This window comes from Providencia sp. PROV129, assembly GCF_028482245.1.
GTDB classification, from domain to species: domain Bacteria; phylum Pseudomonadota; class Gammaproteobacteria; order Enterobacterales; family Enterobacteriaceae; genus Providencia; species Providencia vermicola.
The window spans coordinates 1-57,671 of the sequence record NZ_JAMPQD010000022.1 but is presented as its reverse complement, the minus strand read 5'-3'; the positions used below and the strand labels follow the sequence as shown (position 1 = coordinate 57,671).

The following is a 57,671-nucleotide window of genomic DNA, read 5'->3' as shown; positions in this document are numbered from 1 at the left end:
TGGCCAACAAGCACCACGACTAGATAATGACCGTAACCTGACTGTGACTGAAGTTCTTCGCAGCGCAACGATTGACTCGGCTTATGCACAGCACCGAGAAGACGTCCTTGGTTCATTAGAAGCAGGTAAATTCGCAGATATGATTGTATTGGATCGTAATGTATTTGAAATCCCTGCGGATGATATTGAAAATGTAAAAGTACTGCGTACGATTATCGGCGGAAAAACGGTTCATATTGCTTAGTAGTTGTCTTTATTTAATTATTTAAAATAAAGCGATGACAAAATAAACACCCCATGGATTAAATAAAACCTTGGGGTGTTTTTAATTGAGTGCTTAATTCCAAAACCTAACACAATTAAAAAGAGAAATTACGAGGGAATTAACGCCCTCGTAATACAACATTATTCTTCGTAAGAAAATATTGTCTGAACAACCGTATTTCCATGACTAATCACGACATAACATACTCTGTCGCGTATTAATAACGAAATACCTAACACGGTAATACACGCCGATATAAACGCAATCACTGCGAACTTGCTCATTTCCCTTGACCTCTTAATTGTTAAGAGGCACTATCCTAACTGTCTAGGTTTGGATCGGGCCTCGTTGGTGAATAATAACAACGGGGCTTTTTCATTTCTGTTCCAAAATAAGTTACTTGAACCAGAAAGGCTCAATCACCCAACCAAATAGTAGCAAAATTTTATATTTTACGCACATTTAATCTCAGAAAAGCATTTATTCAAAACACTTGATTTAGATATTAAAAAAAATAATTAAATATCGATTTAAATAAAAATCTATTTTTAACTTGTTATTTAAGTTATTAACTTTAGGAAAAAGACTAAATTTTTCATTAAAAAAAATAACGCTTGCAAAAAAAAATATATCTCGATAATATCCGCAGCGTTTTCTATTCAATAACAAACTGCAAGGAGGTTTATCATGACAACAACTAATCATACTCTTTGCGGGCATACTCAGTACTAGATTTTTTCTATTCAGTTTTGCCTGCTAATTCACCTTATTTTTTAATTAGAAATGAGTTAATGACTTATGGGCAATACCTTTCATTCTGTGAGCGAACACGTGAGTTATATCGCCACAGAAGCAACATGGATTGAAAGTAAAGCAATCCAACAATTACAAATTACTGCTAACTTACCTGATATGGTATCCGTTGTTGGCATGCCAGATCTCCATCCTGGCCGTGGATACCCAGTTGGTGCAGCATTTTTTTCCGCCAAACGATTCTACCCTGCCCTTGTCGGCAATGACATTGGCTGTGGAATGAGTTTGTTTCAAACAGATATCAAAAAATCTAAAGTTAACCTCGATAAACTGGAAAAACAGCTTTCTGAAATGCCAGACCACGCCCCGTTAGCATGGCTTGATGAGCATGTCCCTAATGACATGCAATCACATGATTTTATGGCATCACTAAGTTCTATTGGTGGCGGTAATCATTTTGCTGAATTTCAATCAATCGATGAAATATTACAGCCTAAATTATTTGCCGAAAGCGGTTTAAATAAACAACAGTTGCTGTTACTCGTTCACAGTGGCTCCCGTGGTTTAGGGCAAACTATCTTACGTCAACATGTGGAACGTCACAGCCACAACGGACTTTATGAAGACTCTGATGATGCAAAAGAATACCTACATGCGCATCAGTGTGCACTCAATTTTGCACAGGTAAACCGACGTTTAATTGGCTTACGCCTGTTGCAACAAGTTAAAGCAACAGGGGAGCTGAGCTTAGATATCAACCATAATTTAGTTGAGCCCTATAATATCAACGGGATTGATGGCTGGCTTCATCGTAAAGGCGCAACGCCTTCTGATCGTGGTTTTGTTGTAATCCCAGGCTCACGAGGGGATTACAGTTATTTAGTCGCCCCTCAGCCGAATGAAGCTTGTCTTAATTCTCTTGCTCATGGCGCGGGTCGCAAGTGGATGCGAACTGAATGTAAAGGACGATTATCACACCGTTATACACCGCTTCAGCTCTCTCGAACTGCATTAGGTAGTCGTGTTATTTGTGCAAATAAACAGTTGATTTACGAAGAAGCTCCACAATCTTATAAGTCTATTGATACCGTGATTGAAAGTATGGTGAATATGGGTGTTATTCAGGTCGTGGCTCGGCTAAAGCCCGTTATCACGTATAAAACCAGTGGAGAATGTTAATTATGTTATTACAATTTTCCTCTGCACAAGGCCCTGCAGAATGCTGCATTGCGGTTGAAAAAGCCCTAGCCTGTTTTTTACAAGAAGCAACAAATCTTCGGGTAACCATTGATATTCTAGACTCAGTCCCCTCCAGACATGGGTTAAAATCCGCTTTGCTTTCTCTTGAAGGAGAGCATGCAGAGCAGCTACTCCAAACTTGGTGTGGAACAGTGCAATGGCAATGCCAGAGCCCTTTACGCCCTCGCCACAAACGAAAAAATTGGTTTATGAGTGTGACCGCTTTTTCACCAATTCAACCGATTGAAGACAATGAAATCGAATTTGAATTCACTAAAGCTCAAGGCGCTGGAGGGCAGCATGTGAATAAAACCTCATCAGCTGTTAGAGCAAGGCATGTTGCAACGGGGATCACCGTAAAAGTTCAATCTGAACGTAGCCAACATGCGAACAAAAAATTGGCTAAACAGTTGATACAATGGAAGCTTAATGAGCATCAATCACAACAATTAAATGCATTGGATAAGCAGCGCCATCTTTCTCATTACCAAATTGAGAGAGGAAATGCGACCATTATCTTTGAAGGTAAAGAATTTAAGCGATTGATATAAAATAAAAATTAGTCACCCTTGATTTATAGGGTGGCTAATTGGACAAACTTAACTATGCTCTACACAACATCGAGTATGTCTCTACAGATTGCCTTGCAATAGAACTCTCTGTTCCACCCAATGTGACCCCGTCTTGTAATGGAAAACTGGCTATTTGCTCTCTTAGCATTACATCACTGCTTGATTGCTGAACAAAGCCATTATTCATTAACTCATTTTTAAAGTCATAAGATGTGTGATAAATTAATTCAAAAGCTGATTCAATTTCTTCTATTTTTTTATTCACCGCATCGAGTGTCACTTGATAATCTTTGTTTTCTGCTTCAAGATAGTTAATTAAATTTTCATCTTTATTATCTGATTTAATTTCATCTTTTATTTGTTTTTTATTAAAACCGATTAAGTCTTCAAGTTCTTTTCGATATTCTTTTTCTTCATTTAAAATATTTAGATACTTATCTCTATTAAAAAATAAATTCATAACTTAATCCATCCTTATAATTTCTATTTAAATTAATGATAAATTAGTCGTTATTTATAGCCGTATATAAATGGCAAAATTAAAATAACCAAATTATTCAGGAATTCAACATCTATTTCATTATCGAATGAACAGTTAACTGCCTGCCTCCTTTCAGAGGCGGCATAGAGGGGTATATGCTAGAGAATTTTTTCAGTTAAAAACCAACCAGCTATACTTTCACGTTTTTGTTCTGTAGGTAGTACTTCATGAGGGAATTCTTCTGACATAAAAAAGATCATTCTTCCCGCTAAAGGCTCTAACTTAAACAAATGATTATCTTCTTTATCAAAAACAACTAATTCACCACCATCCCCTAATTTCCATAACTCATTCATATATAAAACTGTTGTTACCTTACGACGACCAGCACCTCTAGGGTTATCAACGTGTTTTTTATAAAAACCACCATTGGGATAACGGCAAAAATGAGTTTCAAAGTCCCGCAATCCTAAATACAGTTGGCAATTTAGTGCTTGCCGTATTTCCTCCATTTTTTCCATATAAAAAGCAATGGGGGTTCCCATCTCTGGTTCTAACCAAACGGTTTGATCACCGCGAACCGCTTTGTTGCTTTGTAATGAATCTCGATGCCCAATACGCGCATCTTGCAATGTATTTGGTATACATTGTTTTATTTTTTGGGTATCTGACAGGGTCAGAAAATCATCCCACACATACCAACCTTGTGAGGAAAGTGAATCAATAAGTTTATGAATTGACATGATGAATGTTAGGAAGGTTATTCGGTAAAACTTTATACGGCAAAAAGAGAAAAAAATAAAATTAAAAACTTGAATCTTATGGATTAAACTATTGCATCAAAGTATTCTACCAAAAAAATCTTTATTTTTCAGAAGGTAAGTATATTAACTAACTGCTATCATCAAAATTTTGAATCAAGATACTCACCTGAGTGAGGACCTTGTTTTTAATGTATTATCTCAATAAATTTATAAAATGGCCGTTAGTGTGTTACTCCACACGAGGCTGTTCTTCCCATGCAGCGATGGGATGCAACGGGTACTGGTGTTCTGTGTTGAGCACCGACTAATGTCTCTACCACGGAGCTAGCTTCTTGAGCTGGATTGAAGCTAGTGATTTGCTCACTGACCAATTGAGCAGCTTTATTGATTCCCTCTGTAGGTATCACCTTTGCAATCACATCTCTTTTTTCTTGTCGATAATCACTAATTAGCTCTTGCTGTAACCGCTTGATTTCAGCTACTGCCTTATTAATATGTATTGACTCACTGTTTAGTTGAACAATCTTTCTTACCGTCTGCTGTCCTAATGGCACTATAAATTTGTGTGATACCTTAAACTCTAGTAGATTATTAGTCACAGTATCATTAACAACACGATGGTCACCTTTATTTACCCACTTATTGAATTCACTATTATTATCGCCCAAGTCGTTATCATTTGAATAATGGTTAGAAAAAGAATTTTGATCATCTGAGATCATTTCTTTTGTTTTTGAAACTAATTGCGCCAGTTGTTTAACTGTTTTTTTATGTGAAATAACCTTACCATTTATTACAAAAGATTTATTCATTAGGCCATTTATAATTTTATTTGATAATTCAGAGGTACTAGACTGATTTTTTCTGATAATTTGATTAAAATCATTACCTATCGATTTTTCCAAATTATTCATTCTATTTATTCTATTTTCTACTGACTGCATCAATTCACTGATTCTTTCATACTTAGCATTATTATTCTTAAAATTAATTTCCATATTAATTACCTTAATAAATATTTTGACAATCAAATTTGACAACCAAACTTGATATTAAAATATTATCTCATATAGAAATAACATACTAATATAGTATTAATATAGTAAAGAAAAATGTAAGTTTAATATAAATACTATAAAACCTTTTTATTATCTCAATTAACGCATTTATAATGTGTATTTATTAAAAAATACCAATACTACCAAATATATATGACAGTATTGATACCAATAAAATAGCCCTATAAGTTCTCTAACCTTGCATAAGAAGCTACCAGCCACTTAATCCCTTGACCTTGAAACGCAATTTGTAAGCGACAATGCTCACCACTTCCCTCAAGGTTAATAATCGTGCCTTCACCAAATTTTGGATGCATCACACGCTGCCCTAAAGCATAACCTGAATCATTTTGGCTGATAGGTGTACCAAGGCGTTGATGACTCACAGGACGTGAAACTGTAGCCCGAAGACGAACCTCTTCCACACATTCCGTTGGTAGCTCACCAATAAAACGCGATGGGCGATGATAGACCTCTTTGCCATATAAACGGCGGCTTTCTGCATACGTGATGGTGAGCTTTTCCATGGCTCGGGTGATACCGACGTAAGCTAATCGGCGCTCTTCTTCTAAACGACCGCTTTCATCCATCGACATTTGACTTGGGAACATCCCTTCTTCCATTCCCACAATAAAGACAACGGGGAATTCCAAACCTTTGGCAGAGTGCAGAGTCATTAATTGAACGGCATCTTGGCTTACATCTGCTTGCCCTTCACCTGACTCAAGTGCAGCATGAGATAAAAAAGCCTGTAATGGCATGAGATCTTGGTCTTCTTCTTGATAACTGAAATCACGAGTCGCATTGACGAGCTCTTCCAAGTTTTCAATTCGAGCCTGTGCTTTTTCACCTTTTTCTTGTTCATACATTGCACGTAGGCCTGAGTCATTAATCACTCTATCCGCTTGGACATGTAATGGCATATCTTGGGTTTCTTTCGCTAGCGCATCAATAAGCTCTAAAAAACGTTCGATAGAAGCCGCTGCGCGACCACCAAGGACTTGCTCACGAAGTAAGTACTCGCAACTTTCCCATAATGTTAATTGCTGGTCACGTGCAGTTTGGCGAACTGTATCTAATGTACGTTCACCAATCCCACGCGTAGGCGTATTCACGACTCGCTCGAACGAAGCATCATCATTACGATTAGCAATCAACCTTAAATAGGACAGCGCATCTTTAATTTCTTGGCGCTCGAAAAAGCGCTGCCCACCATAAATACGATACGGCATCGCACTTTGAATTAAGGCTTCTTCAAGTACACGAGATTGGGCATTACTACGGTATAACATGGCGCAATCTTGTAAAGCACCGCCATTTTCTTGCCATTGTTTAATGCGCCCAACGACATAACGAGCTTCATCTAATTCATTAAATGCACAATAAAGAGAAATCGGTTCGCCGTCTCCGCCTTCAGTCCATAAATTTTTCCCTAAACGGTCGCTATTATTGGCAATTAACGTATTTGCGGCTTTTAGAATATTGTTAGTTGAACGGTAGTTTTGTTCAAGACGGATAGTTTCTGCACCTGGAAAATCATTGAGGAAACGCTGAATATTTTCAACTTGCGCACCACGCCAGCCATAAATTGATTGGTCATCATCCCCAACGATCATGACTTTGCCCGTTTCACCCGCTAGCACACGGATCCATGCATATTGAATGCTATTTGTATCTTGGAATTCGTCCACTAAAATATTGGTGAAACGTTCACGATAATGTTGTAGCACATGGGGTTTATTCAGCCATAACTCGTGGGCGCGCAACAGCAACTCTGCAAAATCCACCAGACCTGCGCGGTCACACGCTTCTTGATAAGCCTGGTAGACTTTTAACCATGTTGCCTCAACAGGGTTACCATAACTTTCAATATGTTGCGGACGAAGGCCTTCATCTTTTTTGCCATTGATGTACCACATTCCTTGGCGAGGAGGCCATTGCTTTTCGTCAAGGTTCATCGCTTTAAGCAAGCGACGAATTAACCGGTATTGGTCATCGCTATCTAAAATTTGAAAATCTTGCGGTAAATTCGCATCCATATAATGTTGGCGTAACAAACGGTGTGCTAAACCGTGGAATGTACCAATCCACATGCCGCCTTCACTACTTCCAATCAATTGATTGATCCGATGACGCATTTCAGCCGCGGCTTTGTTAGTAAATGTCACCGCCATAATTGAAAATGGTGAAGCATTTTCAACGGACATCAACCATGCAATTCGGTGTACCAATACGCGCGTTTTCCCACTCCCTGCTCCCGCAAGAACAAGTAAATTGGTACGCGGGGCTGCAACCGCTTCGCGCTGTTTGTCGTTTAGACCTTCAAGCAGATAAGAGACGTCCATAGTTACCATCAAAGCAAAACAGTGGCAAACACCACTGTGTTTTTATACATGAAAAATGATTATACCAATGATAAGAGAGATTCCAACTGGGAAATTTCAACGTGTGGTAATAAACGCACGTCTTTTTCTTCCATCAGTGTTTTTTGACTTGGGTTTATCCAGCAAGCTTGCATACCACTATTAATCGCCCCCTCAACATCAGTGAGTAAATTATCCCCCACATGTAAAATAAATTGTGGTTCGATATCTAAGCGCTGTGCCGCTAACCGGTACATATCACAAAAAGGCTTGGAACGTCCATCGGGACCAGCTTTTAAAACAAACTGAAAATACTCACCCAGACCACACGCTTCAGGCTGTGCATTGCCGTTAGTGATAGCAACAAGTGGGACTTTCTCAGCGAGCTGAATTAATGTTCTGTGTGTTGATTCAGGGATATCTATTTGATTACGCCAATAGGTAAAATGCGCCATAATATCATCCGCACCTTTTTCGGCGTTTTCCCGCGAATAACCATAATGGCAAAACATCATTTTCGATGAAAGCCAGCGCCAACGTGAAATGTCGTGGAAAATTTCAGGTTCTTGTTCTTCCACTAAACGACGAAAAGCATATAAATCATCGTTACTAAAATGATTGAATTGTGGGTCGTATTCACGCACAAAACGTAAAACTTCTTCTTCCGTTTTATCAATAACAGGGTGGTTATCGTAAAGCGTGTCATCCAAATCAAACGTAATCGCTTTAATTGGCGATAGCGGACGGTAAAAATGCATTAAGGTTTCTCCCTCTTTGCTCTCGGATGAGCCACATCATAAACGTTTGCTAAGTGCTGGAAGTCTAGGTGCGTATAAATTTGTGTTGTCGATAAGTTCGCATGCCCTAAAAGTTCCTGTACTCCACGTAAATTACCACTTGATTCAAGGATATGTGTCGCAAAAGAGTGGCGTAATTTGTGCGGGTTAATATGGCTATTAACCCCTTGTTTGATACCCCATTGTTCAAACCGCTTTTGAACATTTCGATTAGAAATTCGCTTGCCACTTTGAGTAGAAATAAATACGGCGTCGTCTTCTGGTTCATACAATTCGCGCATTTCTAACCAGCGCTGTAACCAACTTACGGCAGTTTTCCCCAGTGGAATTTTGCGTTCTTTACTGCCTTTACCCATCACCCAGACTTCACCCGTTGTTAAATCAAGATGACGGAGATTTAACCCGACCAGTTCCGACAAACGCAGCCCTGCACCATACATCACTTCGAGCATGGTTCTGTCTCGAACAACCAGTGGATCACCACTGTCCATATTGAGAAGCTGGGAAACCTCATCCACATCCATGTTCTTCGGTAGGCGTTTTTTGGCCTTCGGCGCTTGAATCGCCTTTGCTGGGTTTGCTGGCAGTTCACCTTGATGAACCATCCAATCACAAAAACTTCTTAAGGCAGAAAGCCGTAGCGCCATACTCGCTGCTTGAAGGCCAGCTTTTCGACTTTTTGCTGCAATGTTGCGAACTAACGTAGTATCGAGTTTCTGCCACTCATCAATTTTCAACGAAACCAGCATTTCAACAATGACACTAAGCTGACGCCGATAGTTTGTTATCGTTACAGGACTTAATCTACGCTCAACACGCAGGTAACGTAGAAAGGCTTCAATTTGGATCATCAGCCCTTCTGGCTGACCCCCTACAGGCGCTCTATCCATTGGCATAATAACCTCGGAAGAATTTGCGCGACTTTTTCTAACATGACGGTGCCCATACCATGCTGATAATGTTCACGATTACGACTAGTAAAAATGACCATTCCCGATTCACCATGCTGGCCAAATAGTGAAATTGCAACAGAGCCGACATTCAACGCATCAGGTAATAACAACTGAATTTCAGGACCATTTAAGCGACCAAGGTAATTGCGTCGTTCGCCAAACCGTTGAATCCTCACAGGTTCAAAAACGCGACGGGAAATGACTAATTGATGCGCATCGAGGGGGGCTGACAAGCGCCAGCTATCACTAAATAAGCGAACCGAAGCACCTGATAAACCGAGTTTTTTTGCCCAACGATTCAGCGCTTGTAGCATTTCTTGTAAACTTTTTGATGATGACATTTCAATCACCAGCAGTAATAACTCATCAAAAAGCTCCACATTTTCATGTGCTTGTTCAACCATAAAACGGATATCTTGCTCGAGCTGTTTAATTTTGATCCGTTGACGGCTCATCACTAACTCAGGCAAGGAAACCGCTCCGTTCACTACGTGAGGAACATTTATTTGCTCAACAAGCGTTGGATGGCGCAGAAAAAAATAAGGATTGTCCTTTAAATACTGCATCACACCATGTTCATCCATTTGATGAATTTGTTCGGATGCTTTTTCAGTTTTATCCATACTATCCTCTTAGCCCTTTCAAGATTAGACGTGGATCACTCCATCATAAACATGTGCCGCAGGGCCCGTCATATACAAAGGCGTTCCAGGTCCATCCCAAGAAATAGCAAGGGAACCCCCTGGTAAATCAACTCTGACTCGCTTAGCCAATAAACCTTGAGAAATCCCAACAGCAACGGCGGCACACGCACCACTACCACACGCTTGAGTTTCCCCTGCACCACGTTCATAAACACGCAAACGGATATGCTCTGCGCTAACTATTTCCATAAAACCAATATTAGCACGCTCAGGAAAACGCTCATGACTTTCAAGTGCAGGTCCTAAAATTTCGACTTCTGCAGTATGGATGCTTTCCACTTGAATAACGCAATGTGGGTTACCCATTGAAACTACACCGCATAATACTGTACGTTCTTGAGCGCGGATAATATAGGTTTTTTCTTCTTTAACAGCGCGAAATGGAACTCTTTGCGGCTCGAAATCAGGCTCACCCATATTAACGCTAACATCATCATTTTCATTAATGGTTAATGTCATACGTCCAGATTGGGTGCTAACTTTAATTTTTTGCTTATTAGTTAAGCCCTTAAGACGAACAAAACGTGCAAAACAACGCGCCCCATTACCGCATTGTGAGACTTCACTACCATCGGCATTAAAAATACGATAATGGAAGTCGAGATCAGGATCATAAGGCGCTTCGACCAACAAAAGCTGATCAAAGCCAACCCCTGTATGCCTGTCGGCTAAGCGACAAATCATTTCTGGGGAGAAGTACACATTTTGGGTTACTCCATCAACCACCATAAAGTCATTGCCTAAGCCATGCATTTTAGAGAATTGCATTTCACGCTCCATAGCGACAACTTACTGGTGACTAGTTGCTTGGGCAGGCTCTTTTGCCGAGCTGCTTGGGGCACTAGGTTGCACATCAGACGCTTGCGTAGGTGCAGCATTTTCTTCTGGTGGGAAATAAAGTGGGCCTTTTAAGCCACAGCCAGAAAGGGTAAATAAAACAACAAGTGCGCTCAGCCCAATTAAACTTTTTTTCATTCTTTTTCGCCTGTAATACTCACTTTTGACATCTGATATTTTTACACAATAGCAGGAGTGAACCCGCAAATCACGTCCGTTTATCAAGCATGTTGACATTATATACTTTAGGCTAAATTTAATCTGAAAATTTTAAGGGCTTCCCTCACCGCTCGTTCCCCCCTATAATTTCAATTAACAATAATAACTTCAATTAAATAATTGTGAGCAAACAGGAACTTAACCGTGAATGATAGTGAATTTCACCAGCTAGCGGAAACGCTGCTTAGCACAATTGAAGAGCATTTAGATAATTATGACGGCGATGCCGATATTGATTGTGAGATTAATGGCGGCGTGATGACCTTGAGCTTCGAAGATGGCAGCAAGATCATTATTAATAAGCAAGAAGCCTTTCACCAGATGTGGTTAGCGACCAAACAAGGTGGGTATCACTATGATTACCAAGATGGAAATTGGGTTTGTGACCGCTCTGGTCATGAGTTTAAGGCAAAATTAGCAGAGGCTATCGCGTTTCAAAGCCAAGAGCCATTTTCTTTCTAAGAAACGGTAACCTGTTAGTTATTGAGAACCAACCCACCTTTAATAATAGTGCGCTTGTTGCTGCCCTAATAGCGTTGAGCGCATATCATGCCCAGTTTCATCACTGTCGTCTTCTGTACCAAACGGCCATGTCGCGCCAGAGAACGCCACCACTTGGTTTTTACCTTCTTGATTAATAATTTGGTAAAATTGAGGTAGGTTAAAATTAATGAAATTTGCACCATAGGTGAAACGGTCATGGGAAGAGGAGTAAAACTTACTCACATCACGCACTAAGTCTTCTTTTGACCCCTCGCAATGGGAATAGATTTCAACACGGTTTGCTTCATCTAAAACATAAATATTAAAGCCCGTATTGTCTGGTGTGTTTTCAAAGAAAAACTGCACAATACCTTCACTTGCATAGCCATCAACGACTGCAGGTAAATGATTATCACTTTTTGCTTGCAGTTTTACTGGCCAACCATGCAATTTATTATGCGAAATTGCACCATAGAATTCGACCGCATTTTCAAGTTTTTGTACAGAAACGTTTAGGCGCTCAAAAAACAGCCCCCATGTTTGACCCGCAATACGCAACGCTTTGAAGCGCCCTGGATCATTGCGATTACTGGATAAACGCAACTCAATACACTCAGAAACTAACTGTTGTACACGAGTACGAATCAGACCACGCAAGTGCTCACTATAACAAAAAACTTCAACAGCTTCAGGTGGTGCCGCATCTTGGTGCATCTTACCTAAGATGGTTTTTAACGCTTCTAACATGCACTGCTCACCACTGAAATGCAGAGTTCTCACCTCATTCCATGAATTGCGGTACAACAAGTCAATACTGCCGATAAGGCATTGTTGCGTCTCACCAAAGCTGAAAATATCAAGCTTTCTGAAATCCACGTGTACCACTTGTTCAGAATAAACCTGCGTTGGATCTTTTTCTAAGTTAACGATAATGGCAAGGTGGCGAATTTCACATGGGCTATACAACGCTTTTGGTGTGGGTGCAGGCAAACGGATCGGGAAGTGGCTGGAAACGTCATGCATTAACTCAAGCAGTTTTCGCTCATCACACTGGGATTTCCCATTGTGCATATACACTTGCGTGTTTTCAGTGAGTAACCCGTTGAAATACGCCCACGCCACCAACTTATTCAAGTAGCGGTTATATTCAAGAGGCTGATGACCAATAATCGCGTCAATATTTGGAGCTTGGTTATACAAATACCAACCACTGCGATTCGCGCGCCCCGCAGGTACGTAAATAAAAGTTAAGTGAGATTCACTTAAATCAGGTGAAATTTGTGGATTCACCAATGTTACTTTACCTGGTAAGGCTTCAAAAGCCGCATATAACTTACGTGTTAATACCCCAATATCCTGTGGGCTCGCACTAACACTTAAATTATTTCGACGAGCAAAACGAATAAGGTTTCGATAGCTTTGCATCATCGTATCGAGTAACTCATTGTGCGCTTCACGAACCCGTTCAATTTTCCATTGATTACGCGAATCAAGTAATGCTAAACGTTCCGCACTCCATCCCCATGACTCAACGAGTTGAGATAACACATCACGGCGCCAACCAGAGCAGGCGTTGCCATCGTCTTCAGAGAGTTTTTCACAGACTTTGAGGTAAAAACAGCGGCGGATCAAATCAAGGCGGGTAGAATCATTGATTTCAGTGAGATAACGCGTAACACGGTCTAACATCAAACAGTATGAATCTAAACCGTAGCTAACAATTTCACCTGCATGTAAATGGCGTTTAAATTCCATTGCCAGCAATTTACCATGCGGATAGTCCCAAGAATAAGACTCGAGCAAAATACTTTTCAGGACGGCCTTATAAGGGGAATCGACACTTTTATATAGCTGCCACAAGCTAGCGCCAAAGTATTCAGCAGCGGATAGCTCACCTAACCCCCCTAAATCTAACCACTCGTTGGGCGTCAACACACCTTGTGCATATAACCCAATAACGTATTCATCGTAATGTTGCTCTTCTTCGACAGGCACCATCGTCCATAGCAAACGTTTTCCTGCCATGCGCACTGCTGTGCGATAAAATTCATCTAATAACAGGATATGCTGCGTTGAGCCACAGTTTTCCCCACCAATATGCCCACTCGCATGATGACGAAAACGGTTTTCATCGATTAAAAAGATAGTGACATCAATACCTAAAGAAGCTGCCCACTGCTCAATTAATGTACATTTTTTTTGCAAAAAACGTTTTTCTTCGTGATCGAGCCATGAAGGATGACAGACCCACACATCAATATCAGAACAGTGGCTCTGCCCAACAGAAGATGTGCTGCCCATCGAATAAATTCCAGTGATAGGTAATTCACCATTTGCACTTGAATCAATAGGTAAGAAGCGTTCAAATTGCCCTAACCATTTCATCTGTTCTGTATCTGGGGAGAAAAAACACACACCATGGGGCACACTACCTTCGATAAAACCAGGCATCATTGGATGATGATAATGAAACAAGACTGGCAGCAAACTATAAACCTGAGAAAAAGTCTCGCTCATAGACGCCGTCGCGCGCTCTAACCGTAATTGGTTTATCGCATCAAGTCTTTGCTTTAAGGTTTCAATATAGAGATACAAAGGTTACGCCTGACTGTAATGAATGTAATACAAATCTGGAAATTTCCCAGCACCCAACAGATAGAGATAGATTTAAAAAAGTTTTCAAATGAATTGTCGGAAACGTGATCAATTTAACACCTTGGAGCAAAAGGGTAAAGTAGATCACATAATTTTATACGCTTATTTTTGATACAAAATGCTTTTCAACATATTGTATAAAAAGACTTTTTATTTTTTAACTCGATAGAATATCCCTTGTTTTTCAATGGAATAATATCACTCACGTGAATTGTTTAATAAAGCAACAATTCAAAACGATATTAAGTACAATACGCACAGAGCCTGTGCTTGCACGCTTCAACACAAATTTATACTGCCTTCCCTCCTGCCAACTCAATAAATAGCACGATAAGCTAAAAAAATAATCGAATAGCTATCTCAAGTCATCATCTTTTGAATCACTTTCCTGCATCATGATTACAAATATAAATCTGTTACAAATAATCTGAATGGCGATTTTGTGCCCAACTGGAAAAAAAATCCTTAACATGTTAAAACTAATGCCAATTGTATGGTTAATACACGGCAATTTTCGCCAGAGAAAACAGCAAAATGACATCAACAAATATCGTGCGTATTGCAACGCGTAAAAGCCCTCTCGCCTTATGGCAAGCGCACTTTGTCAAAGACAAACTAGAGCAGTTTCACCCTGGCTTACAGGTTGAACTTGTCCCAATGGTCACAAAGGGTGACATCATTCTTGATACCCCACTGGCAAAAGTCGGTGGGAAAGGGTTATTTGTTAAAGAACTAGAGCTTGCACTATTAGAAGGACGTGCTGATATTGCCGTTCATTCAATGAAAGACGTACCCGTTGAATTCCCTGAAGGGCTTGGTTTAGTCACTATTTGTGAACGCGAAGACCCTCGCGATGCTTTTGTGTCTAACCAATATGACAATATTGACGCTTTGCCGAAAGGCAGTATCGTTGGCACATCAAGCTTACGCCGCCAATGCCAGCTCAGAGAGCTTCGCCCTGATTTAGTCATTCGTGATTTACGCGGTAATGTGGGCACACGATTATCAAAACTTGATAACGGCGAATACGATGCCATTATCCTCGCCGTTGCTGGTTTGAAACGCTTAGGGCTTGAAGAGCGTATTCGTACTGCGCTCGAACCTGAACAATGTTTACCCGCTGTTGGGCAAGGTGCTGTTGGCATTGAATGTCGCTTGGATGATGTGGTAACCCGTGAGTTACTTGCGGTACTCAACGATGATGATACTTCTATTTGTGTACTTGCCGAACGTGCGATGAATATGCGATTAGAAGGCGGATGCCAAGTGCCTATCGGTAGCTATGCGATTTGGCAGGATGATAAAATTTGGTTGCGTGCCCTTGTCGGTGCGCCAGATGGTAGCGTAATTATTCGCGGTGAACGCCTTATCGCGCCACAAGAGGCTAGCCAAGCAGGTATTTCACTGGCTGAAGAGCTGTTAGCACAAGGCGCGAGAGAAATTTTGGCTGAGGTCTATAAAGGAAATCCACCTGCATGAGAGTCCTTGTCACACGCCCTGAGCCCGCTGGTTCAGAGCTGATAACGGCAATTACCTCAATGGGTGGGCAAGCTTATGCTGCTCCTTTAATTTGTATTGGGCCAGGTGCTGAGCTCAATACCTTAACGACCCAGCTAGATGCCTTAGAAACGAACGATCTGGTCTTTCTTTTGTCCAAAAATGCAGTCGAGTACGCAAATTTAACACTTGAACAAATAGGACGTAGCTGGTCTGATAAGTTATCTTACTATGGAATAGGTCGTTCTACTGGGCAGTATTTTCAGCACACGACTGGGCAAATAGCACGTTGGGCTGAACATGGGGAAACCAGCGAAGTACTTCTAACGCTTCCTGAACTCCAATTTTTAGAGGGTAAACGCGCCCTTTTATTGAGGGGAAATGGTGGGCGAGAGCTTCTCGCATCCACATTACGCTCACGTGGTGCCCACGTTGATTATTGCGAATGTTACACAAGGTTGCCAGTGCATTACGACAAAACACAGTTCAATCAGAAATGGGTGCAAACCGATATTACTGATGTCGTGATCACCAGCGGGCAAATGTTAGCCTTACTTGAAGAATTAATCACCGATGAATATCGGGTATGGTGGTTTTCCCGCCGCCTGCTTGTTGTCAGTGAACGGATTGCAGATCTCGCCCGCCAAAGTGGATGGCAGAAGGTCTGTGTAGCGAATAGCGCAGATAATAATGCTTTAATTAAAGCATTAATCTCAACCGATATGGGATGCTAATTTATGACGGAACACGATAAAACAACCGAGACGGTGACGCCAAAAACAGATGAAAAATCAACAGTTCATCGCGGAACTAAGCCCTCTTCGGAACAAAAACGTTCTGGTCTCGTAGGCGGGATTATTGCGATTGCGGTTATCATCGCCATTGGTGGTGGTCTCTATTATTTCACTCAGCAAAGCAATGCAAAATTAGTCAATGAAAACAATGAACTAAAACAGCAGCTAAGTGATTTAATTGACCAGCAAAACTCAGATAGGCAACGTGTAGATGCTTTAATTGCTGCAAATAAAGATATCAAAAATCATGCACTTGAATACGAAGACAGACTAAATCGCCGTATGCAGGAGCTGCAAGCTCATGTTACGGCGCTTTCAAGTACCGATGTCAAAAGCTGGTTAATCGCCCAAGCGGATTTCATGGTAAAAATGGCTGGCCGTAAATTGTGGAATGATCATGATCCTGTTACTGCGGCTGTTTTACTAAAAAGCGCAGACTCCAGCTTAGCGGAAATGAACGACCCAAGCCTGCTTGATATTCGTAAATCCATCAATAATGACATGGCAAAACTGGCTGCAATTAACCAAATTGACTATGACGGCATTATATTAAAATTAAACCAGCTCAGTAATGAAGTTGATAACTTACGTCTCGCGGATTTAAACAGCGGTGATGCAACAGACGACAATAACAGTGACGTGAGTGATGATATCTCCGATTGGAAACAAAACTTGTCACGTAGTTGGAAAAGCTTCACCAGTGACTTTATTACGGTCCGAGCACGTGATGGTTCAGAAGCACCATTATTAGCGCCAAACCAAGATATTTATTTACGTGAAAATATTCGTTCTCAGCTTTTAATTGCCGCTCAAGCTGTTCCTCGTTACCAAGAAGAAACATATAAACAGTCATTAGAACAAGCCTCTACCTGGGTAAGGGCTTATTTTGATACTGAGGCGCCAGCTACGAAAGCTTTTTTATCCACCATTGATGAGCTCATCAATCAACCTATTGATGTTGACATGCCAGAGGCACTCGAAAGCCAAGAAAAGCTGGAAAAACTGATGCAAACACGCGTTCGCAGTTTGCTTTCACAGTCTGAAACAAGCCCATCGACTGATGGCGCAGTTGATGCAGCAGCTGAAGCGGTAAAAGACACGACAAAAGCCGCGGAAGATGCAGTGCCTGCTACGGATGCACAAACTTCGGATACAGAGCACCCTTTTGAATCCGCAGAGCCTGCGGGCAATAGGGGGTAATGATGATTAAAGTATTAATCCTCTTTCTAGTCCTGATTGCAGGTGTGATCTTAGGGCCTCTCTTGGCAGGTCACCAAGGGTATGTCTTTATTCGTACAGATAATTATGACATCACTACCAGCGTCACGAGTTTAGTTTTAGGCTTCATCTTGCTGCAATTTGTACTGCTATTCCTTGGTTGGTGTTATCGCCGTTTTATGAGCACCACTTCACGCACGAAAGGATGGGTAAGCGGTCGTAAATACCATAAAGCCCACACTCAAACTCAAAAAGCATTGCTGAAATTAGCTGAAGGTGATTTTGAGCAAGTTGAAAAGCTAATGAGTAAGCACGCTGATTTCTCTCAGCAGCCGGTGATTAACTATTTGATGGCCGCTGAAGCGGCGCAGCAACGTGGTGATGAGTTCCGCACTCACCAGTATTTAGACCGCGCGGCTGAAGCCGCTGGTAGTGACCAACTCCCTGTCGATATTTGCCGTGTGCGTATTCAGCTTGCTGAAGGTGAAGTCCACGCTGCCCGTAATGGTATCGATAAACTAATTGATAAAGCCCCAAGGCATCCCGAAGTTCTACGCCTTGCCGAACAAGCTTACTTACGTTCAGGCGCTTACCAAGCATTAATCGAATTACTTCCCGTGATGGCAAAAGTTCAGTTTCATAATGAAGACGAGCTTGATGCATTAAAACTTAAAGCTTACAAAGGGTTAATGAACCAATGTATGGCTGAAGGTGGAAGTGATGGCCTTAAAGATTGGTGGAAATCACAACCTCGCCGTGTCCGCCATGAAACCGCACTTCAAGCCTTCTTGGCTGAACACTTGATTGAGTGTGGTGATACCAAAAGCGCAGAGAAAATGATTATTGATGGCTTAAAGCAACAATATGATGAGCGCTTACTCTTGTTAATACCAAAAGTTAACAGCGATCACCCTGAAGCTATTGAGAAAACGTTACTGCATTTGCAAAAACAAAATGGTGCCACACCTTTATTAAACAGCACACTAGGTGTTTTATCGTTACATAATGCCCAATGGGAAAAAGCAGAATCCTACTTCAAAGCAGCTTTAGCACAACGCTTTGATGTTCAAGATGCTTCATGGCTCGCCGATACCTACGATAAGCTACATAAACCAAACGAAGCCGCTAAGATCCGCCAAGAGGCCCTAACGCATTCCTTGAAACAAGAACGCACTTAGTTATTCCTCAAAATAAAAACGCCACACTCTGAAGTGGCGTTTTTATTTCGTCCTCTAACTGCCGATAAATTGATAAAAAGGGTCATTTCGCCCCACTTTGTGACTCCATTAATATCTAAAAAAGACAAATAAAGTATTATCGTCGGTATACCGCATGAAGAAATGCCTATCGCTAAAAAACATAATCAATTCATTGCAAACAAAACAAGTTCAGCTATGTCATAAAACAAACACATAGTGTATAAAACACTATATGCATTTTTGCCTTGAATGAATTTAGGAAATATATATGAATGTAGTTAAAGCTATTTGGCGCTGGATTATCGCGACACCAAACCGTTTGCAAATCTTTTTTGACCTACTTCTGTTAGTTTTATCACCTTTTGTTTTTATCATGATCATCGGCTTTAATACTGAAGACCTCAGTAAAGATATTTTCATCATTACGTTTATTATTCTTTGTTATACCTACATTACTCGCTGGCTCAGCAAATGGTTTAGCAAAGGTAAAAATTAGTCTTCCTATTTGATTTCAGCCTCTTATTCCTATAAATAAGAGGCCTACCATAAAAAATGCAAAAAAAAACACCTGCACTAGGCAGGTGTAAAATACAATCAGGTCTACAGACGGATGGTGCCTCACTCAACGTTTCGCCCGTTCGTTGATGGTAAGAGGATGAGCTCTTGATCATCTAAGTTAGACAATAGGCACCGATAATCGGCTTTGCGTCATCTCTGGGTTTATGAAGCATTGCTATCATAAGAAGTGAGATGAGCATCTACATATTTAATAATGCAGGATGCGTGCCAACTTTTTCCATCATCCTATTTTTTCCCTGCTATTCCTAACGTTTCTGTATATCTTAGTTTTACGGGGTATTTTGAACCCAGAAAATTTGCACGCTCCCTTCACCTCACTTTTTTTAACCTTTAGCATGAATGAAAGCGTATTTCTTTGTCTCAATATAGAGACACCTTAACTCACTTATAAATTTAACCTTATAAATCAATAGGTAAAATGTCTCTTTTTGGCGACACGGAAGTATGGGTTTGTATAAAAATTACGACACTTATTTTTTACATAAAAAACAATGCGTTAAAGATTATGGTGTGATATAGCGAATTAATGACGTGCATGCACTCAAAAGGAACAGAAAAGAAGGGGTTTAAAAGATAGCGAGCAAGCTCGTCCAACAGTGAGTATAAAAAAATCAACATCGGGTTAAAAATGCAAAAACCCCGCTATTAAGCGGGGTTCTTTAAATTGGTCGGCGAGAGAGGATTCGAACCTCCGACCCACTGGTCCCAAACCAGTTGCGCTACCAAGCTGCGCTACTCGCCGAAATGTACTGCTTCACATCAATTTTTTTCGTGGTGCGAAAGGGGGGACTTGAACCCCCACGTCCATAGGACACTAACACCTGAAGCTAGCGCGTCTACCAATTCCGCCACCCTCGCAATGTCACAAAAAAAATGGGGTGGCTAATGGGACTCGAACCCACGACAACTGGAATCACAATCCAGGGCTCTACCAACTGAGCTATAGCCACCATAACTTCACTTTTTTCAAAGCGTTGCTATCATACTACATACAACGTCATTTTGCCAACCGTAGCGACGTGCTAAAACTGGTGCGCCCGACAGGATTCGAACCTGAGACCTCTGCCTCCGGAGGGCAGCGCTCTATCCAGCTGAGCTACGGGCGCTTAACGCCGTTGCGGGAGAGGATAGTACGGATTTATCTACCCGCTGTCTAGTCCTTTTTGAAATAAAAATATCGATTGCTTGCCTTTTATCCATTTCGCCGAGAAAGAGAGCATTTTTGCCCTCTTTTTTGCTCGACACCCATAAAAGCGCCGAGAAAATATCTTGCCTAGGCTTTTCTACTGCGGCCGTTTAACGCCTGAATTAAAAAATAAAGCAGGGAAACTGCCCCTAAAAAGAGTGCTCCGACAATTAATGACATCCGTGTATCTGGGTTTATCGCCATGCCCACTAATACACAGGCCAAAAAGAGTAACGTCGCATAGTTGACCCATGGAAATAAAATTGATTTAAACGGGTGTCCCACTAATTGTTCTTTATTTTGCTGGCGAAAACGAATTTGGCTGGTGAGCAAGACCAACCATGGTACCATTCCTGGCAAAACGCTTGCGCTGTACACGTACACAAACACTTTTTCTGGATTTGGAATAATATAATTCAAGCTAGAGCCTGCAACGAGACACAGTATTGTAAAACCAACACAACGTGCAGGAACTCCGTTTTTTGTGAGCTTCAGTAGCCCGCTGGGAAGCTGCTTATTTTGCGCTAATGCGTACAACATACGACCGCCACTGTACATCCCACTATTACACCCAGACAGCGCCGCAGTGAGTACTACAAAGTTGATCACCGCTGCCGCAGAGACAATCCCCACTTTCGCAAACGTTAAGACAAATGGACTCCCTTGCTGCCCGACTTCAGTCCACGGAAATAAGGTAACAACAATAAAAATCGCGCCAACATAAAAAATCAGAATGCGCCATAAAATGTTATTGATCGCTTTTTTCAGCGTGACTTGCGGATTTTTCGCTTCGCCTGCGGTGATCCCTACTAATTCAACGCCTTGATAGGAAGCCACAACGATACACAAGGCAAATAAAAAGCCTTTCCAGCCCCCAGCAAAGAAGCCACCATGTTCCGTCAGGTTAGCCAGCCCTATCGGCTCGAAGTTATTCCCAAGGCCAAAAAAAATTAACCCTAAACCAATCAGGATCATCACCACGATGGTGGTGACTTTGATCATCGCAAACCAAAACTCTAACTCGCCATACAAACGAACGGCAGCAAGGTTGGCCAATGCGACCAAAACCACGGCAACAATGGCAAATATCCACTGAGGTACATCTGGGAACCAATATTCGGCGTAAACACCGATGGCGGTAATTTCTGAGATCCCAACAGCCACCCACATAAACCAATAACCCCATGCGGTGAGGCACCCCCAAAATGGGCTCAGATACTTATAACCAAAAGAAGCAAACGACCCAGTGACAGGCTCCAGAAACAGCATCTCCCCCATGGAACGCATGATGAAGAAAACAAAAATACCCGCAATGATGTATGCGAGCAGTACGGAAGGCCCTGCCCATTTTAGCGTACTGGCTGAGCCCATAAATAGCCCAACGCCAATTGTTCCACCTAGCGCAATAAGCTCAATATGCCGAGCTTCTAACCCGCGCTGAAGTCCCTGTTGTGGATTCCCCATAAATACCCCTGTCATCAATTATTATCGTTAAACCACAGCGTGAATTGGAACGAAATTAGTCATAATTACTGTAATTTATTAAAAACAGCCGACTTGTCGACTGAAAAGCATGTCATAGACCCAAATTATAGAGAAAAACCATGATCTACATTTATTTTTGATGAATTATAGAAATATTTGAGGAAAGAGACCAGCGAATACGCCACTGAGTGATTTTACAATCAGCAAGGAAAGATAAAAAACCTAATAAGTAAACAAAAATAAAGCGGGAAAAATCCCGCTTTATCAATACATTATTACTCGGAAATAAACTTACAGCTTACCGCCATAATAGTAGCCTAAAAACTTCAGTAATTTAAACTGACGAGTAATACGTGAAGGTTGTGATAATAAGCGATATAGCCATTCTAAGCCTAAGTTTTGCCACACTTTCGGAGCACGCTTCACGTGACCTGTAAAAACATCGTAAGTCCCGCCAACACCCATATACAGTGCGTCTGGATGAATAACGCGACAATCACGCATAAAGAGTTCTTGCTTTGGTGACCCCATCGCGACTGTGACAATTTTAGCGCCACTCGCATGAATGCGCTCAAACAAAGCACCACGGTCTTCGGCGGTAAAATAGCCATTTTGCGAACCAACAATGTTCACATTCCACTGAGCGCGCAGTTTACTTTCGGTTTGTTCGAGGATTTCTGGCTTACCACCGACTAAGAATACAGGCGTACCTTCGCGCCCAGCTCTTTCCATCAGTCCTTCCCACAAATCTGCACCTGCAACACGGGAAACCTGAGCTTCTGGGTATTTACGGCGAATGGCGCGCACAATGCTGATCCCGTCTGCGTACAGATATTCAGCTTGGCCTAATAAGGTATTTAACGCGGTGTCTTTCTCCGCAATCATCACTTTTTCCGCATTAATCGCGACCAAAGTACCCGTTTTGGTTTCACCATTCGCAAACAAATAATTCAAAAAGTGGGCCATATCTTTGAAGCCCCAAATATTATGTCCACGAATCGAATACCGAGGAACAGATGAAGATTGAGTTGATGACGGTTCCATGATGCTTCCTTAACGACTTTCACGTTGTTGGCTTCTTAAAAAAGAAGCTGTTTTTGTGCGGATAAGCCCCGCACTTTCAAATAACCAATACAGGAGTTTTGCTAGAATCAGGCATAACCCAAAAATTAAGCAGAAAAAAACCACCCGTGAGACAAAAGAATCGACGCCTTCACGCGCTAATACGATAATGTTAAAAATCGCACCGAAGCAAAATGCCTGCATAATCGCGGCTTTATAGCGGTTTGGCTCTTGCAAACTCATGCCATAAATCCAGTCAAACCACTTAATGATCAACCCCACCGCGATTGCACCGAGCGGAATGAAAATCACCCCCCCCATCACCACTAATGAACCAATCAAAGTCGGTGAAATGGCTAATCCAGAATGGTTATTCAGCACTTCCCAAGTGAAGTAGTTCGCTGAGTTTAGTACGGTATCTGGTCGCTCTGGCCATACCCACGATGGGATAAACACATAAAAATCACGAATAATCGGTGCAAGTCCTTGGAAATCCATCTCATCATAATGGCTGAGTAATAAAGCGAGGTTTTCCCATGGCGAGAACGTATCTCGAGTCAGGTATAAGAAAGTGTAATACGCCTCGGAGCCGCTCACATCCAAACCATAACGTTTTAATGCCAGCCAGAACATCCCAACAATACTGGCGACACCTGCCGCACCCAGCATCCACAGAGTGATCCACCCCCTGACGATACCGATAAATAAAAATAGTGCGAAAGCGATGATGATATTCGCCCTTGTCCCACCCACAATAACATAGGTTAAAAAACCAAAAGCTACGGTGCTGACAAGGAAGAAAATCCAGCGTTTTTGTGTTGGTCGCAGAAAATACACAATCAGCATGGCAGGAATAAAGAAGTAGAAAAACCGCTTCAATGCGACCCCTGAAACTTGGCTGGAGAAAATTTGGCTGTAGGATTTCAGCTTGAATAGTAAAAAACCGTTCTGCATGAAGAAAATACCTACCGTCACTACCGCAATAGCGATTAATAACATGCAAGTGAGATTGGTTTCGACTTTGTTCATACTAAACAGCGCACGCCGTGAAGTCTCCACTTTGCGCGATAGCCGCGTTTTATAAGCCACGTAATAAATGGCATAAAAACTGGTCGCCGCAAGCTGCGCATACAAGAGATAATCGGCTGTCACAACCGCCACATCAAACTGGAACACTAAGGCGCAGGTTAACGGAAAACCAAAATAAAATGTCAATAAATACAACATTGAAAAGAAAATGTTGAAGTTAAAGCGAACACGTAAAAACTCTTTATAGAGCAAAGTGCCAATAAAGATGATTGATATCAGGTAGACCAACGCTAAGCCACCTAACTCCATTAGCGTCATGCTCGCCCCTCCGCGATACTGAGAATGGTTTTCCACCCCTCAGTAAAGTTTGGAGCAAAAAATTCGATATTAGCTTTATCCAACAAAGCCATTTGACGTTGCGCTTCATCCACCAGCGAGGTCGTCAATTCATCACCATAAAAAAATACAGGCACGTTTTGTGCCGTTAAATCCTGCCAAAACGTATTTTGGCGGCTGATCACAAATGGGATGCCAAATTGAATTAATAAACAAACCGTCCCAACACCTTGCTGGCGATTAAAAATGAAATAGCCGAGATCGCAGGTCTTCAACACGTTAAGATAATCACTGAATTCCATACGCTCTTTAAGGATTTCTACCTGGCCCGCTGCAAATTGGCTATTTGCCGCGTCTTCCACGTGTTGAATATAAACGTGGTTGTTCGCAGGATACCCCATTGGGATAATCACGCGAGCCTTATCACCAAACTGCTGTTTAATCGCAATCAGAGCCTCTACATGGCGATTAGAGCGATCACCTGAGTTACCGAGCAAGATAGTCAATTGCTCGCCTTCACGTGGCTTACGTTCGCTTATCGTTAAAGCAGGATCCATCCGTGTTGGAAAATACAGCACTGAAGCAGGCACTTTCGGGTTCGACTGGTGGAAATAACATAAATCGCCACGCGTCGCACAAACATGCCCAACTTTTTTTTGCGCTAAGCGGCGTAAAACATAAAACAGTTTAAATTTCAGTGAATTGGATTCTTCGTACAGGTCCGCACCCCAGATATGCCACCAAAATTGGTGAGGTTTGATTTGGCCAAATAACAGTGCCAGCCAAATCGGTGCATTAAATTGCCCATGGAAGAAGAAACGGGTACGGCGATCTGCTTTCGCCCGCTTGATCACACTATTTGCAATGGCTTTTTTACTCTCAAAAATATCAATTTCGAGCTGCGGATAAGCGTCAGCAAGCCGCGCATCATCGCTTACGACCATAAAATGCAATTTTTGTGACGGCGCCATTTCCTGGCTAATTACGCTATTAAAAAACGTCAAAACCGTCTGATTATGGTGTGGGAGATTCGATCCCAGTACATGTATTAAGGTTGTCATGCTCGCCTACGGTAAATCAAAAATACGCAACAACATAAGATAAAGTATACGATATAAGTAGCCATATAGGCCTGTGTCGCACCAACTGCGCCATGCTCAGGAATAAGCCAGTGAGCAAAACCCATCAGCAACACAAATTGACTCACTTCTGTCAGAACATAAAAACGCAATGCGGCTTTGGCTATCACCAAATAACCAAACACATATGCGCCAACTTTCAGGACATCCCCCACCAATTGCCAAGCAAAAAGGTCTCTCATTCCTGTAAACTTCTCAGAAAATAGCAGCCAAATGGCAAAATCACGCAGGAGCCAAACCATAAAACTGGCCACCGCGACAGCGGGTAAGACAAATTTTAATGCTTTGATAATTTCAGATGAAATTTCGCTTTTATGCTGTAAACGGGAAAGTGTTGGCAGCAAATACACTGAAAATGATGCGGTAATAAACTGCAAGTAAGCATCTGAAATGGTGCTAACCCCCGCCCATAACCCGACATCATCCCAACTATAACGCTCCGCCAATAGATTTCGCATCATGATATAAGCAACAGGTAATGTCACTGACGTTAATAACGCCATAACAGTGAATTTACCTAAATGCGTTGCAATGGCTTTGTCCCACGCGGGTTTAAGCATTGACAGTGCAAATTGTTTACGGCGAATAATCATCAAGCCTGCGGGCAGGACAACTAAGGCTGGTACAAGGGCTAAGCCTGCAAGCGCACCTTCATATCCACCCAAGGTATAGCACAAATAATAGGCAACAACACCCACTAAGCTCCCTAAAATGATAGCTTGAGCGTTACCCGATGCGTCTCGATAACCTTTTAGGATGGCTAAAAAATAGTTTGCGTAGGCTATCCCCATCTGAATAAAAGCCACAGCATAAATCACAGAGGCGTAATCAGGACTATCAAATAATACCTGACTAATAGCACCACTGAATAATAAGAAAACAATGGCTAACAGCGTTGAAAAGCCGAGGATTAGCGTTGATGATGTCCCTAAAACAGCACGAAGCTTGACGGGGTCTTGATGGTGCTCTGCCACATACTTTGTGACACCATTGAAAATCCCCGCACCAGACAATACACCCAGAACGGTGATCAATTGGCGGAAGTTCCCCGCCAACCCAACACCGCTCGGGCCAAATGCAATCGCCAGTAATTTAACGATAAGCAGGCCTGCCCCGATTTTAATCAGGGTAGACCCAGCAGTCCAAACAGAGGCTCTAGCTAACGACATTAGGCAAAGAACGCCTTAATCTGTTCGATAACTGTTTGTTGTTCTGCATCCGTCATGTTGTAGAACATCGGCAAACGCACCAGTCGGTCACTTTCTTTCGTAGTGTATTTGTCTTCACCATGGAAGCGACCAAACTCCAGCCCCGCAGGACTTGTGTGTAGTGCAACGTAGTGGAACACAGTTAAAATGCCGTGAGATTTCATAAACTCATTGAATTCAGTACGCTCTTCCACATCCTTCAATTTGATGTAGAACATATGGGCGTTGTGCACTAAACCTTCAGGCACAGTCGCTAATACTAAACGGCCTGCATCCGCCAGCGGTTGCAACGCTTCGTAGTAACGTTTCCATAGCAATAAACGGCGTTCGTTGATTTTGTCTGCTTCTTCCAATTGAGCCCACAGGTAAGCCGCTTGTAAATCAGACAACAGGTAGCTTGAACCGATATCACGCCATGTGTATTTATCCACTTGTCCGCGGAAGAATTGGCTACGGTTTGTCCCTTTTTCACGGATCACTTCAGCACGGCTGATTAAGTCTTTATCGTTGATTAACGTCGCGCCACCTTCCCCACCGGAAGAGTAGTTTTTGGTTTCATGAAAACTGTAACAACCAATGTGGCCAATTGTCCCTAACGCCTTGCCTTTATAGGTTGACATCACGCCTTGTGCCGCATCTTCAATGACGAATAGGTCATGTTTTTTGGCAATATCCATGATGGTGTCCATTTCACAGGCAACCCCTGCGTAGTGAACAGGCACAATCGCACGCGTACGCTCAGTAATCGCCGCTTCGATTTTCGTTTCATCAATATTCATCGTATCTGGACGGATATCAACGAACACAATTTTCGCGCCGCGCAGAACAAATGCGTTTGAGGTTGATACAAAGGTAAAGCTCGGCATGATCACTTCATCGCCAGGCTTAATATCAATCAGGATTGCCGCCATTTCTAATGACGCGGTGCAAGATGGTGTTAACTGCACTTTTGGGCAATTAAAACGTTTTTCCATCCACTCTTCACAACGTTTTGTGAAACCACCATCACCACACAGCTTGCCACTTTCCATGGCTTGTCTCATATACTCTAATTCAGTGCCTACAACGGGTGGTTTATTAAATGGAATCATGTTGTCCCCTGTATAACCAATAGGCGGTACTGGCAATCGCCGCACCGCTACGTGAATAAAGATTTAATGCCGCAACATTGCTGATTTGGGTGGCAACATTTAACTGTCTTTTTTGGTGTTGCACACACCAGTCGAATGCCGCAGACATTAACTTGCGACCTATTCCTCGCCCTTGCGCTTCAGGCACTTTAGCTAAAAGCCCGATGCGTGCAGTATCATCATCAATATGGCGCAAACTCACAAAACCTAAAATGCGGTCAGAGGCGTCTTTGACTAATAAGCAAGTATGGTCAAACGTACCAAGCACGGCTTTTTCTATCCACAACGCGTAAAACCGCCCGCTGTCCCCTTCACGATACCAAGGCGCGCGAAAACGGCTATTACTAAAGACAGAGGCAGCTGCTTGTTGCAGTAAAGGGACGTCATCCACTTGCGCCGCAACGATGCTATCTGCCACCGTTAACCCCGCCTTTAGATAAGCATTTTCTGTGCCAATAGTGAGGGCAAAATCAATTTCACCTTCGACAAATGCAAACCCCATACTGGTTAAGTCATCAATCAATAACGTTTCAGATGCTGCAACCTTGGCTTGGATGATATCGTACGCATCCATTTGATAAGCAAGGACAGTTTCGAGGTTTTTCCCCGAGAAATTTAATTTTGCGGTTGAGCGATGAAAGAAGTCGCTCTCCCACTGCAAACCATCAATACTGGCGCGGACGGACACGGAGTAAATCCTCTAAATATTGCCCATAACCGGTTTTCTTCAGTTGCTGCGCGGAAGCTGCGACTTGTTCGTCGGTTAGCCAACCATTACGCCATGCGATTTCTTCTAAGCAGGCAACTTTAAAACCTTGTCGTTTTTCAACGGTTTGTACAAATGTACCTGCCTCAATCAAGCTGTCGTGGGTGCCGGTATCCAACCAAGCAAAACCACGGCCAAGCAGTTCAACATTTAACTGCCCGCGCTCTAAATACATTTGATTGATAGACGTAATTTCTAATTCACCGCGTTCAGATGGCTTGACTTGCTTAGCAAATTCAACCACTTGAGAGTCGTAGAAATATAACCCTGTTACCGCCCAGTTTGATTTCGGTTTTATCGGTTTTTCTTCGATAGATAACGCTTTAAAATTATCATCAAACTCCACCACACCAAAGCGCTCTGGGTCCATGACTTGGTAGCCGAATACCGTTGCCCCATGTGAGCGTTCTGCGACTGATTTCAGTTTCGGGCTAAACGAATGACCAAAGAAAATGTTATCCCCTAAGACTAAACAACAGCTATCACCATTGATAAATTCTTCACCAATAATAAAGGCTTGTGCTAATCCATCTGGTGATGGCTGCTCTGCATAACTCAGTTCAATACCAAACTCATGTCCATCCCCCAATAGGCGCTTGAACATCGGTAAATCATCGGGAGTCGAAATAATTAAAATTTCGCGAATACCCGCTAACATCAAGACAGAAAGCGGGTAATAAATCATTGGCTTATCATAGATAGGCAATAATTGTTTAGAAATACCACGGGTAATTGGGTGTAAACGCGTTCCCGATCCCCCCGCTAAAATAATACCTTTCATGGTTTCACCTAATTGCCAAGGCCTAAGCGTTCACCTGCGTAGGAGCCATCTTGTACACGACGCCACCACGTTTCGTTATTCAAATACCACAACACTGTTTTGCGAATACCAGACTCGAAAGTTTCTTCAGGTTTCCAGCCCAATTCACGCTCAATTTTTGCTGCATCAATAGCATAGCGCATGTCGTGACCAGGTCTGTCTTTCACATAAGTAATTAAATCGCGGTAATGTGCTACACCTTGTGGTTTTTGCGGATGCAACTCTTCCAGCAGCTCACAAATGGTTTCAACAACTTCAATATTACGGCGTTCGTTATGCCCACCGATATTGTACGTTGTGCCTGGCTGCGCCGTTGTTGCCACCAAATGTAAAGCGCGTGCATGATCTTCCACAAACAACCAATCACGAATTTGCTCACCTTTGCCATACACTGGCAGTGGTTTGCCCGCTAAGGCGTTTAAAATAATTAAGGGGATCAATTTCTCAGGGAAATGATATGGCCCATAATTATTTGAGCAGTTGGTGATCATCGTTGGCAAACCATAAGTTCTTTGCCACGCACGCACCAAATGGTCGCTGGATGCTTTAGAGGCAGAGTATGGACTGCTTGGCGCATAAGGTGTTGTTTCTGTGAAGAAACCTTCAGGACCATCCAAATCACCGTATACTTCGTCTGTCGAGATGTGGTGGAAACGGAATGCCGCTTTTTTCCCTTCATCTAACGCAGACCAATAATGACGCGCGGCTTCTAACAGTGTGTAAGTACCCACAATGTTGGTTTCAATAAAAGCGGCAGGACCGTCAATAGAACGGTCCACGTGGCTTTCCGCCGCCAGATGCATAACAGCATCGGGTTGATATTGAGCAAAAACGTGGTCAAGTGCTTGTCGGTCGCAGATATTCACTTGCTCAAACGCATAGCGTTCACTGCTCGCGACAGGCGCGAGGGATTCAAGGTTGCCTGCATAAGTCAGGCAATCAATCACAATCGCACTGTCGTTCGTATTCTCAATAATATGACGCACCACTGCGGAGCCAATAAACCCCGCACCTCCAGTGATTAGAATGCGTTTCAACGCCAGACTCCTTTTGTATCCACAACCCATTTTTGTGGGATTGCTGAACCTTGAATGCCTTTAAAAACATTGTGGTCAACTAACATTAGGATCACATCCGCTTCATTCACCGCTTTTTCAATTGAAACTAATTCAGAAATGCCTTTCAGCGATGTTGGTAATTCTTCGATATGTGGCTCAACCGCATAAGTTTTACCTGGGTTCCAGTTCGCCACCATTTTAGTGATATGCATTGCTGGGCTTTCACGTAAATCATCAATATTCGGTTTAAACGAAAGGCCAAAACACGCAATCGTCACTTCGCTGGCTTTCTTGCCTGTTTCCACTAAGCAATCCGCAACAGCTGCTTTCACTTGATCAACGACCCAAATTGGCTTGCCGTCATTCACTAAACGTGCGGTGTGGATTAAACGTGATTGTTTCGGATTTTGAGCAACAATGAACCATGGGTCAACGGCAATACAGTGACCACCAACACCAGGGCCTGGTTGTAAAATATTCACGCGCGGGTGGCGGTTTGCTAGGCTGATCAGCTCCCACACATTGATATCTTGCTCTGCACAAATTAATGACAATTCGTTCGCAAATGCGATATTAACATCACGGAAGCTGTTTTCCGTTAATTTGCACATTTCTGCGGTTCTTGAATTGGTGATCACGCATTCCCCTTCAAGGAAAATGTTGTATAACTCACTCGCTCGCAGTGAAGACTTCGGTGTCATGCCGCCCACAACACGGTCATTTTTAATTAATTCGACCATCACTTGCCCTGGCAATACACGCTCTGGGCAGTAAGCAACATCAATATCCGCTTCTTCACCCGCTTGATGTGGAAACGTTAAATCTGGGCGAGCTTCCGCCATCCACTGTGCCATTTGCTCCGTTGTACCTACTGGAGAAGTAGACTCAAGGATCACTAAATCACCTTTTTTCAGCACAGGCGCAATCGACTCTGCCGCAGAACGGACATAAGCTAAATCGGGTTCGTGATCACCTTTAAATGGTGTTGGAACAGCAATCAAATAAGCATCGGCAGGCTGTGGCTTTGTAAAAGCTTTCAAATGACCTTCTTCAACGGCTTTCTTCACCACGATATCAAGTTCAGGTTCCACGATGTGGATTTTCCCTTGATTAATAGTATCCACCGCATGTTGGTTAACATCCACACCGACAACCTGTTTTTTACGTGATGCGAAGGCTGCTGCTGTTGGTAAACCGATATAACCAAGGCCAATAACAGAAATAGTTTCAAAACTCATAATTTCACCTGATTACTTTTTAATGCTGTAAGAATACGCTGACAAGCATGACCATCCCCATACGGGTTATGTGCGCGGCTCATTTCATGATATTCCGCATCATCTGTCAGTAACCGATTAACTTCGTTAACAATTTTTTGTGTATCTGTTCCCACAAGACGAACTGTACCTGCGTCAACGGCTTCAGGTCGCTCAGTGGTATCTCTCATGACTAAAACGGGTTTACCGAGAGAAGGCGCTTCTTCTTGAATTCCCCCTGAATCAGTCAAAATCAAGTAGGCATGATTCATTAAGTAGACAAATGGAAGATATTCTTGAGGGCTAATTAAAATAATATTATCAATATTATGCAAAATACGTTTTACAGGCTCACTCACATTTGGATTCAGATGCACAGGATAAACAACTTGTACATCTGGGTGAGCCTGAGCAATGTCAGCCAATGCGTGGCAAATACGCTCAAAACCGCCACCAAAACTTTCTCGGCGGTGGCCTGTCACTAAAATCATTTTCTTATTAGGGTCAATAAATGGGTAGTTTGCACCCAACTTTTCCATCATGTGCTGGTCGCTCATGACTTTATCTCGCACCCATAACAGCGCATCAATCACGCTATTGCCAGTCACAAAAATGTGGCTATCAGGGATCGATTCTTTTAATAAATTTTGGCGTGAGTTTTCTGTTGGGGCGAAGTGATACATCGCTAAGTGCCCCGCAATTTTGCGGTTAGCTTCTTCAGGCCATGGCGAATAAAGATTCCCCGTACGTAACCCTGCCTCAACATGCCCAACAGGAATACGATGGTAAAACGCAGCGAGGCTCGTTGCCATAGTAGTTGCAGTGTCGCCATGAACAAGAACAACATCAGGCTGGAAATCGGCAAAAACACTTTTCAGCCCTTCAAGAATACGACAGGTAATATCCGTTAAGTCTTGCCCTGGTTTCATAATGTTGAGATCGTAATCGGGTGTGATCTCAAATAATTTCAGTACTTGATCAAGCATTTCACGATGTTGTGCAGTGACACAAACTTTTGCTTCAAAATCAGCATCGTTCGCCAGTGCATGAACTAACGGCGCCATCTTGATGGCTTCTGGTCGAGTGCCGAATACAGTCAATACTTTCACGATGACTCTCTTATATTTATCTTTTGCAGTGTGCTGCTTATTTAAGCTTAATGACTTTATCAAGCCACTGATAAATGTGTCAGTGGCTTATCCCAAAATCAAGATGGACGGCGGCGAGAAAGTACCACTCCGGCACCCACTAATAACCCTATAGCGCCCCATAGAACCATCATAAAGGCTCGACGTGGGCTATCACGTTTGACAGGATCTTCAGGCGTACGCAAATAACGGTAAGCTTGAAAATTATCTTGGAGAGTAGGCCCAACGCTTAATGTTGATAACATTGCGATGTTTTGGTCATAATCTGAGTCATGATCTGGGCCCGTTGCTTTTAATGTTTCAATTTGTGCCTGTAATAATGGGGCACCTAACATAAACATTTTAGAATCAGGGATTTCATCGACTGGTGTTGCGCTTTGATTACGCACAATACCTTGTTTTTCAGCAACTTTTAGTGCTTGTTCCAACGCGTTTAATCGTCTTTCATAAGCGGCGGTTGCCACCATGTCTTCACGTTTAACCAACGCTTTCATTGATTGCATTTTAGTTGCCCAAGTGCCTTTAATTTCATCATTCAGATTCGCGGTTGCACGTTGATTCGCAAATTGCGTGTATTGGCGTAACAACTGGTTTGCGTCTGTTGATGTTTCAGCCACTAATTTAATACTATCCGTTAGATTTTTCACTTCATCAGCGGGTGTAAACTCAATATCATTGATGAGCTCATCCAATAATGCAGCATCCGCTTTTGGATCATTTTCTAACCGTTGCTTGTAATAATCTGTGCTCAACCAAAATTGGCGGCGGGTATCGTAAGAACCGAGTTGCTTAGTAAACTCTTGATAAGCTTCTTTTGCAATTGTCGGCAATTGCCCTTCTTGCCCAGTACTATTAATACGGGAATCGAGGTTGCGCAGAAACTGTTGCTGAGAATAATAACTTCCCAAATTATTTACAGTTGGTAAATCCGTAATCGCTGTCGCACTCCATTTGGGCTGCATAAAATAGGATGCTCCCAATGCAATTGCCGCAAAAATCACGGCAAATGCAACGATCCAAACTTTTCCTTGCCACAAGGAGCGGCATAAACCGCGGATATCCAACTCTGGCTCTATTGGTGTTTGATGCTGACTCGGTTGTGTTTCTGAGTTATTCACTGCACAGAACCTCTATTTTCGTTTTTTCGTTACCGTACTGCACCCCTGCGCGCTTTGCGTCGAACTCGTTTAATAAAACGGGCGACTTTCCAAGCTCGTTTGATGCAATAACCATACATCATAAATACAAGCAAAAATAATGCCAACATTACCCATTCTGGTACAAATGCTAAGCGTTCACCGATAATACCAATGCAAGCTAAAAATGCGGCTGACAACGTAATCAGAACAAAAGCCCCTTTTGGTGTAAAACCTGAGCGCATAATCAAATGATGAATGTGCTGGCGGTCTGGAGAAAACGGACTCATTCCCTTACGGATTCGACGATACATAATTGCAACCATATCCATCAGAGGGATTGCGATAATCCACAGTGCCGTAACTGGGTTGATTGGGTGAACCTCTTCCTGTGTTGAAGCCACCAAAATCCAAATAATCGTAAACCCAATTAAAGTACTTCCCGCATCCCCCATAAAGACTTTAAATCGACGGCCTAATACACCTAGATTTAAAAGGATATAAGGAAGAATAGCTGCAATAAAAGCAAAACACCAAAATGCTAATGCATAGTTACCATTTTGATACAGTAAGAAACCTAGTGCTCCAAAGGAAACAGAAGAAAGCCCGCCAAGTAACCCATCAATACCATCCACCATATTAAAGGCATTTATCGCCGCCCATACTGCAAATAAAGTGACAATATAACCAAACGGACCCAATACTAATTCCCACGGGCCAAAAGCATGACCCAATGATTCCAGTTTAAGCCCTGCAGCTGTCATCATAACGACCGCAACAATCGCCTGAACCCCTGCTCTTAACTTCACGCTAATATCAAATCGGTCATCTAATGCACCGATAAAAACCAATAACCCAGCACTCGCAATGTATAACCACTTATGAGGGATATATTCCTCTGTGATATAAAATGCAAAACAGATCCCAAAGAAAACGGATATTCCCCCAACAAGAGGAATAAGCCCTACGTGTTTCTTTCTGAAGTTAGGCTTATCAACTAACCCGATTTTTATCGCAACGATACGGGCGAAGAAAATAAAAACTAACGAAAACAAGAAGACGTAGAAGAGGTTGGTTACAAAGTGTATGGTGTCCACTGTTTGACTCTCTTAATATTTTTATTTAACTATCAATACTAAACTTTTATTGGCGAATGCCGATAAAAATGCAATCGCTACTGCATTATCATCTCAGTAATAAAATCTACTATAAGACGAATCTATATTCATAAAGAGATAACTGTAACATTATTAAAAAACACACTTTATTCGTGTTGCTCATTCAATAATGGAATCTGACACATTTTATACTTAATAGCTGCAAGATGCATGCCATAAAAGCAATACACTGAAATAGTGTTAATCAATTAGTAGCCTTCACGACACCCCACATCTTTTAATAAACCAAAAAACTAATTTCAGTCAAAATAGTAAACCCGATAAACAGCATTTAATTACTCCAACAATACTTATTATCAATACTCTCATCTTAAAATTAGATACTAATCTATCAAATTAATATGAGTGATGGATTTTCAAAAAGATTTTAATTCAAATATATCATGATGTGATATACGCACAAAAAAAGGTGCCATGTAGGCACCTTTCGTTGAAGCTAGAAACCAAAACAACTAAGCTCTCTTCATAAAATCAAAGAACTCTTCGTTAGTTTTTGCCATTGCGAGCTTACTAATGAGGAATTCCATCGCATCAATCTCACCCATTGGATGAATAATTTTACGTAGGATCCACATTTTTTGCAGTTCGTCTTGTGAAGTAAGTAATTCTTCCTTACGCGTACCAGAACGATTGTAATCAATCGCTGGGAATACACGTTTTTCCGCAATTTTACGAGAAAGGTGCAGTTCCATATTACCTGTACCTTTAAACTCCTCGTAAATAACTTCATCCATTTTCGAACCTGTATCAACCAGTGCAGTTGCAATGATTGTCAGGCTTCCACCTTCTTCGACATTACGGGCAGCACCGAAGAAACGTTTAGGACGATGTAAGGCGTTTGCGTCCACACCACCTGTTAAAACTTTACCAGATGAAGGAACCACGGTGTTATACGCACGAGCAAGACGTGTAATGGAGTCGAGTAAGATAATGACGTCTTTTTTATGTTCAACCAGACGTTTTGCTTTCTCGATAACCATTTCAGCCACTTGAACGTGACGCGCAGCTGGCTCATCAAAAGTAGAAGCGATAACTTCACCTTTAACTAAGCGCTGCATTTCTGTTACTTCTTCAGGACGCTCATCGATCAACAGAACCATCAGAACGCAATCTGGATAATTGTGTGCAATGTTAGCGGCAATATTTTGCAGCAACATCGTTTTACCTGCTTTTGGCGGAGCAACAATCAGCCCACGTTGACCACGGCCAATTGGTGCAGCTAAGTCTAAAACTCGCGCCGTTAAATCTTCTGTTGAACCGTTACCACGTTCCATGCGAAGACGATTATTTGCATGTAATGGTGTTAAGTTTTCGAAAAGGATTTTACTACGTGCGTTTTCAGGTTTGTCGAAGTTAACTTCATTGACTTTCAGGAGAGCAAAATAACGTTCGCCTTCTTTAGGAGGTCGAATTTTTCCTGAAATGGTGTCACCTGTACGTAGGTTAAAACGGCGGATTTGGCTAGGAGAAACATAGATATCATCGGGACCTGCGAGGTAAGAACTGTCTGCGGAACGGAGGAAACCAAATCCATCCTGCAATATTTCCAGTACGCCATCGCCGAAAATATCTTCACCACTTTTCGCATGCTGCTTCAAAATGGAAAAAATAATATCCTGCTTTCTCATACGGGCTAAGTTCTCTAGCCCCATATTTTCGCCTAACGTAATCAATTCTGATACTGGCGTATTTTTTAATTCGGTAAGATTCATAATGGTGGGTTCTTTAACTCGGGGTAATTCTCGAACTATGAACGTTAATTGACGGCAACTTATTTATTAAGTGCCAGTTTAACTTAACTGCCCTGTTGGTAGCCAACTCAATAAAGCCAACAACAATGCATAAAAATTTGTGCTAGCCACTGCTAAATCTGTTTTAACATATGACCATAGCTCATCTGAACGATGTTTGGCATATTATTAGAAACACACACAACATTAGCAATAGTTTTTTGTACATTTAGGACAACATCTATCCCAAGATCGCAAATTTAGGTTCAGCTTCGCATTTAAAAACACATTCCCTGCACACTAAATTTTTCCCGATACGTTTTTACATCCGAAGACTTAACAACGTCTTATGTCATACTACTGCTTATGCACTATCTTTAAGGTATATGAAAAATTCATGTGAAACAACAATATTGAATCTAGCGGGTGCTTAACTCAATGTCTATGTTCTCAGTTTTCATATTTAAAATCATTGTGCCATTAGTTTTGATAATCAAAAATCATTAAAATACTGAACTAACTAGCTTGATATATAAGATAAGAGCAATGGAATACAGAGTAATTCATACGGGTGCTACACGAGGAATAGTGATAACTTATCATGCTTAGATGAGGACGTCTAGCGACTCTCTTGATAAAATAGATACGCCGCTAAACGTTTTAGATCACATATAACGATAACTTACAGATTTTCGTCTAGAAATTCTTTCAGTTGCGTTTTAGATAATGCACCAACTTTTGTCGCTGCTACACTACCATTTTTGAATAATAATAATGTCGGGATACCACGAATTCCGTATTTTGGAGCAGTAGCCGGATTATCATCAATATTCAGTTTTGCGATGGTCAATTTGCCTGTATATTCTTCAGCAACTTCATCAAGAATAGGCGCGATCATTTTACAAGGACCACACCATGCTGCCCAGAAATCGACGAGAACAGGTGAATTTGATTTCAGAACTGCAGTTTCAAAGCTTGCATCAGTTATATGTATAATTTTGTCGCTCATGTTGTACTCCAAAGAATCATCTTTTTGCAGACTTAGTGTAACATTATTGGCAGCAGTATGCTTTATTTCAAAAGATACACTTTCGTAAACCAACCGTTAACTGATATTCTAACATACTATGAGTAAAGCACACTTGACAGAAAAGAAGTTTTCCGACTTCGCATTGCACCCTAAAGTCATTGAAGCTCTGAACAAGAAAGGCTTCAATTATTGCACGCCTATACAGGCGTCAACATTGCCTTTCACTGTCGAAGGCAAAGACGTTGCGGGACAAGCGCAAACAGGTACAGGTAAAACGTTAGCATTCTTAACGTCAACGTTTCATTATCTATTAACTCACCCTGCTATTGAAGGGAAAAAAGCGAATCAGCCACGTGCACTCATGATGGCACCGACTCGTGAACTCGCTGTTCAGATATACTCTGATGCCAAAGAGTTGGCAGAATATACGGGTCTGAAAATGGGGCTCGCTTATGGTGGCGATGGCTACGATGAACAGCTAAAAGTGTTACAAAACGGTGTCGATATCCTCATAGGAACGACTGGCCGTCTTATTGACTATGCGAAACAAGGCCATGTAGATTTAGCCGCCATTCAAGTCGTTGTACTTGATGAAGCTGACCGCATGTACGACCTTGGTTTTATTAAAGATATTCGTTGGTTATTCCGTCGTATGCCAGAGGCCGCTGACAGACTAAATCTGTTATTTTCTGCCACACTGTCTTATCGCGTGAGAGAACTCGCCTTTGAGCAAATGAATAACCCTGAATATGTTGAAGTTGAGCCTTTACAAAAAACGGGCCATCGCATTAAAGAAGAGCTTTTTTATCCTTCAAATGAAGAAAAAATGCGTTTACTTCAGACTCTTCTCGAAGAAGAGTGGCCTGAGCGTTGCATCATTTTCGCCAATACTAAGCACCGTTGTGATGACATTTGGGCACATTTAGCGGCCGATGGTCACCGTGTTGGCTTACTGACTGGCGATGTGGCACAGAAAAAACGTTTACGTATTTTAGAACAATTTACACAGGGCCAACTGGATATTTTAGTTGCAACGGACGTCGCTGCACGTGGATTACATATTCCATCAGTGACCCACGTCTTTAACTACGATTTACCTGACGACTGTGAAGATTACGTTCACCGTATAGGCCGCACTGGCCGTGCAGGGGAAAGTGGTAATTCAATTAGCCTAGCTTGTGAAGAATATGCACTTAACTTGCCTGCAATCGAAGAATACATTCAACATTCGATTCCAGTGAGTAAATATAACAGCGATGCATTATTAAGTGACTTACCCGCACCTAAACGTCGTCATCGCCCACGCCCTGGAGGCCAGCGCCGCAATTCAAATGCACCGCGCCGCCACAATGGTCCGCGTAATAACCATAAACGTCCAGGCTGAGTAAAAACGCTATGCTGAAATCTTCTTCTCTTTATGCTGCTATCGATTTAGGTTCTAACAGTTTTCACATGCTTGTCGTACGTGAAACCGCTGGCAGCATACAGGTTATTTCTAGGGTTAAACGAAAAGTCCGTCTTGCTGCTGGGTTAGATAAAAACAATCACCTTTCTGAACAAGCGATGGAACGTGGTTGGCAATGTCTACGACTTTTTTCGGAACATCTACAAGATATTCCGACAACACAAATTCGTGTGGTCGCGACTGCAACACTACGCTTAGCGAAAAATGCCGATATTTTCATCGAAAAAGCCAGCAATATCCTAGGAAATCCCGTTAAAGTCATTCAAGGGGAAGAAGAAGCCCGCTTAATTTATCAAGGTGTTGCACATACGACAGGCGGCCCCGACCAACGCTTGGTGGTGGATATTGGAGGGGGAAGCACTGAACTTGTAACAGGAACTGGCGCAAAAGCACAGCAGCTCTATAGCCTTGAGATGGGCTGTGTGACATGGCTTGAGCGCTATTTCAGTGATAGAAGCTTAACAGAAGACAATTTTTCAGCCGCACAAGCAGCCGCAAGGAAGGTTATCGAACCCGTTGCCGATACCTTAAAAGCTCACGGCTGGAAAATCTGCGTTGGCGCATCAGGTACTGTACAAGCAATCCAAGAAATTATGATTGCACAAGGCATGGATGAACTTATTACATTGCCTAAATTGCAGCAACTAAAACGCAAAGCCATTCAATGCCAAAAACTTGAAGAGCTTGAAATTGAAGGTTTAACCTTTGAGCGTGCTTTAGTATTTCCAAGCGGCTTATCCATTTTAATTGCCATTTTTGAAGCGTTAGATATTGATAGTATGACACTTGCAGGCGGTGCTCTACGGGAAGGGCTCGTTTATGGCATGTTAGAACTGCCGATTGAGCAAGATATTCGCGCTCGCACTGTACGCAATATCCAGCGTCGTTTCCAAGTCGATATCGAACAAGCTAGCCGCGTTCGTCAGTTAGCCGAATATTTTTATCTGCAAGTGGCGAAAGATTGGCAACTCGATACCCGCTGTCGTGATTTATTATCAAGCGCATGTGCGTTGCATGAAATTGGCCTAAGTGTTGATTTTCGCAAAGGCTCTGAACATGCCAGCTATTTGATCACTCACTTGGATTTACCTGGCTATACCCCTGCACAAAAACGGCTATTGGCGGCTTTATTAAAAAATCAACAAGGCCCCGTCGATTTAGCGCCGCTTAGCCAACAAAATGCACTACCGATGCAACAAGCCTATTGTTTGTGCCGTTTACTTCGATTAGCCATTATTTTTGCAAGCCGACGACGTGATGACACATTGCCTGCTTTAAGATTAAATGCAAATGCAGATAGACTCACGATTGTGTTGCCATATCGCTGGTTATCTGAACATCCACTGCGAGCAGAAAACCTGCAACAGGAAGTGCAATGGCAAGGTTATGTAAATTGGATGCTAGAATTGGAAGAACGTAACAGTTCAAATTGTTAATTATTTCCACACTAGAGTCACTCTAGTGTGGAACCTCAATAAATGATTATGGCTCGCTTTTCTTATTTAGTCCTAAACGCGCCTTGATATCAGCTAGTGCAGATTGCCCCTTTTGCATACGCTCTTCGGCACTTACCACTTTTCGCTGTTGCTCCCATTCAAGGTCATCTTGCGGTAATTCAAGTAGGAAACGACTAAGCTCAGGTCGAATTAATTCGCCATATTGACGGCGCTCACGGCAATGAGTGAAAAACAACTCTCTTTGTGCTCGAGTGATCCCCACATACGCTAAGCGACGCTCTTCATCAATATTGTTTTCGTCAATACTGCTTTGATGAGGCAGTAACCCTTCTTCCATACCGACTAAAAAAACATAAGGAAATTCAAGGCCTTTTGATGCATGCAATGTCATTAACTGAACTTGATCTGATTCTTCGTCATCTTCGCCACGCTCCATCATATCGCGTAATGTAAAACGCGTGACTACTTGGCCAAGCGTCATCGGGTCGTTCAGTTCATCCCCCTCAACCATTTCACTCATCCATGTAAATAATTGGTTGACGTTTTTCATACGCATTTCAGCAGCTTTAGTGCTGGTTGATGTTTCATACAACCAACTTTCGTAATCCATTTCACGCAGTAAATCACGTACCGCAATCAACGGCTCCCGCTCTGATGTTCGAACAATACTGTCCATCCACTGGGTAAACCGTTGTAATGCCTCTAATCCTTTTCCTTTTAGGGTTTGCTCTAGCCCTAAATCAAAACTGGCTTGATATAAGCTTTTTCCCCGTTGGTTCGCCCATTCCCCTAGCTTTTGAATCGTTTTTGGGCCAATTTCCCGACGTGGGGTATTCACAATACGCAAAAAAGCACTGTCATCTTCAGGGTTAGTCAACACGCGTAAATAAGCCAGTAAGTCTTTAATCTCAGGACGTGAGAAAAATGAAGTACCGCCAGAGATACGATATGGAATACGGTTTTGCATCAACATTTTTTCAAAAATGCGCGACTGGTGATTACCTCGATATAAAATCGCATAATCTTTGTATTCCGTTTTGTTGATAAAGTGATGGGCAATGAGCTCACCAATCACCCGCTCTGCTTCATGATCTTCATTGTTTGCCGTTAAAACTTTTAACGGCGCACCGTAGCCTAGCTCTGAGAAGAGTTTCTTTTCAAATACATGAGGGTTATTTGCAATTAGGATATTCGCCGCTTTTAATATTCGGCCTGAAGAGCGGTAATTTTGCTCAAGCTTAATCACGTTCAACTTAGGAAAATCTTGACTAAGTAGCACCAAGTTTTGCGGCCTTGCGCCACGCCATGAATAAATAGATTGGTCATCATCCCCAACCACCGTAAAGCGAGCGCGTTGTCCCACTAGCAACTTAACAAGTTGGTATTGACTGGTATTGGTATCTTGGTATTCATCCACCAGCAAATAACGAATTTTTTGCTGCCAGCGCTCTCGTACTTCTTCATTTTGATATAATAGAAGCGTTGGCTTACTGATTAAATCATCAAAATCCAATACGTTGCAGCTTTTTAGGTGTAATTCATAACGACGGTAACACTCCGCAAAATGCTGTTCTTTTTCCGTTCGTGCCTGCCCAACAACTTGTTGTGGTGAGATCAGATCGTTTTTCCAGTTTGAGATCGAAGAGATCAACTGCTGTAGCAGATCTTTGTCTTCTTCAAGTAAATCAAACGTCAGTTCTTTAAGTAATGCCATTTGGTCTTGGTCATCAAACAGCGAAAAATTGGCTTTAATACCCAATGCTTTATATTCACGCTTAATAATTTCCAAACCTAATGTATGGAAGGTTGAAATGATGAGCCCACGCGCTTCTTTTTTACCTAATGTTTGTGCCACACGCTCTTTCATTTCCCGCGCGGCTTTATTGGTAAAAGTGACAGCAGCAATTTGCCGTGGTTGATAACCACATTGGCGGATCAAGTGTGCAATTTTGTTGGTAATAACACGGGTTTTACCTGATCCAGCCCCTGCCAATACAAGGCAAGGGCCATCGACAAATTCAACTGCCTGTTGCTGGCCTGGGTTTAATCGCATGGGAACTCTTTCATACAAAGAAGACTGAAAAACGCATTATAGCAGAAACACCATAAAGTCTTGAGCAGTTACTATAATGAGAATTTTAGTGCTCCCTATAGCCAGCATATTCCTGGTTGTGTATTTTTAGTTTTATACACATATAATTACTTTTATGCTCATTACATCTGTTAAGGAATATTTGGTGCAAAACGATTTCATCATTGCCGCTGCGCAATTTGCTCCCATCAATGGAAATGTTAGTAGTAATATCCAAATCCACCAACGGCTCATCACTCAAGCAATCAAAAATCAGGTTAATGTCATTATTTTTCCTGAATTATCTTTAACAGGCTATGAACATGATGTCGCACAAAAATTAGCCTTCACTGACAATGACCCAAGGCTAGAAGCACTACGTATACTCGCTGATCAATACAATATAACGATTATTGCCGGTGCACCGATTAATATAGGAAAAGATCAGCCGCAAATAGGGTTATTCGTACTTTCTCCTCATCAAGCTACTTTCCACTACAGCAAAATTTATCTACACCCAGGGGAAGACAAATACTACACGCCAGGTACAGCTATATGCACTTTTGATTGTCAAGGAAACCAGCTAGGACTCGCAATATGTGCAGATACTAATCATGAAAAGCACGCCGATGATACCATCAATCAAGGTGCCTCTTTTTACTTAAGCTCTGTATTGATTACAGCCAATGGCTATGACGCTGACACGAAAAAATTACAAAATTACGCTAAAAACCATCAGGTTCCTGTCATTATGGCAAACTATTGCGGCGTATCTGGTTCATTCCTCGGCACAGGAAGAAGTGCTATTTGGGATAACCATGGCATATTAATGGCTGAAGCCAGCGAGACTCAAGAGTCACTCATTATCGCCAACTTCAATCCAACTAACACGTACGCTAAAGTTATTTCCTCAAAGATCTAATTAAAGAAACTACACTATTCACCAGAATAATGTCGCTATATTAAAAATATATTTTCCTAAGCTATTACTATAGACAATATGATGATTATCCAAAGCATTTCGCGTTCTAGGTAGGAAGCAGAGGAGGTTATCCCAAGGAGCATACATGAGTATGTGACTTGGGTAACCGAGTATAGCCAATGCACCCGCCCTATTTTTTCAGCCTGAATACAATAAAAAACAAAAAGCCGCATAACACTTTGTTATACGGCTTTCATTAAAAAATTTTTGCATTGTTCTTTTTCTAAGCTATTCGTGTTAGAGGAAGGCGGCAAAGGAGGTTATCCCAATGCACCCACCCTATTTTTTCAGCCTGAATACAATAAAAAAACAAAAAACCGCATAACACTTTGTTATACGGCTTTCATTAAAAAATTTTTTGCATTGTTCTTTTTCTAAGCTATTCGTGTTAGAGGAAGGCGGCAAAGGAGGTTATCCCAAGGAGCATACATGAGTATGTGACTTGGGTAACCGAGCGCTGCCAACGCACCTATCACGCGAAGAGCGACGAAAAATTAACTTCCAACTGAAATCTTCTTCATATCCGTCATATAACCACGTAACGTCTTACCGATTTTCTCGATAGGATGATTACGGATTGCTTCATTGATATCACGTAACTGCGCGTTGTCTGTGCCATTATCAGCAACTGGCTTCGCTAAATCGCCCGCTTGTAATTTGGTCATGAAGTCTTTCAGCATCGGCACAGCTGCAAATGAGAACAGGTAGTTACCATATTCCGCCGTGTCTGAAATAACCACGTTCATTTCATATAAACGCTTACGCGCAATGGTGTTCGCAATCAGTGGCAGTTCATGCAGAGACTCGTAGTATGCTGATTCCTCTAAGATACCCGCTTCTAACATCGTATCGAACGCCAGCTCAACACCCGCTTTAACCATCGCAACTAACAGAACGCCATGGTCAAAATATTCTTGTTCTGCAATTTTGCCTGCATATTCAGGGTAATTTTCGAATGCTGTTTTGCCTGTCTCTTCACGCCATGTCAGCAAGTTTTTATCATCATTTGCCCAGTCAGCCATCATGGTTGATGAGAACTCACCTGAAATAATGTCATCCATGTGTTTTTGGAACAGTGGTGCCATGATGGTTTTCAGTTGCTCAGACAACGCATATGCGCGGACTTTCGCAGGGTTAGATAAACGATCCATCATCAGCGTGATACCACCTTGTTTCAGCGCTTCAGTGATAGTCTCCCAACCAAATTGAATCAATTTACCGGCATAGCCTGGCTCAACACCGTCTGCAACCATTTTGTCGTAGCTCAGTAATGCACCTGCTTGCAACATACCACATAGAATGGTTTGCTCACCCATCAGGTCAGACTTAACTTCCGCAACAAATGAGGATTCCAGAACACCTGCACGATGGCCACCTGTGGCAGCCGCCCATGCTTTAGCAATCGCCATCCCCTCGCCTTTCGGGTCATTTTCTGGGTGAACAGCAATCAGAGTTGGAACCCCGAAACCACGTTTGTATTCTTCACGAACTTCCGTACCTGGGCATTTTGGTGCAACCATCACAACAGTAATATCTTTACGGATTTCTTCACCAACCTCAACAATGTTGAAACCGTGTGAATAACCCAGTGCTGCACCTTGTTTCATCATAGGCTGAACAGCACGAACAACGGTAGAGTGTTGTTTGTCTGGCGTTAAGTTAACAACTAAGTCTGCCGTTGGGATCAATTCTTCATACGTACCCACTTTAAAGCCATTTTCAGTGGCTTTGCGCCATGAAGCACGTTTTTCACTAATCGCTTCTGCGCGTAATGCATAAGCGATATCTAAACCAGAGTCACGCATGTTCAGGCCTTGGTTCAGACCTTGTGCACCACAACCGACGATGACGATTTTTTTCCCTTTCAGGTAGCCAGCTTCGTCCGCAAATTCTTCACGTTTCATAAAGCGGCACTTGCCTAACTGAGCTAACTGCTCACGCAAATTCAATGTGTTAAAATAATTCGCCATTGTCATACTCCATTGTTCTGTTGTGTTCGTTATGTCAGGCAATCAATTTGCCTGTCGCTTATTTTTAAGCGTTTATGGATTTACTATATGCGATGTTTCGCATTGCTTAAATTGATATATTAACAATACAATGTTGCAATATTCGCAACGTAGTTAATGACTTTATCCGAGGGCAAAATGGATATTCGTGATCTGAAACTTTTTTTGCATTTAGCACAGAGCTGCCACTTTGGCCGTACCTCTAAAGCCATGCATGTCAGCCCTTCAACGCTGTCTCGACAAATCCAGCGCCTAGAAGAGCAATTGGGTCACCCATTATTTGTCCGTGATAATCGTTCGGTAAAACTCACACAAGCAGGGGAGCACCTAAAACAATTTGCCCAGCAAACTTTGTTACAATATCAGCAACTGCAGCATGCCCTTAACCAACAAAGCCCATCTCTCAGTGGTGAGTTGCATCTTTTTTGCTCAGTCACTGCCGCATACAGTCATTTACCACAAGTTTTAGATAAATTCCGTGCTTTGCACCCATTAGTCGAAATAAAGCTCACCACTGGCGATGCCGCGGATGCGGTAGAAAAAGTGGAAACCCATGAGGCAGACCTTGGTATTGCAGGCAAACCTGAGCGTTTACCCGACAATGTGCGTTTCACAAAAATTGGTGAAATCCCATTGGTGCTCATTGCACCATCACTGCCTTGTGCTGTACGTTCGATGGTGACTGAAGCAGAACCTGATTGGTCAACGGTACCGTTTATCCTGCCAGAACATGGCCCATCACGAAAACGTATCGAATTATGGTTTCGCCGCCATCACATCAATAACCCTGTGATTTACGCCACAGTGTCTGGCCATGAAGCGATTGTATCTATGGTTGCACTTGGTTGTGGTATCGCGTTGATCCCAAGTGTCGTCGTGGATAATAGTCCTGAGCCTGTCCGTAGCCGTATCTCACAGCTCGACAATATTTCAATGGTGGAACCCTTCGAACTCGGCGTTTGCCTATTAAGCAAACGCCTAAGTGAGCCACTAATTAAAGCATTTTGGGAGCTACTCCCAGACAACTCAATCTAAGGTTTTTTGACTATCTTGTGGCGCTAGGAAAAAACGAAAAGAAGGATTGCCCGTCTCGTCGTGGTACTCGTATCCTAGTGCATCAAGGTGCCTATCAAAGCGCACTTCTGGCCCCGCAAGTTCAAATGCCGCCAGCACTCGTCCATAATCCGTGCCATGGCTGCGGTAATGAAAAAGCGTAATATTCCAGTGGGTTCCAAGCGTCTCTAAAAATCGCAGTAACGCTCCTGGAGACTCTGGAAATTCAAAGCTATACAGCCTTTCATCTAACGGTTTAGATGGTCGACCGCCAATCATGTAACGTACATGAAGCTTCGCCATTTCATCATCAGATAAATCATCAACATCATAGCCATTGCTTCTGAGTTCTTGGATAATTTCTGCACGTTCACCATCACGACCACTTAAGCGCACCCCAACGAAAATACAGGCACGATCAGGGTCTACATCCGTATAACGGTAATTAAACTCCGTGATTGCCCGGTGGCCTAATAGCTGGCAAAAGCGTAAGAAACTGCCTTTTTCCTCAGGGATCGTCACCGCCAACAGCGCTTCGCGTTGTTCTCCAATCTCACAGCGCTCAGATACATAACGCAGCCCATGGAAATTCATGTTCGCACCAGACAAAATATGCGCTAAACGCTCACCTTTGATGTTATGTTGTTGGACATATTTTTTCAGCCCTGCCAGTGCTAAAGCGCCTGATGGTTCTGCAATTGCGCGAACATCTTCAAAAATATCTTTCAGTGCTGCACAGATAGAGTCGCTATCCACCGTGATGACATCATCGACATATTGTTGGCACAATCTAAACGTTTCATCACCAATACGTTTAACTGCGACACCTTCCGCAAATAACCCGACACGAGGTAAATCAACGGGGTGACCCGCTTCTAACGCCGCTTTCAAACACGCTGCATCTTCCGCTTCGACACCAATAATTTTAATTTCAGGCATTAATTGTTTGATGATAACCGCCACACCCGCGATTAAACCGCCCCCGCCAACAGGGATGAAAATACGGTCGAGATGCACGTCTTGCTGTAATAATTCCAGCGCAATAGTGGCTTGCCCAGCAATTACCGATGGGTGATCAAACGGCGGGACAAAGGTATATCCCTCTTCTGCCGCCATCGTGATCGCTTTCGCTTTTGCTTCATCAAAATTAGCCCCGTGTAAAATGGCTTCACCACCAAAGCTACGAACTGCATCCACTTTGATATCTGCGGTTGCCACTGGCATGACAATTTTGGCTTTAACACCCACACGGCTTGCCGACAGGGCGACACCTTGAGCATGATTCCCCGCTGATGCCGTCACAACGCCTTTGGCTTTCTGCTCTTCCGTTAACGTGGCAATCATGGCGTAAGCCCCGCGTAACTTAAAACTGTGTACAGGCTGCCTGTCTTCACGTTTAACTAAAATTGTATTGCCTAAACGTGCAGATAATTTATCCATTTGCTGAAGTGGCGTAACTTGAGCCGCTTCATAGACTGGCGCACTCAGCGCCGCCTTTAAATAATCAGCACTTGTAGGTGCTGCAGGTAATGGTTTTGCCGCTGCCACATCAGCCCCCTAATTTTGACTTATCGCGCACAGCGCCTTTGTCTGCACTAGTTGCTAAGGAAGCGTAGGCACGCAGTGCAAAAGACACTTCGCGCTGACGATCGCGTGGAGTAAAGGCCTTATCACCACGGGCTAATTCCGCCTCACGCCGTTGGTTAAGTTCGCTTTCACTGACATCCAGCACCATCGTTCTTTTTGGAATATTGATATCAATAATATCGCCATCTTGAACCAGAGCTAATAAGCCGCCACTGGCTGCTTCTGGCGAAATATGGCCAATAGACAAACCTGAACTACCACCCGAGAAACGGCCATCAGTGATAAGCGCGCAGCTTTTACCCAAGCCCATTGATTTCAGGTAGGACGTTGGGTACAACATTTCCTGCATGCCTGGCCCACCTTTTGGCCCTTCGTAGCGGATCACTACCACATCACCTTCAACGATTTTACCGCCTAAGATGGATTCAACAGCATCATCTTGGCTTTCAAATACTTTTGCAGGGCCACGGAACGTTAAGCTACCCTCATCAACCCCAGCTGTTTTGACGATACAGCCATCTTCCGCAATATTTCCAGATAAGACAGCAAGACCACCATCCAAACTATAAGCATTCTGAATATTACGGATACAGCCATTTTCACGGTCAGTATCCAACGAAGGCCAACGACAATTTTGTGAGAATGCTTTGGTCGTACGAATACCTGCAGGGCCTGCGGAAAACATAGACTTAACACTTTCGTCTTTCGTCAGCATGACATCATACTGCGCCAATGTTTCTTGGAAAGTCAGCCCTAAAATATTAGTGACATTTTCTTGCAGTAAGCCTGCGCGGCTCAGCTCCCCTAAAATACCAATAACCCCACCTGCACGGTGAACATCTTCCATATGGTATTTTTGTGTGCTTGGTGCCACTTTGCATAAATGCGGAACTTGACGAGACAAACGGTCAATATCTTCCATCGTAAAATCAACATCAGCCTCTTGTGCTGCTGCCAGCAAGTGAAGAACGGTATTCGTCGAGCCCCCCATCGCAATATCAAGGGTCATGGCATTTTCAAACGCCGCTTTATTGGCAATATTACGAGGTAACGCACTTTCATCATCTTTTTCGTAATAGCGTTTCGTTAGCTCGACAATACGTTTACCTGCGTTGATAAATAATGTCTCGCGGTCAGCGTGAGTCGCTAATAACGAGCCATTACCTGGCTGAGATAACCCTAATGCTTCAGTTAAGCAGTTCATGGAGTTAGCCGTAAACATACCAGAGCATGAACCACAGGTTGGGCAAGCAGAACGTTCGATTTGTTCGCTATCTGCATCACTCACATTCGGGTTTGCCCCCTGGATCATCGCATCGACTAAATCCAATTTAATAATTTGGTCTGAAAGCTTGGTTTTCCCTGCTTCCATCGGACCGCCAGAAACAAAAATAACTGGGATATTAAGACGTAATGACGCCATTAACATACCTGGGGTAATTTTATCGCAGTTAGAAATACACACCATAGCGTCCGCACAGTGCGCATTAACCATATATTCGACAGAATCGGCAATTAATTCACGGGAAGGTAAGGAATACAGCATTCCGCCATGCCCCATGGCAATCCCATCATCAACCGCAATTGTATTAAACTCTTTCGCTACGCCGCCTGCGTTTTCAATTTGCTCTGCAACCAGTTTGCCAAGATCGCGTAAATGTACGTGACCAGGTACAAACTGAGTGAATGAGTTAACAACTGCAATAATGGGTTTTCCAAAATCAGCATCGGTCATTCCAGTTGCTCGCCACAATGCGCGTGCCCCCGCCATATTACGACCATGTGTTGTTGTTGCTGAACGGTACTTAGGCATATCTTTAACTCCCGTGTTTAAAAACAGGCGGGGAACGTCCGCCTGTAACATCTATTTCAATTTAGTTATTGAGGGTTTACTGGATCTAACCAGCCCCATTTGTCTTCCGTTGTACCATTAAATAAACCGAAGAATGCTTGTTGAATTTGTTTAGTCACTGGGCCACAACGACCAATACCTACTTGGATACCATCAACGCTGCGTACAGGGGTAATTTCTGCTGCAGTACCCGTCATAAAGACTTCATCCGCAAGGTAGAGAGATTCACGTGATAGTGTTTGCTCACGGACTTCAATACCCATATCTTTTGCTAAGGTTAAAATCGCATCACGAGTAATACCTGGTAATGCAGATGATGTGAACGGAGGCGTATATAAAATTCCATCTTTCACTTCAAAAATATTTTCCCCAGCACCTTCAGAGAGATACCCATGAACGTCTAAAGCGATACCTTCTTGATAACCATGACGACGTGCTTCGCTACCCACTAATAAAGATGATAAATAGTTACCACCTGCTTTTGCGCCAGTAGGAATGGTATTCGGTGCAACGCGATTCCATGAAGAAACCATCGCATCAATTCCCTGATCTAGCGCTTCTTCACCTAAATAAGCACCCCACGGGAAGGCAGCTAAGATGACGTCAGTGTTATAACCATCTGGTGGGTTAACCCCCATGCCAACATCACCAATAAAAACTAATGGCCGGATATACGCACTGACTAAGTTATTTTTGCGTAAAGTCGCACGACACGCTTCCATTAACTCTTCTACGCTATAGCTGACAGGCATACGGTAAATTTTTGCAGAATCGTGCAAACGTTGCATATGCTCACGGTGGCGGAAAACGACAGGCCCTTTGTGAGAATCATAGCAACGGACGCCTTCAAACACTGATGTACCATAATGCAGAGCATGAGACATAACATGAACCTTTGCATCAGCCCATGGCGTCATTTCACCGTTAAACCAAATAAAGTCAGCTTTCTTAGTCATTTTAATCTTCCTTACATTGCACTTTGTGTGCGTAATAGTCGTGATTCTTGTTGTAGCACTTCAACTTCTGTAATGTCGGAAAGCTTCGTTAACTGAGCGCAAAGCTGGGTTAACGGCCTCTGACTACTTACAGTCAGTTCAATATTAACATTATCGCCATCTGATGATTGTCCCATATTCATGGCATTTATCTTAAATCCACGATGGCGAGTGACCCTTAATATACGCTCTAAAACCTCAGGACGGAAACGGGCCAATATCGAGAGTTGATGTTGCATCATAATGGTTTCTCCATCATTTTTTCATTACTCGCCCCTGGTGGAACCAGCGGCCAGACGTTTTCTAATTCATTAATTGATACCTGTAATAGATAGGCACCTTCGCTATTCAATAATTCATCTAATGCTGCATTTACTTGCGACTTATCCGTAATACGCTGCCCTTTAATGCCAAACGCACTGGCTAAAGCAACAAAATCGGGGTTATCTGTTAATATCGTTTCGCTGTAACGTTGTTCAAAGAACAACTCTTGCCATTGGCGAACCATGCCTAAGCGTTGATTATCCAATAACAGAATTTTGACAGGCAATTGTTTGCGTTTGATGGTGCCTAATTCTTGAACATTCATCATGAACGAGCCGTCCCCAGATACGCAAACAACGGTATCTTCAGGTCTCGCTACTTGCGCGCCAATAGCAGCGGGAATACCAAAACCCATCGTGCCCAAACCGCTTGATGTTAAGAAATTTTCAGGGGCATCCACCGTAATATGCTGCGCTGACCACATTTGATGTTGCCCTACATCCGTTGTAACAACCGTGTTCGGTTTCATTTTATCGGACAGTTGTTTCAATAAGAGTGGTGCATAAATAGGTTCACCTGGGTGGTCATAACGCCAACCAAATTCTGTTTTCAGCTGCTGAACCTCGGCTTGCCATGGTGCAATGGCTTTTTTCAGCATTAACTTTGGCAATAACACTTTTGCATCACCGTGTAAGGCTACATGGGTTTGGCGCAATTTATCCAATTCAACGTGGTCGATATCGATATGAATGACTTTGGCATTTGGTGCAAAGGTATTTAATTTCCCAGTGACACGATCATCAAAACGTGCTCCGACGGCGATAAGCAAATCACAGCGTTGAACAGAAATGTTAGCGGCTTTCGTGCCATGCATGCCTAACATTCCCAAGTAATTTTCATCTGCTGGATCTGGCGCGCCTAACCCTTTTAATGTTGAAACAGAGGGTAAGCCAGTGTAGGCGATAAATTCCCTTAACTCCGAAACCGCACCCGACATCCCTACACCACCACCGATGTATAACATGGGTTTTTCTGATTGTTCCAACAATGCTCTCGCTTGCTGTATCTCAATCTCAGGGAATGACATTTCTTGCTCTACTGGCATTAAGAACGGTGATAGCTCTGCGTGTTGTAGCTGAATATCTTTCGGAATATCAATCAGTACAGGTCCTGGACGCCCACTATTTGCGATTGCGAAAGCTTCAGCAAGAATGCGAGGCAAATCTTCTATCGATTCAACTAAAAAGCTATGTTTTGTACAAGCCAGAGACAAACCTAAAACATCAATTTCCTGAAAAGCATCCGTCCCAATAAATTCAGAAGCCACTTGACCAGTAATGGCGACAACGGGAACAGAATCTAACAATGCATCTGCTAATCCTGTTATAACGTTTGTTGCACCAGGACCTGATGTCGCGATACAAACTCCCGTTTTACCCGTTGAGCGTGCATATCCAATTGCTGCAATAACCGCACCTTGTTCATGTCTACACAGTAAATGTTCTACACCCCCATCATACAATGCATCATAAACTGGCATAATTGCTCCCCCAGGATAGCCAAAAACCGTATCAACTCCCTGAGTTCGCAACGCCTGAACCAACCATTGTGCTCCGTTCATGCTTTTCTCCTGTCTGCCTACTTTTTATCTGTTTGTATTTATTATGTTTTGTATATTTTTTTGGATTAACAAAATTTGTGTCAAAAAAAACCCCGCGCCTTTCGGTGCGGGGTTCTCGTAAGATCTGGCTGTTATTTTAGCCTTCGTCGTCCAAGTGCAGCCCCGCACGGTGGGATAATAATCACCACCACGCTAATAATAATTAGGCTAACTGCTTGGATAAATGCGTTCATGAGTTTTACTTTTTTAACTTTATTTGTTGTCCTTATTAAAGAGGTATCATTTTAAAATCATTTTGACAACTTTTATTTAGGTTATTTATTATCAAAATATTTATCTTAAATAAATTCATGCAGTTAAGTAAAAAACAAAACAATATGCTATAAAAATAGTAAGAAAGCAGTAATTACCCATGAATTAGATAGCATAATCAGCTGTATCCCCCATAACCTTTTAATAAAAATGGTTCAATCTCACTTCTCCCAATTGATTATTTTTTCTTTAGCGTATCCAATGCGTTATCAAAATGCACAATGACAAAAAAAACATCAAGCCGAGATATACCAACCCCTCAAAGCACCCCCCAAAAAAATGAAACAGCTAAGTCACTAAACAAATAAATTATCGAGTGGCTTCGCAAATAGTATTTTTATCCATTAAATATCAGCTAGTTTTTAACAGAATATTACTCTGTTATTTATATCGGAGGTTTTATGGCACTAGCGATTGTTTACACTAGAGCTTCGATAGGCATGGAAGCACCACTTGTCACTGTTGAAGCTCATATTAGTAATGGGCTTCCAGGGCTAACATTAGTCGGTTTACCCGAAACAGCCGTCAAAGAATCCAGGGATAGAGTCAGGAGTGCGCTACTCAATAGTGGGTTTGAATATCCCGCAAAAAAAATAACGGTAAATTTAGCACCCGCTGATTTACCAAAAGAAAGTGGTCGCTACGACCTTGCTATTGCAATTGCGATACTCGCCTCATCAGGCCAGATCCCACATGATGCATTAAAAAAACATGAATTTTTAGGTGAACTGGCACTTTCTGGTGATATTCGTTACGTCAATAGTGCTATTCCTGCGGCACAAGCCGCATTAAAACAACAACGCATATTAATCATTTCAACTAAAAATCGGCATCAATTAAATTTATTACCCAATAAAAGCGTTCAGTTTGTAAGTTCTCTGCTAGAACTTTGCCATTATTTTAATGGAAACAATGAGCTTGAGTTTAACTACCAGATAAATCAACCACCCCCATCAGCTAAAAATGAAGATAACATCAACGATATTATTGGCCAAGAACAGGGTAAGCGAGCACTTGAAATTTGTGCTGCAGGAGGACACCATTTACTCCTTTTAGGGCCTCCTGGAACAGGTAAAACAATGTTAGCTAGCAGGCTCATTACACTATTACCCGCTCTTACGCCTCAGGAAGCACTAGAAGTCGCTTCGCTACATAGTTTAAGTCAAGCTACTCAAAGTGCTATAGATTGGCCAATGAGGCCATTTAGAGCTCCTCATCATAGTGCATCAGTGGCAGCGCTAATCGGTGGTGGCTCACTTCCTAAACCAGGGGAAATATCACTCGCTCATCACGGTATTTTATTTTTAGATGAATTACCCGAGTTTAGCCGTGCTGTCTTAGATTCATTAAGAGAACCTCTTGAGTCAAAAGAAATTAGTATCTCTAGGGCAAAAGCAAAAGTCTGTTACCCTGCCAATTTTCAACTTATTGCCGCACTAAATCCAAGTCCAACAGGGCATTATCAAGGTGCAATGAGCCGTTCCTCACCAATATCTATTCTACGTTACCTTTCCCGCATATCAGGCCCATTCTTGGACCGATTTGACCTTTCCATTGAAATTCCTTTGTTGCCTATAGGTTCACTCAGCACCCCAAACCCTCAAGGAGAAACTAGCGAGCAAATACAACAGCGCGTCATTGACGCAAGAAATAAACAGTTAGCACGGGCAGGGAAAATCAATTCTTTACTAACATCAAGAGAAGTGACACAGTTTTGCGCTCTCAACTCTAAAGATGCTTTATTCTTAGAACATGCACTAAACAAATTAGGTCTTTCTATCCGAGCTTGGCATAAGATTTTAAAGGTTTCTCGAACCATTGCAGATCTCAAGGAATGCTCAAATATTGAACGAGTGCATTTATTAGAAGCTCTTGGCTACAGAGCAATGGATAAGTTATTGCTTCATTTGCAAAAACAAGTAAGCTGAGGAGAGGAGAAATAAAATATGCTCCACCGTACAAAATAAAGGGACCAAAGTCCCTTATCTTATACGATGGTGATATTAGTCATCTGTATCAGTATAGTCTTCCGAAGGATCTATCTGTGGTTTACCGCCAGATAGCGTGTGGAAGCGTTTTGGACGATTAATACGACTAGAATATTTTACCCAAACTTTTTCTTCTGGAGTAACTGGCTCACGCTCACCGCGGCAAACAGCAACGAAGAGTTTTTCCTCGTCAGTTTGTGCAGCACGTTTACCTGTATCAAGCTCGTTAAAAGCTTGACCTAGGCGTTCAAGCAACTGAGCTTCTTTAATGGTGAAATCACCATGACGAGAAAAGCCACGTGGGTAATGCTTATTATCAAAAAAACGATTAGTCGTGATGAAGCTATCTGCCATCTGACACACTCCTAACTTATTGCAGTCAAACTCTATATGGCGCGGAGTATTAGACAGCATTGACAATCTGTAAAACAAAACATTTAAATCATCACGACAAAAATAATTGGAGATGTATGTGGACAGCGAGTTATTGAGAACTTTTTTAGAGGTAAGCAAGACTAGGCACTTTGGTAGAGCAGCGGAATCACTCTACTTAACGCAATCTGCTGTCAGCTTTCGTATCCGACAGTTAGAGACTCAACTTGGCACCAGTTTATTCACTCGCCATAGAAATAATATTCGATTAACCGCCGCTGGTGAGCGATTAGTACCGTATGCTGAATCGTTGATGAACACCTGGTTACAAGCCAAAAAAGAAATTTCTCACGCATCACAGCATACAGAGCTTTCAATCGGTGCTACCGCTTCTCTATGGGAAGGCTACCTCACTGACTGGGTGGAAGCGCTTTATACTCAGCATGATGAATTACGATTAGAAGCTCGAGTGTCGACCCGACAGTCTCTCGTAAAACAGCTACACTCAAGAGAATTAGATTTGCTAATTGCCACTGAGCCGCCAAAAATGGATGAGTTCGAAAGTACGATTATTGGAACTATCGAGCTGCAACTAATGGCTTCACAAAAAAATATTGCTTTGACAAATTACAATTACATAAAACTAGAGTGGGGGGCTGATTTTCATCCAAAAAATGAATCTGCACTAACTCAAGATGATACACCAGTGATGATCACGACATCCGCTCATATTACCCGTCAATTACTTCCTGTATCGCTTTCAGCGGCATTTTTACCCGCACATTGGATACATCAATATCCTGCACTGAAAACGCTGTCAGAATCCTCTATAAGTAAGCCACTCTATGCCGTATGGTTACAAAAAAATGATCAACAGGCTCTTATTAATCAATTAATTAAAACACCAATAAAAAATGCGCCGTTGCACGAAACTAATTAAGCAAAATGAATTATTTGCTCATTCTGTTTCTCGATGATGGTATTAAATACCCTAAAACATATTCTATCTGCTTAAGGTGAACTCAAAAGCTATTAAAATAGAGCCTAAGATAGGTTTTTATTGATAAATAAGGGCGTACTAACTCCAATCGCACACTTACCCTTAATTTAATTTTCTGAATCCTTTTAGCAAAATGCAGAAGCACGGATTTCTTTATTCTGATATCGCCCCTGTCCTTGATATTCAAATATAACTGACCAGAGAGATAAGTAAGAATCGAGTATCATACTAATACGATGGAGTAATTTGATTATATATCAATCACTAAAAAGTGATAATTAATAGCATTTCTGTGAGAATTTGAAGAAAGCAAGAGTGGTAATAATAAACAAGGAGCAATAATGAAAGGGTGTTCGTAAAATTTAGATAAAGAAAAACCCGATTAATATAACCGGGTTATCAATAGATACTTCTTTTATTATTACTTAATTGGTAACTGGCAGGGGCGGAGAGACTCGAACTCCCAACACCCGGTTTTGGAGACCGGTGCTCTACCAATTGAACTACGCCCCTAAA

Annotated in this window: 50 protein-coding genes and 5 tRNA genes (1 of these 55 running past the window's edge); 15 read left to right on the top strand and 40 right to left on the bottom strand. The window is 42.3% G+C overall.

All coding sequences use genetic code 11. From position 1 onward, the window contains the following. Positions 1-244: the 3' end of an amidohydrolase gene (locus PSF27_RS16255; RefSeq protein WP_272681879.1), read on the top strand. Its footprint begins 1,475 nt before the window's first position; the window shows 244 of its 1,719 coding nt (coding positions 1,476-1,719); its start codon lies beyond the left edge, outside the window; it ends in the stop codon at positions 242-244. A gap of 161 nt (positions 245-405) precedes the next feature. Here the strand turns inward: PSF27_RS16255 and PSF27_RS16250 are convergent, their stop codons facing one another. After that, positions 406-549 carry a Hok/Gef family protein gene (locus tag PSF27_RS16250; RefSeq protein WP_272539549.1) on the bottom strand — a complete coding sequence of 48 codons (144 nt, stop codon included), beginning with the start codon at positions 547-549 and terminating at the stop codon, positions 406-408. Positions 550-1,063: 514 nt separating this feature from the next. Between PSF27_RS16250 and PSF27_RS16245 the strand changes: the two genes are divergently transcribed. After that, entirely contained in the window at positions 1,064-2,197 is a 1,134-nt protein-coding gene (locus tag PSF27_RS16245) for an RNA ligase RtcB family protein (RefSeq protein WP_272539550.1), read from the top strand. A 2-nt stretch (positions 2,198-2,199) separates the two neighbouring features. After that, positions 2,200-2,808, top strand: a complete 609-nt coding sequence (gene prfH, locus PSF27_RS16240) for a peptide chain release factor H (RefSeq protein WP_272681878.1) — start codon at positions 2,200-2,202, stop codon at positions 2,806-2,808. A gap of 52 nt (positions 2,809-2,860) precedes the next feature. Here the strand turns inward: prfH and PSF27_RS16235 are convergent, their stop codons facing one another. The 9 genes from PSF27_RS16235 to lptM all read right to left on the bottom strand — a co-directional run bounded on the left by PSF27_RS16235 (position 2,861) and on the right by lptM (position 10,924). Next, a complete protein-coding gene (locus PSF27_RS16235) occupies positions 2,861-3,289 on the bottom strand; it encodes a hypothetical protein (protein ID WP_272539552.1) in 429 nt (142 codons plus the stop codon). 179 nt (positions 3,290-3,468) lie between these two features. Further along, positions 3,469-4,053: a 2OG-Fe(II) oxygenase gene (locus PSF27_RS16230; protein WP_272539553.1), complete on the bottom strand. Its 585-nt coding sequence runs from the start codon at positions 4,051-4,053 to the stop codon at positions 3,469-3,471. Positions 4,054-4,295: 242 nt separating this feature from the next. Next, complete coding sequence (locus tag PSF27_RS16225) at positions 4,296-5,072, bottom strand: hypothetical protein (RefSeq protein ID WP_272681877.1); 777 nt, start codon at positions 5,070-5,072, stop codon at positions 4,296-4,298. A gap of 242 nt (positions 5,073-5,314) precedes the next feature. After that, complete coding sequence (uvrD, locus tag PSF27_RS16220) at positions 5,315-7,477, bottom strand: DNA helicase II (RefSeq protein ID WP_272573898.1); 2,163 nt, start codon at positions 7,475-7,477, stop codon at positions 5,315-5,317. A 59-nt stretch (positions 7,478-7,536) separates the two neighbouring features. Further along, positions 7,537-8,253: a 5-amino-6-(5-phospho-D-ribitylamino)uracil phosphatase YigB gene (yigB, locus tag PSF27_RS16215; RefSeq protein WP_206083109.1), complete on the bottom strand. Its 717-nt coding sequence runs from the start codon at positions 8,251-8,253 to the stop codon at positions 7,537-7,539. Then, positions 8,253-9,182 (bottom strand): tyrosine recombinase XerC, encoded by a 930-nt coding sequence (gene xerC, locus PSF27_RS16210; protein ID WP_272681892.1) that lies wholly within the window; start codon positions 9,180-9,182, stop codon positions 8,253-8,255. The genes yigB and xerC overlap by 1 nt, the downstream gene beginning before the upstream one ends. After that, complete coding sequence (locus tag PSF27_RS16205; RefSeq protein WP_206083107.1) at positions 9,164-9,868, bottom strand: DUF484 family protein; 705 nt, start codon at positions 9,866-9,868, stop codon at positions 9,164-9,166. Before PSF27_RS16205 ends, xerC begins: the two co-directional genes overlap by 19 nt. A 24-nt stretch (positions 9,869-9,892) precedes the next feature. Beyond that, positions 9,893-10,717 carry a diaminopimelate epimerase gene (dapF, locus tag PSF27_RS16200; RefSeq protein ID WP_206083105.1) on the bottom strand — a complete coding sequence of 275 codons (825 nt, stop codon included), beginning with the start codon at positions 10,715-10,717 and terminating at the stop codon, positions 9,893-9,895. Positions 10,718-10,738: 21 nt separating this feature from the next. Beyond that, complete coding sequence (gene lptM, locus PSF27_RS16195) at positions 10,739-10,924, bottom strand: LPS translocon maturation chaperone LptM (protein ID WP_206083103.1); 186 nt, start codon at positions 10,922-10,924, stop codon at positions 10,739-10,741. Between the two features lie 225 nt (positions 10,925-11,149). On the opposite strand from lptM, the gene cyaY reads away from it, so the two are divergent. Beyond that, a complete protein-coding gene (gene cyaY / locus PSF27_RS16190) occupies positions 11,150-11,467 on the top strand; it encodes an iron donor protein CyaY (RefSeq protein WP_206083101.1) in 318 nt (105 codons plus the stop codon). 39 nt (positions 11,468-11,506) lie between these two features. On the opposite strand, the gene PSF27_RS16185 is transcribed toward cyaY, so the two are convergent. Then, a complete protein-coding gene (locus PSF27_RS16185) occupies positions 11,507-14,083 on the bottom strand; it encodes a class I adenylate cyclase (RefSeq protein WP_206083099.1) in 2,577 nt (858 codons plus the stop codon). A 594-nt stretch (positions 14,084-14,677) separates the two neighbouring features. On the opposite strand from PSF27_RS16185, the gene hemC reads away from it, so the two are divergent. From hemC to PSF27_RS16160, 5 genes are all read left to right on the top strand, one after another. Continuing rightward, on the top strand, positions 14,678-15,622 hold the full coding sequence (gene hemC / locus PSF27_RS16180) for a hydroxymethylbilane synthase (RefSeq protein WP_206083097.1): 945 nt from the start codon (positions 14,678-14,680) through the stop codon (positions 15,620-15,622). Further along, positions 15,619-16,374: a uroporphyrinogen-III synthase gene (locus tag PSF27_RS16175; protein WP_272681876.1), complete on the top strand. Its 756-nt coding sequence runs from the start codon at positions 15,619-15,621 to the stop codon at positions 16,372-16,374. The genes hemC and PSF27_RS16175 overlap by 4 nt, the downstream gene beginning before the upstream one ends. 3 nt (positions 16,375-16,377) lie before the next feature. Continuing rightward, the gene (gene hemX, locus PSF27_RS16170) at positions 16,378-17,634 is read left to right on the top strand and encodes a uroporphyrinogen-III C-methyltransferase (protein WP_272539557.1); all 1,257 of its coding nucleotides are present in this window, start codon (positions 16,378-16,380) and stop codon (positions 17,632-17,634) included. Positions 17,635-17,636: 2 nt separating this feature from the next. Next, the gene (gene hemY / locus PSF27_RS16165; protein ID WP_206083090.1) at positions 17,637-18,830 is read left to right on the top strand and encodes a protoheme IX biogenesis protein HemY; all 1,194 of its coding nucleotides are present in this window, start codon (positions 17,637-17,639) and stop codon (positions 18,828-18,830) included. 289 nt (positions 18,831-19,119) lie between these two features. Then, complete coding sequence (locus PSF27_RS16160; protein WP_206083089.1) at positions 19,120-19,347, top strand: hypothetical protein; 228 nt, start codon at positions 19,120-19,122, stop codon at positions 19,345-19,347. A gap of 748 nt (positions 19,348-20,095) precedes the next feature. On the opposite strand, the gene PSF27_RS16155 is transcribed toward PSF27_RS16160, so the two are convergent. The 19 genes from PSF27_RS16155 to trxA all read right to left on the bottom strand — a co-directional run bounded on the left by PSF27_RS16155 (position 20,096) and on the right by trxA (position 38,106). Further along, a tRNA-Pro gene (locus tag PSF27_RS16155) sits at positions 20,096-20,172 on the bottom strand. Positions 20,173-20,202: 30 nt separating this feature from the next. Beyond that, positions 20,203-20,288 (bottom strand) — tRNA-Leu (locus PSF27_RS16150). Positions 20,289-20,304: 16 nt separating this feature from the next. Continuing rightward, a tRNA-His gene (locus PSF27_RS16145) sits at positions 20,305-20,380 on the bottom strand. Positions 20,381-20,459: 79 nt separating this feature from the next. Continuing rightward, positions 20,460-20,536 (bottom strand) — tRNA-Arg (locus PSF27_RS16140). A 167-nt stretch (positions 20,537-20,703) separates the two neighbouring features. Then, entirely contained in the window at positions 20,704-22,080 is a 1,377-nt protein-coding gene (gene thrP / locus PSF27_RS16135; protein WP_206083087.1) for a bifunctional threonine/serine APC transporter ThrP, read from the bottom strand. Positions 22,081-22,392: 312 nt separating this feature from the next. After that, entirely contained in the window at positions 22,393-23,145 is a 753-nt protein-coding gene (gene wecG / locus PSF27_RS16130; RefSeq protein WP_272681875.1) for a lipopolysaccharide N-acetylmannosaminouronosyltransferase, read from the bottom strand. A gap of 9 nt (positions 23,146-23,154) precedes the next feature. Continuing rightward, on the bottom strand, positions 23,155-24,510 hold the full coding sequence (gene wzyE, locus PSF27_RS16125) for an ECA oligosaccharide polymerase (RefSeq protein WP_206083083.1): 1,356 nt from the start codon (positions 24,508-24,510) through the stop codon (positions 23,155-23,157). Beyond that, the gene (locus tag PSF27_RS16120; protein WP_206083082.1) at positions 24,507-25,589 is read right to left on the bottom strand and encodes a TDP-N-acetylfucosamine:lipid II N-acetylfucosaminyltransferase; all 1,083 of its coding nucleotides are present in this window, start codon (positions 25,587-25,589) and stop codon (positions 24,507-24,509) included. Before PSF27_RS16120 ends, wzyE begins: the two co-directional genes overlap by 4 nt. Continuing rightward, positions 25,586-26,836, bottom strand: a complete 1,251-nt coding sequence (gene wzxE, locus PSF27_RS16115; RefSeq protein ID WP_272573894.1) for a lipid III flippase WzxE — start codon at positions 26,834-26,836, stop codon at positions 25,586-25,588. The genes PSF27_RS16120 and wzxE overlap by 4 nt, the downstream gene beginning before the upstream one ends. After that, positions 26,836-27,966 (bottom strand): dTDP-4-amino-4,6-dideoxygalactose transaminase, encoded by a 1,131-nt coding sequence (gene rffA, locus PSF27_RS16110; RefSeq protein ID WP_206083080.1) that lies wholly within the window; start codon positions 27,964-27,966, stop codon positions 26,836-26,838. The genes wzxE and rffA overlap by 1 nt, the downstream gene beginning before the upstream one ends. Further along, positions 27,953-28,693: a dTDP-4-amino-4,6-dideoxy-D-galactose acyltransferase gene (gene rffC / locus PSF27_RS16105; RefSeq protein ID WP_272681874.1), complete on the bottom strand. Its 741-nt coding sequence runs from the start codon at positions 28,691-28,693 to the stop codon at positions 27,953-27,955. Before rffC ends, rffA begins: the two co-directional genes overlap by 14 nt. After that, positions 28,671-29,552 (bottom strand): glucose-1-phosphate thymidylyltransferase RfbA, encoded by an 882-nt coding sequence (gene rfbA, locus PSF27_RS16100; protein ID WP_272681873.1) that lies wholly within the window; start codon positions 29,550-29,552, stop codon positions 28,671-28,673. Before rfbA ends, rffC begins: the two co-directional genes overlap by 23 nt. A gap of 8 nt (positions 29,553-29,560) precedes the next feature. Beyond that, positions 29,561-30,628: a dTDP-glucose 4,6-dehydratase gene (rffG, locus tag PSF27_RS16095; RefSeq protein WP_272539560.1), complete on the bottom strand. Its 1,068-nt coding sequence runs from the start codon at positions 30,626-30,628 to the stop codon at positions 29,561-29,563. After that, positions 30,625-31,887, bottom strand: a complete 1,263-nt coding sequence (gene wecC / locus PSF27_RS16090) for a UDP-N-acetyl-D-mannosamine dehydrogenase (protein ID WP_225820884.1) — start codon at positions 31,885-31,887, stop codon at positions 30,625-30,627. The genes rffG and wecC overlap by 4 nt, the downstream gene beginning before the upstream one ends. Then, entirely contained in the window at positions 31,884-33,014 is a 1,131-nt protein-coding gene (wecB, locus tag PSF27_RS16085) for a non-hydrolyzing UDP-N-acetylglucosamine 2-epimerase (RefSeq protein ID WP_206083074.1), read from the bottom strand. The genes wecC and wecB overlap by 4 nt, the downstream gene beginning before the upstream one ends. Before the next feature lie 98 nt (positions 33,015-33,112). Beyond that, positions 33,113-34,171, bottom strand: coding sequence for an ECA polysaccharide chain length modulation protein (gene wzzE / locus PSF27_RS16080; RefSeq protein ID WP_047755910.1), 1,059 nt, complete (start codon positions 34,169-34,171; stop codon positions 33,113-33,115). A gap of 29 nt (positions 34,172-34,200) precedes the next feature. Next, complete coding sequence (gene wecA / locus PSF27_RS16075) at positions 34,201-35,286, bottom strand: UDP-N-acetylglucosamine--undecaprenyl-phosphate N-acetylglucosaminephosphotransferase (protein ID WP_206083072.1); 1,086 nt, start codon at positions 35,284-35,286, stop codon at positions 34,201-34,203. 533 nt (positions 35,287-35,819) lie between these two features. After that, complete coding sequence (gene rho, locus PSF27_RS16070) at positions 35,820-37,079, bottom strand: transcription termination factor Rho (RefSeq protein ID WP_219244974.1); 1,260 nt, start codon at positions 37,077-37,079, stop codon at positions 35,820-35,822. A 700-nt stretch (positions 37,080-37,779) separates the two neighbouring features. Continuing rightward, positions 37,780-38,106 carry a thioredoxin TrxA gene (trxA, locus tag PSF27_RS16065; protein ID WP_206083068.1) on the bottom strand — a complete coding sequence of 109 codons (327 nt, stop codon included), beginning with the start codon at positions 38,104-38,106 and terminating at the stop codon, positions 37,780-37,782. Positions 38,107-38,224: 118 nt separating this feature from the next. Here trxA and rhlB point away from each other — a divergent pair, with 118 nt between their 5' ends. Then, the gene (gene rhlB / locus PSF27_RS16060) at positions 38,225-39,511 is read left to right on the top strand and encodes an ATP-dependent RNA helicase RhlB (RefSeq protein WP_206083066.1); all 1,287 of its coding nucleotides are present in this window, start codon (positions 38,225-38,227) and stop codon (positions 39,509-39,511) included. 11 nt (positions 39,512-39,522) lie between these two features. Further along, positions 39,523-41,028 carry a guanosine-5'-triphosphate,3'-diphosphate diphosphatase gene (gene gppA / locus PSF27_RS16055; RefSeq protein ID WP_206083064.1) on the top strand — a complete coding sequence of 502 codons (1,506 nt, stop codon included), beginning with the start codon at positions 39,523-39,525 and terminating at the stop codon, positions 41,026-41,028. A 46-nt stretch (positions 41,029-41,074) separates the two neighbouring features. Here the strand turns inward: gppA and rep are convergent, their stop codons facing one another. Continuing rightward, the gene (rep, locus tag PSF27_RS16050) at positions 41,075-43,102 is read right to left on the bottom strand and encodes a DNA helicase Rep (RefSeq protein ID WP_206083062.1); all 2,028 of its coding nucleotides are present in this window, start codon (positions 43,100-43,102) and stop codon (positions 41,075-41,077) included. Between the two features lie 184 nt (positions 43,103-43,286). Between rep and PSF27_RS16045 the strand changes: the two genes are divergently transcribed. After that, positions 43,287-44,042: a carbon-nitrogen hydrolase family protein gene (locus PSF27_RS16045; protein WP_272573890.1), complete on the top strand. Its 756-nt coding sequence runs from the start codon at positions 43,287-43,289 to the stop codon at positions 44,040-44,042. A gap of 554 nt (positions 44,043-44,596) precedes the next feature. Here the strand turns inward: PSF27_RS16045 and ilvC are convergent. Beyond that, positions 44,597-46,072, bottom strand: a complete 1,476-nt coding sequence (ilvC, locus tag PSF27_RS16040) for a ketol-acid reductoisomerase (RefSeq protein WP_206083059.1) — start codon at positions 46,070-46,072, stop codon at positions 44,597-44,599. Positions 46,073-46,249: 177 nt separating this feature from the next. On the opposite strand from ilvC, the gene ilvY reads away from it, so the two are divergent. Continuing rightward, on the top strand, positions 46,250-47,146 hold the full coding sequence (gene ilvY, locus PSF27_RS16035; protein ID WP_206083058.1) for an HTH-type transcriptional activator IlvY: 897 nt from the start codon (positions 46,250-46,252) through the stop codon (positions 47,144-47,146). Here ilvY and ilvA read toward each other — a convergent pair. From ilvA to ilvL, 6 genes are all read right to left on the bottom strand, one after another. After that, positions 47,138-48,712 carry a threonine ammonia-lyase, biosynthetic gene (gene ilvA, locus PSF27_RS16030; protein ID WP_272681872.1) on the bottom strand — a complete coding sequence of 525 codons (1,575 nt, stop codon included), beginning with the start codon at positions 48,710-48,712 and terminating at the stop codon, positions 47,138-47,140. The genes ilvY and ilvA overlap by 9 nt on opposite strands. A 1-nt stretch (position 48,713) precedes the next feature. Continuing rightward, positions 48,714-50,564 carry a dihydroxy-acid dehydratase gene (gene ilvD, locus PSF27_RS16025; RefSeq protein WP_206083056.1) on the bottom strand — a complete coding sequence of 617 codons (1,851 nt, stop codon included), beginning with the start codon at positions 50,562-50,564 and terminating at the stop codon, positions 48,714-48,716. Positions 50,565-50,629: 65 nt separating this feature from the next. After that, positions 50,630-51,559, bottom strand: a complete 930-nt coding sequence (locus PSF27_RS16020) for a branched-chain amino acid transaminase (protein WP_206083055.1) — start codon at positions 51,557-51,559, stop codon at positions 50,630-50,632. 11 nt (positions 51,560-51,570) lie between these two features. After that, complete coding sequence (gene ilvM, locus PSF27_RS16015) at positions 51,571-51,840, bottom strand: acetolactate synthase 2 small subunit (protein ID WP_206083054.1); 270 nt, start codon at positions 51,838-51,840, stop codon at positions 51,571-51,573. Then, a complete protein-coding gene (gene ilvG / locus PSF27_RS16010; protein ID WP_206083052.1) occupies positions 51,837-53,483 on the bottom strand; it encodes an acetolactate synthase 2 catalytic subunit in 1,647 nt (548 codons plus the stop codon). The genes ilvM and ilvG overlap by 4 nt, the downstream gene beginning before the upstream one ends. 131 nt (positions 53,484-53,614) lie before the next feature. Next, complete coding sequence (ilvL, locus tag PSF27_RS16005; protein WP_071524553.1) at positions 53,615-53,716, bottom strand: ilv operon leader peptide; 102 nt, start codon at positions 53,714-53,716, stop codon at positions 53,615-53,617. 480 nt (positions 53,717-54,196) lie between these two features. Between ilvL and PSF27_RS16000 the strand changes: the two genes are divergently transcribed. Next, a complete protein-coding gene (locus PSF27_RS16000; protein WP_206083050.1) occupies positions 54,197-55,723 on the top strand; it encodes a YifB family Mg chelatase-like AAA ATPase in 1,527 nt (508 codons plus the stop codon). A 75-nt stretch (positions 55,724-55,798) separates the two neighbouring features. Here PSF27_RS16000 and PSF27_RS15995 read toward each other — a convergent pair whose 3' ends face one another. Then, positions 55,799-56,137 carry a DUF413 domain-containing protein gene (locus PSF27_RS15995; protein ID WP_206083048.1) on the bottom strand — a complete coding sequence of 113 codons (339 nt, stop codon included), beginning with the start codon at positions 56,135-56,137 and terminating at the stop codon, positions 55,799-55,801. 112 nt (positions 56,138-56,249) lie between these two features. On the opposite strand from PSF27_RS15995, the gene hdfR reads away from it, so the two are divergent. Beyond that, complete coding sequence (hdfR, locus tag PSF27_RS15990; protein ID WP_272681871.1) at positions 56,250-57,095, top strand: HTH-type transcriptional regulator HdfR; 846 nt, start codon at positions 56,250-56,252, stop codon at positions 57,093-57,095. Between the two features lie 497 nt (positions 57,096-57,592). Here the strand turns inward: hdfR and PSF27_RS15985 are convergent. Further along, positions 57,593-57,668, bottom strand: a tRNA-Trp gene (locus PSF27_RS15985). Positions 57,669-57,671 lie beyond the last annotated feature (3 nt).

Bases quoted from the DNA above. Each gene is read 5' to 3' on its own strand.
- gppA (WP_206083064.1), top strand. From the start codon at position 39,523: ATGCTGAAATCTTCTTCTCTTTATGCTGCTATCGATTTAGGTTCTAAC.
- rep (WP_206083062.1), bottom strand. From the start codon at position 43,102: ATGCGATTAAACCCAGGCCAGCAACAGGCAGTTGAATTTGTCGATGGC.
- PSF27_RS16020 (WP_206083055.1), bottom strand. From the start codon at position 51,559: ATGACTAAGAAAGCTGACTTTATTTGGTTTAACGGTGAAATGACGCCA.
- xerC (WP_272681892.1), bottom strand. From the start codon at position 9,182: ATGGATAGAGCGCCTGTAGGGGGTCAGCCAGAAGGGCTGATGATCCAA.
- ilvL (WP_071524553.1), bottom strand. From the start codon at position 53,716: ATGAACGCATTTATCCAAGCAGTTAGCCTAATTATTATTAGCGTGGTG.
- PSF27_RS16245 (WP_272539550.1), top strand. From the start codon at position 1,064: ATGGGCAATACCTTTCATTCTGTGAGCGAACACGTGAGTTATATCGCC.
- hemC (WP_206083097.1), top strand. From the start codon at position 14,678: ATGACATCAACAAATATCGTGCGTATTGCAACGCGTAAAAGCCCTCTC.
- ilvD (WP_206083056.1), bottom strand. From the start codon at position 50,564: ATGCCTAAGTACCGTTCAGCAACAACAACACATGGTCGTAATATGGCG.
- hdfR (WP_272681871.1), top strand. From the start codon at position 56,250: ATGTATGTGGACAGCGAGTTATTGAGAACTTTTTTAGAGGTAAGCAAG.
- PSF27_RS16250 (WP_272539549.1), bottom strand. From the start codon at position 549: ATGAGCAAGTTCGCAGTGATTGCGTTTATATCGGCGTGTATTACCGTG.
- lptM (WP_206083103.1), bottom strand. From the start codon at position 10,924: ATGAAAAAAAGTTTAATTGGGCTGAGCGCACTTGTTGTTTTATTTACC.
- thrP (WP_206083087.1), bottom strand. From the start codon at position 22,080: ATGGGGAATCCACAACAGGGACTTCAGCGCGGGTTAGAAGCTCGGCAT.
- ilvC (WP_206083059.1), bottom strand. From the start codon at position 46,072: ATGGCGAATTATTTTAACACATTGAATTTGCGTGAGCAGTTAGCTCAG.
- ilvG (WP_206083052.1), bottom strand. From the start codon at position 53,483: ATGAACGGAGCACAATGGTTGGTTCAGGCGTTGCGAACTCAGGGAGTT.
- PSF27_RS16225 (WP_272681877.1), bottom strand. From the start codon at position 5,072: ATGGAAATTAATTTTAAGAATAATAATGCTAAGTATGAAAGAATCAGT.
- uvrD (WP_272573898.1), bottom strand. From the start codon at position 7,477: ATGGACGTCTCTTATCTGCTTGAAGGTCTAAACGACAAACAGCGCGAA.
- PSF27_RS16160 (WP_206083089.1), top strand. From the start codon at position 19,120: ATGAATGTAGTTAAAGCTATTTGGCGCTGGATTATCGCGACACCAAAC.
- PSF27_RS16205 (WP_206083107.1), bottom strand. From the start codon at position 9,868: ATGGATAAAACTGAAAAAGCATCCGAACAAATTCATCAAATGGATGAA.
- hemY (WP_206083090.1), top strand. From the start codon at position 17,637: ATGATTAAAGTATTAATCCTCTTTCTAGTCCTGATTGCAGGTGTGATC.
- PSF27_RS16230 (WP_272539553.1), bottom strand. From the start codon at position 4,053: ATGTCAATTCATAAACTTATTGATTCACTTTCCTCACAAGGTTGGTAT.
- prfH (WP_272681878.1), top strand. From the start codon at position 2,200: ATGTTATTACAATTTTCCTCTGCACAAGGCCCTGCAGAATGCTGCATT.
- PSF27_RS16235 (WP_272539552.1), bottom strand. From the start codon at position 3,289: ATGAATTTATTTTTTAATAGAGATAAGTATCTAAATATTTTAAATGAA.
- yigB (WP_206083109.1), bottom strand. From the start codon at position 8,253: ATGCATTTTTACCGTCCGCTATCGCCAATTAAAGCGATTACGTTTGAT.
- PSF27_RS15995 (WP_206083048.1), bottom strand. From the start codon at position 56,137: ATGGCAGATAGCTTCATCACGACTAATCGTTTTTTTGATAATAAGCAT.
- dapF (WP_206083105.1), bottom strand. From the start codon at position 10,717: ATGCAATTCTCTAAAATGCATGGCTTAGGCAATGACTTTATGGTGGTT.
- trxA (WP_206083068.1), bottom strand. From the start codon at position 38,106: ATGAGCGACAAAATTATACATATAACTGATGCAAGCTTTGAAACTGCA.
- rfbA (WP_272681873.1), bottom strand. From the start codon at position 29,552: ATGAAAGGTATTATTTTAGCGGGGGGATCGGGAACGCGTTTACACCCA.
- wzyE (WP_206083083.1), bottom strand. From the start codon at position 24,510: ATGACGCTAATGGAGTTAGGTGGCTTAGCGTTGGTCTACCTGATATCA.
- PSF27_RS16175 (WP_272681876.1), top strand. From the start codon at position 15,619: ATGAGAGTCCTTGTCACACGCCCTGAGCCCGCTGGTTCAGAGCTGATA.
- wecC (WP_225820884.1), bottom strand. From the start codon at position 31,887: ATGAGTTTTGAAACTATTTCTGTTATTGGCCTTGGTTATATCGGTTTA.
- wecG (WP_272681875.1), bottom strand. From the start codon at position 23,145: ATGGAACCGTCATCAACTCAATCTTCATCTGTTCCTCGGTATTCGATT.
- wzxE (WP_272573894.1), bottom strand. From the start codon at position 26,836: ATGTCGTTAGCTAGAGCCTCTGTTTGGACTGCTGGGTCTACCCTGATT.
- rho (WP_219244974.1), bottom strand. From the start codon at position 37,079: ATGAATCTTACCGAATTAAAAAATACGCCAGTATCAGAATTGATTACG.
- rffA (WP_206083080.1), bottom strand. From the start codon at position 27,966: ATGATTCCATTTAATAAACCACCCGTTGTAGGCACTGAATTAGAGTAT.
- rhlB (WP_206083066.1), top strand. From the start codon at position 38,225: ATGAGTAAAGCACACTTGACAGAAAAGAAGTTTTCCGACTTCGCATTG.
- PSF27_RS16120 (WP_206083082.1), bottom strand. From the start codon at position 25,589: ATGACAACCTTAATACATGTACTGGGATCGAATCTCCCACACCATAAT.
- PSF27_RS16000 (WP_206083050.1), top strand. From the start codon at position 54,197: ATGGCACTAGCGATTGTTTACACTAGAGCTTCGATAGGCATGGAAGCA.
- ilvY (WP_206083058.1), top strand. From the start codon at position 46,250: ATGGATATTCGTGATCTGAAACTTTTTTTGCATTTAGCACAGAGCTGC.
- hemX (WP_272539557.1), top strand. From the start codon at position 16,378: ATGACGGAACACGATAAAACAACCGAGACGGTGACGCCAAAAACAGAT.
- ilvM (WP_206083054.1), bottom strand. From the start codon at position 51,840: ATGATGCAACATCAACTCTCGATATTGGCCCGTTTCCGTCCTGAGGTT.